Source organism: Rhodococcus sp. NPDC059968 (assembly GCF_042738615.1).
Classification (GTDB): Bacteria; Actinomycetota; Actinomycetes; order Mycobacteriales; family Mycobacteriaceae; genus Rhodococcus_F.
The window spans coordinates 1-55381 of sequence record NZ_JBHWUE010000047.1; the positions used below are offsets into that span (position 1 = coordinate 1).

Genomic DNA, 55381 nt, shown 5'->3' on the forward strand with positions numbered 1-55381 from the left:
CATCCTCGCCCGCGCCTGGCTGTTCGTCATCTGGCACTGCTGGCAGGACAACCTCGCCTACGACCCGGACAAACACGGCGCCCTCCAACGACTGATCGCCCACCAACAACCGGCGGCTTGACACAGGGCAACTCATGCGCGCACTCCCCCGGCCCTGCGCAGCTTCCACAATCCGCGTCCGCGACGCGGGGAGAATTCGCTGGGGCCGTGTCCGTAGTTGTAGTTGACGGTCGCCATCCGATAACTCTCGAGGAGGCCGTCGGCGGTGTGTTCCCAGGAGAAATTCTCCGCGTGACGCGGAGCCTCGGCGGCCAGCGCGGCGAGCCTGCCGGGCTCGGAGACCAGCGACTGCAACGCCGTCGCCCAGTCCTCGGTGCGGTGCCCGTCCACCAGTAGCCCGGTCTCGCCGTTCCGGACGGCGACGCCGAGACCGCCCACGTTCGCGGCTATCACCGGCGTGCCGCAGGCTTGCGCCTCGATGGCGACCAGGCCGAACGACTCCGAATAGCTAGGCACCGCAACGAGATCCGAGGCCCGGTACACGTCGGCGAGCCGCTCGGGCGCCTGCGGCGGAAGGAACGTCACCCGCGCGGCGATGCCGAGGGAGGACGCCAGTTCGATCAGTGCGTCCGGCCGGGCCAGCCCGGAACCGGACGGGCCGCCGACCACGAGCACCCGCAGTGTCGACTCCGGGTCTCGGGCGATCAGTTCCGCGGCGGCGCGCAGCAGGACATCGGGCGCCTTGAGCGGCTGGATGCGTCCGACGAACGTCACGACGGTCTCGCGGGGGTCGACTCCGAGCTTCGCCCGGGCGGCGGCCCGGTCACCCGGGCGGTACCGCGTCAGGTCTGCGCCGGGCGCCACCACGTCGATGCGGTTCGGGTCGGCGCCGTAGTGCCGGACCAGCTGATCGGATTCCTCGGTGGTGTTGGCCACGAGCCGGTCGGACTCGGCCACCACCTGCTGCTCGCCGATCTGGCGGGCGGCCGGTTCGGGAGTGTCACCTTCGGCGAGCGACAGATTCTTGACCGCGGCGAGCGTGTGCGCGGTGTGCACGAGCGGCACACCCCACCGGTCGCGGGCGAGCCAGCCGACCTGCCCGGACAACCAGTAGTGCGAGTGCACCAGGTTGTAGTAGCCCGGTTCGTGGCGGGCCTCCTCGCGGAGCACCCCGGCGACGAACGCGCAGAGCTGCGTCGGCAGATCCTGCTTGTCCAGCCCCTCGAACGGGCCGGCCACCACGTTGCGGACGAGGACCCCGGGCGCCGCTTCCTGGACCGGTGCGTCGGCGGACGACGTGGCCCGGGTGAAGATCTCCACCTCGACGCCACGACGCGCCATCTGGATGGCGGACTGCAGCACGTAGACGTTCATGCCGCCCGCATCGCCGGTACCGGGCTGCGCCAGTGGTGAGGTGTGGACCGAGAGGACGGCCACCCTGCGGGGGCGCGAATTGTGCATGGGCGTCACCACTCCATAGTGCTCCCTCACCGATCGGCCCCTTTAACCGAGGTTGTCGACGAACTCGCCGACCTCCGTCACGAACCTGTCGGGATCCTCCACGAACAGTCCGTGGTCGCAGCCCTCCCAGAACGACGCCCGCGCCTGCGGGATCAGTTCTGCAGCGTGCCTACCAGCCGAGACATCGACGACGGAGTCCTCGGTGCCGTGCAGGACGAGCACCGGCACATCGAGCGACCGGAGCAGGTCGTCGTGGCTCGCGGACCGGTTGAACAGGGCGGCCCGCACCCGGGGCGGGGTGGCGAGACTGGCCCCGAACAGCGCCTGCGACTGCGCGCCCTTGCCTTCCGGCGGTCCGGTGAGTGCGTTGCCGAACGCGCCCAGCGCGCGGATCGCGTCGCGCGACTCCTCGGACATCGCGTCGGGAATCGCCGCGCGCATCGCCGCACCGACCTTGCCGCCGGCCTCCCCGCGACCGATGCTGGTGATGGCTCCGACGAGGACCACGCCGTCGACGGCGGACGTTCCGTGGGACGCCAGGTAGTCGCAGATCACGAGGCCGCCGTAGGACCAGCCGAGGAGCACGGCGCCGGAGGTGACGCCTTCGGCGGTGAGCACCGCGTCGACGTCGCCGGCCCAGATCGCGGAGTCGTCGTAGCCGGTGTCGGGCGCACCCGAGTAGCCGTGTCCGCGCAGGTCGACGGCGATGACGCGGTAGCGGGCCGCGAGTTCGTCGAGTACCCCGGGGCCCCAGCACTTCGAGGACTGCGCCCAACCGTGCAGGAGTACCAGGGCCCGAGCGTCGGGCGCACCGGTCACCGAGTAGACGAGGGGCGTTCCGTCGACGCCGGCTGTTTCACGAATAGCCATGGGGTCACCATAGAGGCCAGCAGCGCGGCGACCGCCGCCACCGCGTAACCCGCCGTCGTGCCGAATTCGTCGATCATCCGGCCCGCGAGCGCCGATCCCACTGCGACGCCGACACCCAGTCCGGTGACGATCCAGGTGATGCCCTCGGTCAGCGCGGCCGCGGGCACGATCTGCTCGACGAGACCGGTCGTGACGATCATGATCGGCGCCACCGTCATCCCCGCCACCGCGTAGGCGACGGCGAGCGCCGGGATGCTGTCGGCGAGAAGCAGCGGAACCGTCAGGACCGCCACCGCGAGGACCGCGACCATCAACTGTTTCCGGAGCGACGCCGACACCCGGATCGCGCCGAACACGATGCCCGCCACAGCGGAACCCGCCGCGAACATGGCCAGCACCACGGTGGCGGAGGCGGGTGCGTCGTGGCTTCGGGTGAAGGCGATGGCACCGACGTCGATGACGCCGAAGATCGTGCCCATCGACACCATGACCGCCACGAGGATCCACACGGCGGGCGTCCGGACGACGGACGGGCGGCCGTCGTGCGATGCCGGATGCACGGGTGGTTCGGTGCCGCGCTGAGCGACGAGCGCGAGGGTGCCGACCACCAGCAGGACGAGGCCCGCGAGCGGTCCCGCCTCGGGGAACACCGTGACGGACAACCCGACGGAGACCACCGGTCCCGCGATGAAGCACAGTTCGTCGACCACCGCCTCGAACGCGAACGCCGTCCGCAGCAGTGGCGTGCCGCGGTACAGCTCGGTCCAGCGGGCGCGCACCATCGCACCGATCGTGGGCATGCAGCCGGCGGGGACGGCCCACACGAACAGCACCCAGTCGGGCGTCCCGAACCTGACGCACAGCAGCATCGCGGCGATGGACGTCGCGCTGATCCCCGACGCGACGGGAAGGACGCGGGACTGCCCGTACCGGTCCACCGCCCGGGACACGACCGGGGTGATGAACGCGTAGGTCAGCGCGAACACCGCGGCGAGGGCACCGGCGAGTGCGTAGTCGCCGCGCAGTTCGGACAACATCGTGACGATGCCGATGCCGACCATGGCGATCGGTACGCGCGCAACGAATCCTGCGGCGGAGAACGCTGCGGAGCCGGGGGCGGCGAAGATCTGACGATAGGTACCGAGCACGCGTCGAGCCTCACAGATCGTGGCCGCGACTTCCAGCACGTGCAAGTATTGCGCCCATGAGTGTCCTGGTGTGTTTCCACGCCCATCCCGACGACGAAGTGTTCACCACGGGTGGCGTGATGCGTCAGGCCGCCGACGCCGGTCATCGCGTCGTCGTGGTCACCGCGACGGACGGGGCGCTCGGCGAGGCCCCCGAAGGGATCCTGACAGAGGGTGAATCACTCGCCGAGCGTCGGCGCCGCGAGCTGGAGGAGTCGACGTCGCTGCTGGGCGCCCAGCGTGTGGTGTTGCTGCACTACGCGGATTCCGGGATGGCGGGAACGCCGGAGAACGAGAATCCCGCCGCGTTCTGCAACGTCGACGTCGAGGAGGCCGCCGCCCGGCTGGCCGCGATCCTCGTCGAGGAATCCGCCGACGTGGTCACCATCTACGACCCCAACGGTGGCTACGGCCATCCCGATCACGTCCAGGTCCATCACGTGGGCATCCGGGCCGCCGAACTGGCCGGTGTGCCACACGTCTACGAGGCCGCCGTCAGTCGCGACCACATCCGGCGACTCATGGCCGCGAATCCGGAGTGGTCCGAGAACTCCCAGCCACCGGACCTCGACACGTTCGGCCTGCCGGACTCCGAGATCACCACGGTCGTGGACGTCACCTCGGCCATGGACGCCAAGCGCGCCGCGATGCACGCGCACGCCACCCAGATCGGGGATTTCGGCCCGTTCCTGCAGATGCCCGAGGAGCAGCTGCGGGCGGCGTTCGGTCAGGAATGGTTCCGCCGTCGCGGGGCACCGGCCGGGCTCGCGGAGTCTTCGCTGCCCCTCTGATCGACCGGCCCGGCGAGACCGGAGTCTGGGACCCAGCCCCGCGAACCGCCTGCGCGGGTTCGGTTCCGCGCCTAGCATCCACGGGTATGGATCCCGCTGATCTCGTCGCGACCATGCCGTTCGCCGTGCACACCGGGGTTCGCCTCACCAAGGCCGCACCCGAGGAGGTCGTCGGGCACCTCGAGTGGGAACAGCACCGCACCACCGCGGGAAGCGGCATGCACGGCGGGGCGTTGATGACGCTGGCCGACAGTGTCGGAGCCGTCTGCGCGTTTCTCAATCTCCCGGCGGGAGCGTCCACGTCGACCACGAGTTCGAGCACGGTGTTCACCCGCGGCGTCCGCAAGGGCACCGTCACCGCGACCGCGCGTCCGCTGCACGCCGGACGAACCACGGTCGCCGTCGTCACCGAACTGCGGGACGACGAGGACCGACTTGTTGCGCAGGTGACGCAGTCGCAGGCGGTGCTGCACCCCCAGCCGGGAAGCTGACCGATGTCGCGATTGCTGCGGGCGTACCGCTCCACGGGAGCGGATCTGCCGTTCGGCAACGTCCTCGCCGCGCACGACGTCGCGATGGAAGGCTACTTCTGGCGGTTCACGCAGCCCGCGACGGGACAGGTCGTCATCGCGCTGGCGGGAATCAACCGGGCCGCGGACGGGCACTGGGCGACGCTCGGGCTCGCCGGTCACCCCACCCGGTTTCTGCGGACCGCCGCGCACCCGGAGGGCTACGCCAACCCGGCCGGACTGGGCGCCTTCGCCGGCGATGCGTTCCGCGGGTCCGTCGACCGCGTGCAAGTGGATCTCGGGCCGGACGCCCGCCTCGACGTCCGGATCGGCGCGCAGGTCCCGTGGCCGCGGCGCAGGCTCGGCGGGTCGAGTGTGTTCCAGACCGTGCCCGCGCTGAACCAGTACTGGCACCCGTGGCTACTCGGCGGACGGGCCGAGGGAACGGCCGTGCTGGGCGGCACCGAGATCGACCTCGACGGCGCCCAGGTCTACGGCGAAAAGAATTGGGGAAAGGGCGGATTCCCCGACTCCTGGTGGTGGGGCCAGGCTCAGGGTTTCGCCGATCGGCAGGCGTGTGTCGCGTTCGCGGGCGGCGAGATCACCGCGGGCGGGCTGCGCACCGAGGTCACGGCCGTCGTCGTCGCGCTGCCCGACGGCACGGTGGTTCGCCTCGGCAACCCGGTCACCTCCCCCGTCCGGGCACATGTCACGGACGAGCGGTGGTCGCTGCGGGGCCGCGGTCGCACGTGGAGCGTCGAGATCGAGGGCGGTTCCCCGCTGGGCTCGGCGCACGTGCTGCCGGTTCCGCTCCCCGCCGAGCGTCGCAACATCCCCGGCGCCCTCGAGCACCTCGCGGGCTCGATGAGTGTGACGGTCCGACGTCGCGGTGAGCTCGTCTGGGCCGACGAATCACCACTCGCGGCGTTGGAACACGGCGGAATCGAGCGGGCGCGCGCGGAGTTGCGCAGGAGGGGTGCGCCGCCGGACGCGACATCGGCGCCGCCGCTCAGCTGATCACCTCGATCTCGGGTGGCTGCAATGCCTCGACGATCTCGTCGGTCTCCGCGTGGAGAACCCCTATCCGCCCCGCCTCCTCCAGGTGGCGGGCGTCGACGCCCGAGATCGCATCGGCGGCGACGAGCACCTTGTAGTCGCGTTCGCTGGCGTCGAAGATCGTGGCGCGCGGGCAGTTGGGATAGTTGCATCCCGCGATCACCACGGTGTCGACCCGCCACTGTCGCAGGCGGTCGTCGAGTTCGGTGCGGTAGAACGAACTCCACCGGGGTTTGAACAGGACGTGCTCGGTGGGCGAGACGACCTGGAGGCCGCCGCCGAGGAGCGACTCGGGGTCGAGCGGTGGCACCCCCAACTCCGGCGCCACCTGGGAGCCGGCGGTGCCCGGTCTGGCGATGCCGAGTCCGGCCGCGATCACGCGGCGCCGGCACAGGTCCACGTCGTCGCCCTCGTACAACCGGACGACGTGCACGATCGGGGCCGAGGCCTCCCGGTAGGCGTCCACGAGACGCGCGATCGCCGGCAGCACCGCCGAGGTGCCGGGAATTGGTGCCGTCCCGCCGTCCACGAAGTCCACCTGTGTGTCGACGACGAGCAGCGCGGACCGGCCGAGATCGGGAGCGAGGAACGGATCCGAGTTCTGCCGCCAGTGCGTCACGCAGCAAATCTAACGCTCGCGCGCACCCTGTAGCCGGAATCACAGGGACCGGTGCATTCGCACGAAGCGCGGGTTTGGGACGATGGAGTGGGTGGGGTACTGCGAGAAGGGTCCCAACCGATGACTGTGAGCGATGAGAACTGGCCGTCGATCGGCGCGACAGGGGCGCGCTTCGGATCAGCCGGCCGACGCCGCAGCGCCAGGAAAGAGCAGGACCCGAGCCCGCCGCAGTCCGCCGAGTGGGTGGAGCCCGGCCCGGCCGAAGCCGCTCCCGAGCAGGTGAAACCCGTTTCCGGACCCGCCGATCAGGCTCCGGACGCCGTCGACAGTGCTGCTGCCGAGTCGACCGAGTGGCTGGCGACGGAGGATACCGTTTCCATCGTCCGGCCGTTCATTCTGACGGGCGGGAGGACCGAGTCCGGGGTCGATCTGCCACTGGAGGCGGTCATCGTCGCCTGTGCGGACGGGGACACCGTGGTGGACGGGATGCGGGCGCCGGACGAACTGCGTCGCGTCTTCGCGCTGTGCTCCGAACCGCGGTCGGTGGCCGAGATCGCGTCGCTCGCGTCGATCCCGCTCGGCGTCGCGCGCGTACTCGTCGGCGACCTCGCGGCGGCCGGGGCGGTCACCGTGAACGAGACGGCCGGGTCCAGCGGCCCGGACCGGAAACTGATGGAGCGCGTCCTCGACGGGCTGCGCAAACTCTGAGATCCACCGGGGTGCCGGCGCCCGGACGGACGCACACGAATTCGGCAGCCGCACAGACTAGTAGCGTGTCGCTGCTTAGTTCTGGCCTGTTTCGGTGCGAGGGTGGGGCGGCAGACTTCCCCTTCCCCTCTGCCGGTCAGGACTGTTGCCATGCCTTCGCAGAAGAAGCGTCCGGTGACGTTGAGCACGGCTGATCGTGAGTTCTTGGAACGGTTGACCACGACCGGGGTGCATCCGGCCTCGATGATCCGGCGGGCCCGGGTGTTGCTGGCGCTGGACACCTCGGTCGGGGTGGTGGATGAGAAGAAGGTGATCGCGGCACGGTTGGGAGTCTCGGGTGAGACGGTGCGGCTGGTGGCCAAGCGGTTCGCCGAAACCGGTCAGGACGTGGAGGCCACGATCGGTCGTAAGCAGCGTGACCTGCCACCGGTGCCGTCGCAGATCACCGGCGAGGTCGAGGCCAGGTTGATTGCGTTGGCGTGCACACAGCCCCCGGCGGGACATGCCCGGTGGTCGCTGCGACTGCTGGAGAAGCACGTCGCCCTGGTCGACGACATCCCCGACCTGGACCACTCGACCATCGGCCGTATTTTAAAAAAACGAAACTTCGTCCTCACCTGAAGAAGTGCTGGACCATCCCGCCAAAAGCGAACGCGGAGTTCGCTGCTCGGATGGAGGATGTTCTGTCGGTCTACGCCCGCCCCCACGATCCCTCACGCCCGGTGGTGTGTATGGACGAGAAGCCCTACCAGTTGCTGGCCCATGCTCGCGACCCGATCTCTGCAGCCCCGGGCCGCGACCGGCGAGAGGATTCGGAGTACGTGCGGCACGGGACCTGCTCGATCTTCTGCTGGGTCGAGCCCCTGGCCGGCTGGCGGCGTGTCGATGCCCAGCCCCGGCGCACCAAGATCGACTGGGCCCGGCAGGTCAAAGACTTACTGTGCGTGGACTACCCCGACGCAGAGACGGTGGTGCTGGTGATGGACAACCTCGGGCACCCACGGCACCGGATCGCTCTACGAGGCCTTCGAGCCGGCCGAGGCGTTCGCGCTCGCGCAGAGGCTCGAGATCCACCACACCCCCAAACACGGCTCGTGGCTCAACATCGCCGAGATCGAACTCTCGGTGCTGACCCGCCAGTGCCTGGACCGGCGCATCGAGGACCTCGAGACACTGGGCGCCGAACTCGCCGCCTGGCAACGACAGACCAACGCCGATCAACGCCAGGTCCAGTGGCATTTCACCACCGACGACGCCCGCATCAAACTCCGCCACCTATATCCCAACACTTAGCCGCGACGGTCTACTAGTGCCTGTGCGGCTGCCGAATTGCTGTGACGCTAGACCGACGTCCGGCGCATCGCTCCCACCGGGTCGGAGTAGATGGTGCTCAGCGACACCACCGTCGAGGCGTACTCCTGCACCCGGTTGCCGAATCCGGAGATGCGAATGTCCCTGCGCTCCAGCGACGATGCCTGCGCGAAGGCCTCCGCGACGTGCGGGATGCCGGCCGGGTACTCGGTGAACGCCTGGCCTCCGAGGATCACCCGGTCCGGGTTGAACAGGTCACGCAGCATGGCGACCGTCTTCCCGAGCACCTGAGCGCGTTCCACCAGAAGTTCGTGTGCGGGAATGGAACCCGAGGACGCCGCCTTGTAGAGCGCACTCATCGTCGGCCGCTGGTTCGACTCCGCGAGGATGCCCGCATCGAGGGCGGCGGAGATGACCGCGCGATCGCTGATCGTCGCCTCGAGGCACCCGCGTGAACCGCACGAGCACTGCGCCGACGAGCCGGTCGGCAAGTGGGCGATGGAACCGGGACCGCTCGACGGCGTGTGGACGCGCCCGTCGATCGTGATGGCGATGCCGGCCGTCTCGCGGGCGTAGAAGTACAGGCCCGTTTCGCCTTGCGCGACACCGTCTTCGCTGTCGGGGCTCAACAGTAGTTCGGACGCGGCCATCGCCTCGACGTGCGCCGCAACGGAGACGGGCAACCCGAGTCCGGTCGCGATGATGGCGCCGACCTGAGCGGACTTCCATCCCAGCCGGGGATGGTCGACGACACCGGTCTGCGCATCGACCCGACCGCCGAGCGCGACACCCGCCCACAGCGGGCGACGCCGGTGCCAGCGGGAGGCGAAGGCCCGCGCGCTGCGTGCGATGCCGGCGAGTGCGTCGGCGGACGCTCCCTGCGGGGTGGGCACCTCGACCGCGCCGAGAACCTTCCCGCGCAGGTCACTGGCGATGATGCTGGTCACGACCGCGCCGATGTGGATGCCCACCGTCAGGTAGGGCTCGTGGTTGACCTCGAACGGAACCCGCGGACGACCGATGGCGCCGGACGGCGTGAGGTCGCCGCGTTCGCGCAACAGCCCGAGGTCGAGGAGCGCCGACACCTGTCGGTTGACGGTGGCGATGCTCAGGCCGGTCGCTTTCGCGGCGACGTCCCTGGACAGCGGCCCGCGAGACCGGGCGACCCGCAGAACACCGGCGGCCGGGCCGTCGCTGATCCGCAGCTCGGGGGGAACGATATGGAGACGGGGACGGGACACGGGCCGCTGGAATCGAGATACGGAACCGGTCCGGGTGGGGCTGGAAAGAGTGGGGGTAGACACGTGGCAGTCCTTGCAAGCGGAGGCGGTGCGCACCTTCGTCCGAACGTTGCATCCGTCCCAGACCGAGAGTGGGACGACCGAGGACGATCGATCAGGAGAAGGCTGCGCGAATTAGCTGCAGATGCTGAGACAGCGACAACACAGTTCCCGCGCCAAGGGCAGCCGCGAGCCCAGCGCGGAAGTCACATAGGTGACCCGCGGAGCGGTCGACTGGCCTGAAGACATGACACGAAACTAGCAGCTTCGGTCGGTTTCACCAATCGGAGGGCGCGTCGGCGTGTACCTCCACCCCGCGCCGGTTCCGCAGTTCCCGCCCCTGCGAGGCACCGCCGGCGGCGTCTCCTCGTCATGGACTCGGTGGGGCTGACCGTCTGGGCGGCCGCACTGTTCCCGCTGATCGACATCGGCAGTTCTCGGCGGCGGGCTCGCCCCGACAGCGGCCGCCGCGCTGTACGCGAACTGGGTTCGTCGGGCCACGCCCGCCCCTTGCGATCAGGGTGACGCAAATCCTTCCGGCGACACACCGCCCGATGGTTCGGTTACGGGACTCCACACCGTCTCCGGTATCCGAAAGGCTCACCATGTCCATCGATTTCGCGCCCGAGCACGTGACAGACGCCGAGGGTTCCCAGAACGCCCCGAGCGTAGTCAAGCTCGGTGCCCACATCGGCGCCCGGATCGACGGCGTCCGGCTCGGCGGCAACCTCGACCCCGCCACCGTGTCGCTCATCCGCCAGGCCCTGCTCGAGCACAAGGTGATCTTCTTCCGTGGCCAGGAACATCTGACCGACGACTCGCAGTACGAGTTCGCGGAACTTCTCGGCTCCCCCACCACGGCGCATCCGACCGTCACGTCGCGCGGCACCAAGGTGCTGCCCATCGACTCCGACTACGGCAAGGCCAACAGCTGGCACACCGATGTCACGTTCGTCGATCGCATCCCGAAGGCGTCGATCCTGCGCGCCGTGCAACTCCCGACTTATGGCGGATCCACCACCTGGGCATCGGGTGTCGCCGCCTACAACGCGCTGCCCGAGCCGCTGAAGGTCCTCGCCGACAACCTGTGGGCGACGCACACCAACGTCTACGACTACGCGGCGACCAGCGCGGAACGCGCGCAGGACGAGAAGGCGACGGAGTACCGCGCCGAGTTCCAGTCCACCTACTTCGAGACGGAGCACCCGGTGGTGCGGGTGCACCCCGAGACCGGCGAGCGCACACTGCTGCTCGGTCACTTCATCAAGAGCCTGGTCGGTCTGAGCAGCACCCAGTCGCAGGCACTCTTCCGGGTCCTGCAGGATCACGCGATCTCGCTCGAGTTCACGACCCGGTGGAACTGGCAGTCGGGCGACGTCGCGATCTGGGACAACCGTGCCACTCAGCACTACGCCGTCGCCGACTACGACGATCATTACCGGCGCCTCAACCGCATCACCCTGGCCGGCGACGTCCCCGTCAACATCCGGGGCGAGCGCAGCCGCAGCGTCGCCGGCGACGCGAGTGGCTACTCCGTCATCGACGAGACCTAACATGTCGGCATGACCTTTTCACCTGACACCCGCATCGCCGTCGTCACCGGGGCAAGCTCCGGAATCGGAGAAGCCACCGCCCGCACCCTGGCCGAGCAGGGATTTCATGTGGTCATCGGGGCCCGGCGACTGGATCGTCTGGAGAAGATCGCCGAAGACATCGGCGGTACCGCGCTCGAACTCGACGTTACGGACCAGGATTCCGTGGACGCGTTCAGCGCGGTACTGCCGAGGGTCGACGTGCTCGTGAACAATGCGGGCGGCGCCAAGGGACTGGCCACCGTCGCCGAGGCCGATCTCGACGACTGGCGGTGGATGTGGGAGACCAATGTCCTGGGCACCCTTCGGATCACCAAGGCGTTGCTGCCGAAGTTGATCGAGTCGGGTGACGGTCTGGTCGTCACCATCACGTCCGTGGCCGCCCTCGAGGCGTACGACAACGGTGCCGGATACACGACCGCCAAGCACGCGCAGGCCGTCCTGCACCGCACGCTGCGCGGAGAACTGCTCGGAAAGCCGGTCCGTCTCACCGAGATCGCCCCGGGCGCAGTGGAAACCGAGTTCTCGCTGGTGCGATTCGAAGGCGACCAGCAGCGCGCCGACAAGGTCTACGAGGGCATCACCCCGCTCGTCGCCGCGGATGTCGCGGACGTCATCGGGTTCGTCGCCTCGAGGCCCTCCCACGTGAACATCGACCAGATCGTCGTCAAGCCACGAGATCAGGCTTCGTCCGGGCGTTTTCACCGCACGACGTAAGCGACCTCGCGGCGGTCCGCCTGTCCTGGTGTTCGAGCACCAGGACCACGGTCCACAGTCCCGCCACGATCGTCACGACCCCCAGCAACATCCATCCCATCCCACAGCCCCCTGCCGATCAACGACTTTCGACCGAAACGGACTGTCGGGGTCGTCCGTCGACCCCTCGACAGCGGACGACTCCCCACAGTTGTGTTACCCGAGAACACGGCGCCGTTGACGCGTCCTCATTCAGGTAGACGCAGGCGGCCCCGGTTCGGTTCCACTGGGTGTGGAGAAAGTTCGCTCGCCTATGCGAGTGCCGACATGGACTGCCATTCGGGCCAGCCGACGGCCCAGTCGTAGATGTCGCCGTCGGCGGCCGAGAGGTCGATGGACGTTCCGGTCACCTCGACTGGATCGCCGTACATCGCGGTGCCGAAGTACTGCTGGGCGTCCGCGAGGGACAGGTTGATACAGCCGTTGGTGACGTTCGACGAACCCTGGACACCGATGGTCTCGGGGTTCGCGTGGATGAACTCGCCGTTGTTGGAGATGCGGACCGCCCAGCGCTCGCGCACGTTCTCGTAGAACGGCGGGTTGGACATGAGAAAGTCCTCGTGCTTCTCGGTCACCATGTGGATTCCGCTGCGGGTGACGTTGCGGGCCTCGTTGCCTTCGCCGTAGCTGACGGGGATGTCCAGGATGGTCTCGCCGCCGCGCACCACCTGCATGCGGTGGCTCGGCGCGTTCGCGATCACGATCTGGCTGCGCCCGACGGTGAAGTCCAGCGACAGATCCTCAGCGCCGTACGCTCCGACGCCGAAGTCCAGTCCGTACAGCCGGGCGTCCAGGCTGACGGCGGTGCCGGGCGCCCAGTAGTTCTGCGGCCGCCAGTGCGCACGCGACCCGTTGTCGTCGGGCAGCCACGCCCACGCGCCGGGGGTGGGCGGGTTGGTCGTGACGGTCATCGCCTTCTCGACCGCCGCCTTGTCCTCGACGGATTCGTGGAACTGGACGATGATCGGGGCGGCGATCCCGACTTCCTGACCGTCGGCGATGTTGAGAGTGGCGCCGATCGTCTCTTCGGGCTCGACCGTGGTGAAACTGCCGTCGACGGCGACGGACTTGCCGTCCGTGCCGAGCGCCGTGCCCTTCCACGTGTACGTGTCGCCGTAGCCCAGCGCCTCCCCGACGGTGAACGTGGTCCGGTCGGGTGACAGCACACCCTGCACGGCGCGGCCGTCGGCGTTGACGAGCGAGACGTCGGTGAATGTGCCCTGGGTCGCGGTCGCGGAGATCGGCGCCACCGGATTGACGTCCTCGGTGCCCGACGCCGGATTCTGGGTCACCTCGACCGCCGGTTCGGACGGCGCAGTGGCGGTTCCCGACTCGGAGCCGACCGTGCATCCGGTCAGCAAAACGAGAAACGCGATCAGCGCCGTCGCGATCAACGCGACGCGCGACCGACTTGTCCGAGAACCCAGTTCATGCACAGCTAACAGGTTACCTGCGCTACGGACCCGTCTCAGATCGCGCAGCCCACCGTCACGGGTTCGGGTTCGAGCCGGACACCGAACGCCGACTGGACGCCGTCTCGGACGTCACGGGCCAATGCCAGCAGGTCCTCGCTCTTCGCGGCACCTCGATTGGTCAACGCGAGGGTGTGCTTGGTCGACAGCCGCGCGAGAGCGTTCTCGCCGGGATACCCCTTCGAGAAGCCGGCCCGCTCGATCAGCCACCCCGCAGACAACTTGGTTCCACCGTCGGCCGGGTACTGGGGAACGGCGACGTCGCCGAGGCGCGTCTCGATCGCGGCGAGGACACCTGCCAACTCCCCGTCGGGTACGACGGGGTTGGTGAAGAAGGAGCCCGCGCTCCAGGTGTCGTGATCTTCGAAATCGAGCACCATGCCCTTGCCCCGCCGCAGGTCCAGCACGGCGTCGCGGACCTGTGCCGAGGGCAACCGGTCGTCCTCGGCACCGTTCAGCGCCGAGACCAGTTCGCGGTAGCGCAGCGGCTCGCCGAGCCCGTCGGGATGCACGGTCAGTTCCACGGCCAGCACCAGGGCGGCATCGGAGTGCTTGAGGACGCTCGTGCGATAGCCGAGACCGAGGGCTTCGGGTTCGACCCAGCGCGCCTCACCCGTGCGGCGATCGAGGAGGTGGACCCGCCTCAGCATCGACCCCACCTCGACGCCGTACGCGCCCACGTTCTGCACCGGGGTTGCCCCGGTCGACCCGGGAATCCCCGACAGGCATTCGAGCCCGCCCAGCTCGGCGGCGACGGTCTGCGCGACCACCTGATCCCACTCGGCCCCCGCCTCGGCAGTGACGAATCCCTCCTCCAGACCGACAGTGGTGTTGCACACACGCACCACCACACCGTCGAATCCGTCGTCCCCGACCACCAGATTCGAGCCGCCGGCGAGGATCAGCGTCGGGATGTGCGCGGCGTCGAGGAGGCGCACCACGTCGACGAGGACCTGCGTCGTCGGACACTCCGCCACGATCCGCGCCGGCCCGCCCACCCGCAGCGTCGTCATCCCCGACAGTTCGAGGTTCTCGGATACGAAGGCACCCGAATCGACGAGTTGACTGACAATGCTCACATCCCACACAACCGCAAACGGTAGCCTGCGGATCGTGAGCCGCCGCATCGAGCATTCGTCGTCCTATGCGTTTCCCGTCGCCCAGGTCCATGCGGGCCTGATCACCGAGCAGTACTGGCGCGACCGTCTCGACCGGGTCGGAGGACCGGGGGCAACCCTGGACGAGATCACCACCGGCCCGGGCACCATCTCGGTGGCCATGTCGCAGTCGATTCCCGCCGAGCACCTGCCCAGCATCGTCTCGAAGGTCCGTTCCGGCGATCTCGTGATCAAGCGCACGGAGACATGGGGCACCCTCGACGGCGACCGCGCCGAGGGCACGTTCACGGCCGACGTCGTGGGTGCGCCCGCGACGATCTCCGGAACCCAGACGCTGACGGGGAACGGTTCCCTGTCGAACGTGCAGGTCGAAGGCAAGGCCGACGTCAGGATCCCGCTGATCGGCGGCAAGATCGAGAGCGCGATCGCGGACGAGGTCCTCCGCCTGATCGAGAAGGAGCAGGCGTTCACGCAGCAGTGGCTCGGGGCCTGACCTGGGGCGGGTGTCCCTTGTGTTCCGTCGCAGCCGGTAACCTTGGCGATCATGGCTCGCCGCATCGACTACTCAGCCCGTTACAAGCACACCCCCAAAGAGGTGTACAACGCGTTCACCAACCGTGACTACTGGGATGCGCGCATCGAGGAGATGCGGAAGTACTCCGAGAACCACATCGAGCATTTCGAGGTGACCGACGACGGGATCGACCTCGTCCTGCACCACATCCTGCCGCGGTCGGAACTTCCCGAGATCGCGCAGACCGTGATGAAGAAGGACATGGTCATCACGCGCAAGGAGTCGTACACGCCCTTCGGTGAGCCGACCACGGGCACGTACGAGGCGTCGATCCCCGCGGGCCCGGGCAGCCTCACGGGCACCATGAAGCTGTTCGCCACCGAGACGGGCTGCACGTTCCGCACCTCCTCCGAGGCCAAGGTGTATCTGCCGTTCATCGGCGGAAAGCTCGAGCAGCTGATGCTCGTCAACCTGATCGATCTCTTCCGCGCCGAGGCCGAGATCACCGAAACGTGGTTGTCGCAGCACTAGCAACCACCGCACGGATTTCCCATGACTTCAGCGACGCTGAAGCGGCCTCACGGTGTCATCACCCGGGGCACGACAGGCATCAATCGGCTGCGACGCAGCGACCGCTGGCTCGTCCACGACGCGCTGGTGCGCCGGACGCTGCACGCTTCCGCCGACCCGCTCGTCGTCGACCTCGGGTACGGCGCCCGGCCGCACACCACATTCGAGCTCGCCGACCGGTTGACCGCCGTGCGCGGCGACCGCCGGGTGGTCGGGCTCGAGATCGACCCCGAACGGGTGGTCGAGAGCCGGAACGGAGTGAGTTTCGCCCGCGGCGGGTTCGAACTCTCCGGACTGCGCCCCACCCTGGTCCGCGCGTTCAACGTGCTGCGGCAGTACCCCGAGGACGCGGTCGGGCCGGCCTGGACGCGGATGCAGTCCGGGCTCGCACCGGGCGGGCTGATCATCGACGGCACGTGTGACGAACTGGGTCGCCGCTGCGCGTGGGTGCTGCTCGACGCCACCCGCCCGCTGTCGCTGACGCTGGCATGGGACCCGTTCGCCGTGGAGAAGCCGTCGGACATCGCCGAACGGCTGCCCAAGGCGCTGATCCATCGCAACGTCCCGGGCGAGCCGGTCCACGCCCTCCTCACGGCAGCGGATCGCGCGTGGGCCACTGCGGCGCCGCACGGCTCGTTCGGACCGCGGGTGCGGTGGCGGGCCGCGCTCGAACTGCTGCGCGCGCAGGGCCTGCCGGTGCAGTCTCAACGCCGCCCACTGCGGGACAACATCCTCACCGTTCCGTGGGACCTGGTTGCACCCGGTTCCGGCAGGAATTAATTCACGCGACATCCCCCGAAGCGCCCCGTAGAGTCACTTCACGAAACATGTTGTGCCGGTGCGCAGGCGAGGGCTACTTCGACTGTGGATCGCGTGGTCGCCGGTTCGAATCCGGTCAGGGACGCAGGTCCCTGTAGCTCAGCGGTAGAGCGCGTCCGTGCCTCCGCCGACTCCGAACTCGGCACGACATGCGTGCGCGCCACCCGGTGCGCAGACGACGGATACTTCTCTGGCGAAGTGCGCAAGCACGCGGTTCGACTCCGCACCCCGTCGTCGCCTCGACCTCGGGTGGCGCGCACCCTGAGCACCGACACCTCCCGAAAGGAGGAACAACCCATGAGCAAGTTCAACCTGAAGACGCTGCGCCGCACCAAGATACAGAGCCCCATCACGTCGGAAACGCCGGCCGGCCACACCTTCGAGGGCGGAATCGGCTACGCCCGCGACGCGAAGAGCGAGTTGTTCCTCCTCGCGGTCACCAACATGGTGGGTGAGCACACGTTCTACGAGTCGGCTCCGGACCGCGACAACCGGTTCGTCGGGCTCATCCACGAGGTCACCCTGTCGGACCCGGAGTGGACCGCCCGCCTGATCGGGTGGCTGCGCCGCGATGCGCATCTGCGTTCGGCGTCGGTGGTGGCCGCCGCCGAGTTCGTCCGTGCCCGGCTGGGCGCCGGTCTGCACGGCGGCAACCGCGCCGTCATCTCCTCGGCGCTGGAGCGGGCCGACGAGCCGGGTGAGATCCTCGCCTACTGGATTGCGCGCCACGGTCGTTCGATCCCGAAGCCGGTCAAGCGCGGTGTCGCCGACGCCGCCGTCCGCCTGTACTCGGAACGCTCACTGCTGAAGTGGGATTCCGATGCCAGGGACGTCCGCTTCGGCGACGTCCTCGAGCTCACCCATGCGTCGCCGTCGGCGACGTGGCAGGGCGAGCTGTTCCGGCACGCGATCGATCGGCGGCAGGGACGCGAGAACGCCGTCCCCACCGGCCTGCGGATGCTCACGGAACGGGCGGCGCTGGCGGCACTCCCACCGGAGGATCGGCGTGCTGTCCTCCGGAACCCGGAGCGGCTGTCGGCGGCCGGGATGACGTGGGAGTCGCTCGCCGGCTGGCTGCAGGGACCGATGGATGCGGCAGCGTGGCAGGCGGTGATCCCGTCCATGGGATACATGGGGCTTCTTCGCAACCTGAGGAACTTCGACGAGGCCGGGATCCCCGACCACGTCGCGGAGCAGGTGGCGGCCCGGATCGCCGATCCGGGGGAGGTCGCGAAGTCGCGGCAGCTGCCGATGCGGTTCCTCGCGGCGTACCGGCACGCGCCGAGTCTGCGGTGGGGACATGCGCTCGAGCGTGCGCTCGGGGCGTCGCTGTCCGCGGTCCCGTCGCTTCCCGGCCGCACCCTGGTACTCGTCGACCGGTCCGGATCGATGTTCTACAGCCGCGTCTCGGCGCGGTCGGAACTGACGAGGGCGGACGCGGCCGCGGTGTTCGGTACCGTACTGGCGGCGCGCGCCGAACGGGCCAACCTGGTCGAGTTCGGCACTGACAGCCGGTACGTGCCGTTCAAGCACCAGCCGGTGCTGCGGGCGGTAGACAGCTTCGGCGACCTGGGCGGCACGGACACGGCGTCCGCGGTGCGGAAGCATTACCGCGACCACGATCGCGTCGTCATCGTCACCGACGAGCAGGCGGCGTGGGGCGATCCGACCCGGCACGTCCCGGCCGACGTCCCCGTCTACACGTGGAACGTGGCGGGCTACCGACACGGACACGGACCGACGGGGTCCGCGAACCGCCACACGTTCGGCGGACTGTCGGACGCGGGATTCTCGATGATCCCGCTCCTGGAGGGCACCCGGAACGGCGAGTGGCCGTTCTGATCCCGGAGCGGTGATCCGTCAGGTGCAGGTGGCCAGTGCGTGTTCGACGCGCTGCGCCACCTGCGCCGGCAGGGATCCGCACTCGCCGTGCAGTGTGCGCGCATTCAGTCGCCCGATCGCGACGCCGTCGGCGACCACCTCGTCGAGCAGTTCCTGCGAGATACCGCTCGCGGCGAGGTCGAGTGCCGTGCACAGCGGCGTAGTGATGCGCAGGGGGCCGACCTGCTCGCAGTCCTCCGGGCGGAGCGAACGCCGGTGCAACGCCAACTGCTGCGTCGGCGACGGCGGCGACAACACCGTCGAGAGGTGAATGAACCGCGGGTACAGGTGCCCGAGGCCGTGAAGTTCGGCGGCACTCTGGTGCGAGACCGCGGCGGCGGCACCGAACCAGGTGCACCACTTCGCGAATTCCTCGAGATCGGAGTGCGGACAATCCTTCAAGCGGAACAGATCTCGCTCGATCTTGACCCACGAGCCGTCGGCGACGCGCTCACCGATCTCGTCGGCGGCGAAACCGAGGCGCAGCACCTGCGCAGTGGTGAAAAAACCCGCCTGAGCCGTCGCGACGCGTGTCAGTTCTTCACCGACACCCTCGCGCTCCGGGTCACCGGGACGTGGAGCCAACCATCCGGACATTCCCCTAGATTACTGGGCGATTGTGGCACGTATCACAATTTCTGCGGATCTCGACGACCCGCCGCCGACGCATTCACAGAATTTGTTCAGAGTTGTCGGGAAGAATCCATGCAATGGCAGCCCGAACGAACTCCGCACCCCGAAGTAACCGTGTGCTCGTCATCTCTCTTGTCGTCATCGCCGCGCTCGTGGCGGTCCTCGTCGGCGGCGAACTCTTCGTGCGCAACAGAGTGAAGACCTGCATGGCAGACCAGTTCGAGAGCCAACTCGGCTCGCAGGTGGACGTGGGACTGAGCTGGAAGCCGGTCCTGCTCCAGTCGGTCGACAAGAACGTCCCGTACATCACCATCGACAGCGACGACACCAAGTTCGGCCCCGCTCAGGGCATGCAGGTGCACGCCCAGGTCAACGACATCCGGATCGAGAACACCGCTGACAGCAGTGGCACCATCGGCAGTTCCGACGCGGACATCACCTGGTCCACCGCGGGAATCCTCGCGACGCTGCAGCAGCAGGCGTTCGGTTCGCTCATCAGCGGTGTCACCGCCGATTCGAACGCGGGAACCCTGAGGTTCTCCGTCGGCCCGGCCGGGCTGGCGGATCTGACCGTCAAACCGGAGGTCGTGAACGGGACCGTCAAGGTGGAGACGGTGGGTGCAGAGATCCTCGGTTTCGGTCTTCCCACAGATCTCGTCGACGGGGTCGTCCAGACCCTGACCTCGAGTCTGCAGACCTACCCACTGGGCATGCAGCCGACGTCACTGAAGGTCACCGACGACGCCATCGAGATCACCCTCGAAGGTGGCGCCTACACGATGCCTGCCGCCGGCACCCAGCAACAACAGCAGGAACAGCAGAGCAGCTGCGGCCTGCTGGTCTGATCGACCGCAGGGTCAGTCGGGCAGCCCGTCCAGGACGGCACGGGTTCCCGACAGTCCCAGCCGCGTCGCACCGGCCGCGATCATGTCGAGCGCGGCCTGTGCGGTGCGGATCCCGCCGCTCGCCTTCACGCCGATCCGCCCGCCGACGGTCCGCGCCATCAGTCGCACCGCCTCCACGGTCGCTCCCCCGGCCGGATGGAATCCGGTGGACGTCTTCACGAAGTTCGCGCCGGCCCGCTCGGCGGCCCGGCATGCTTCCACGATCGCCTCGTCGCTGAGCGCGGCGGTCTCGAGGATCACCTTGAGGACCGTGCGGTCGCCGACTGCTTCGCGGACGGTGAGGACGTCGGCCAGCACCGCGTTGAAGTCGCCGGCCACGGCGGCACCGATGTCGATCACCATGTCGATCTCCTGCGCGCCCTGGTCCACGGCGAGCCGGGCCTCGGCGCCCTTGACCAGCGAGTGGTGCTTACCCGAGGGGAACCCGACCACCGCGGCGGTCACCAGACCCGGCGCCTTGACCGGCAGCATCGACGGCGACACGCAGACAGCGAGCACACCGAGCGAGCGCGCCTCGTCGATCAGCGCCTTCACGTCGTCGGTGGTGGCCTCGGGCTTGAGGAGCGTGTGGTCGACGAGGTCGGCCACCTGGGATCGGGTCAGTGCAACGTCGGACATACCTGTGAGCTTCGCACAATGCCTTCCGGGGCTCGCGGCACGGCCTAGCATCGCCGTATGAGTGATCCGGGATCGATCTTCGACGAGGCACGGCTGGAGTTCGACCGGCTGACGACGGCCATATGGACGCCGGCCGGGCAGTCGCTCGTCTTCCAGCTCGGACTGCGTCCCGGCGACGCCGTCCTCGACGTATGCTGCGGCGCAGGGTCTTCGGCGCTCCCCGCGGCCACCGCCGTGGGTCCGTCGGGGCTGGTCCACGGCGTCGATCTGGCCGACGAACTCCTCGAGCAGGGGCGGCTGAAGGCGTCGGAGCGCGGACTGCAGAACATCGAGTTCGTCTGCGCGGACGCCACCACGTGGGAGCCGCCGAGCACCGTCCCGGACGCGGGCTACGACGCGCTCGCCTGCTCGTACGGCGTGTTCTTCCTGCCCCACATGGATGCCGCGTTCACCCGGCTCGCGGGCCTCGTCCGGCAGGGCGGCAAGGTCGGGATCACGGTGTGGCGGCGGGGCGCGTTGCGCGACTTCGCGGGCGCGTTCCAGGACGCCGTCGCCCGGCACCGGGAACCCGAGCCCGAACCGGCCGGGTCGCCGTTCGATCCTCTCGCGCGCATCGACACCCCGGATGGGCTCCACCAGTGGCTCGGCGAGCTCGGAGCGCACTCGACCGAGGTCCGGGATCTGTCCAACATCATTCCCGCGACCCCCGAGTTCTCCTGGGACCTCGTTCTGGGTGGGGCCTTCCGCCGCGCGCTCGCCCCGTTCGACGCCGGGACCGTCGAGGAGATTCGTCTCGATCTCCTGCAGCTGCTCACCGAACGCGCGATTCACGACATCGACGCCGGGACTCTCGTCGGCACCGCCGTGGTGAACGGCCGGAGCGCGACCTGAAAGACTGTTGCCCATGAGCGCTGCTTCGACCGAGGACCATCGGTACGTTCTTTCTCTCGGCTGCCCCGACCGCACCGGCATCGTCGCCCGGATCTCGACGTTCCTCGCCGAGGTCGGCGGCTGGATCGTCGAGGCGGCGTACCACGCCGACGCCGACACCGGCTGGTTCTTCACCCGTCAGGCAGTGCGTGCCTCCTCGGTCGACATGTCGATCGAGGAACTCCGGGAGCGCTTCGCGGCCGTCGCCGCCGAACTCGGCCCCGAGACCGAGTGGACGGTGTCCGACACGGGTGAGCGCAAGCGGGTGGTGCTGCTGGTGAGCAAGGAGGCGCACTGCCTCCACGACCTGCTCGGCCGTGCGGCCGGAGGCGAGTTGCCCGCCGACATCTGCGCGGTGATCGGCAACCACCGCGATCTCGAGACCGTCACGCGGCAGCACGGCATCGACTTCCATCACGTACCGTTCGCGAAGGATCCCGCCGAACGCGGGCCCGCGTTCGAGCAGGTGCGTGCACTGGTCGACGCCCACGACCCCGATGCCGTGGTGCTGGCGCGTTTCATGCAGGTGCTGCCCTCGGAACTGTGCGAGCACTGGGCCGGCCGGGCGATCAACATCCACCACAGCTTCCTGCCGTCGTTCGTCGGTGCCCGCCCCTACCACCAGGCTTTCGCCCGCGGTGTGAAGCTGATCGGCGCCACCTGCCACTACGTGACGGCCGAGCTCGACGCGGGCCCCATCATCGAGCAGGACGTGATCCGCGTCGACCACGCCGACGAGGTCGCGGACATGGTCCGGCAGGGCCGCGACATCGAGAAGCTCGTACTGTCCCGCGGCCTGCGCTGGCATCTCGAGGATCGCGTCCTCGTCCACGGCCGTAAGACGGTGGTGTTCAGCTAGTTTCGTCGTCCCGCTACTGGGACGGTAGCAACGCCAGCACTTCCGGGACGGGCCGCAGGTGGGCGGTGAGGATCTCCAGCGCCTTGTCGGCGTCGACCGCCTCGAGTGCGGCGACGAGCGCCCGGTGCTGCGCGTTGATGGTGTCGAGCCGCTGGGGTCCGACGTTCAGCGCGCGGACGGCGACGCGTTGCTGCCGCGACCGCAGCGAATCGTAGAGTTCGGTCAGCACCGAGTTCTGCGCGGCGCTGACCATGGTCAGGTGGAATTCGCGGTCGAGGCCGGACACCGCGAACCAGTCGTGCTCGCGCCCCGCGGCCTCCATGGGCTCGATCAGATCGACCATGTGCGCGGGTGCGCCGACTCCCCGCGCGCACAGGGTGGACACCGCGTGACCCTCGATCAGCAGCCGGGTCTGGTAAACCTCCTCGAGTTCGCGCGCGGTGACCGTGCGCACCTGCGCACCCTTGCGCGGAAGCAGCGTGATGAACCGTTCGGCGGCGAGGCGGTGAAACGCTTCTCGCACCGGAGTGCGTGACACTCCCATCGTCCCTGACACCCAGAGTTCGTCGAGGAATCGGCCGCCTTCGATGGACCCGCGGATGATCTCGTCCCGCAGCCAGACGTAGACCCGATCTCGTGCCGGTCCGGATTCACCGGTGGGCCCGGCGAGCGTCGATGCCGACATCTCGATCCCTTCGTCAGACGGCCCATCGGATTGACGGACTCGTAACAAATTGATCATACAAGCTATGGACACACCAAGTATTCTCTGTGTATACATGACGTATACGGAGTGGATGTGTGAGCGGTCACAGCGCAGTGATTGCCGAGAGCCACCCGTTTCCGGCAAGGGACCCCACGAAAAAGGAGACCACCAGCATGTACAGCACCCCCGCCGATCGGCGTTACGCGATCTGGCTGTCCGACCCGAGCTTCGCCGCAGCGGAGATCGCGCGCGGCATCGGCTACGGCGCCGTGGTCCTCGACATCGAGCACGGATCCTTCGACCTCGCGGACCTCGAACGGTTCATCCCGTTCCTGCGCAGCCTCGGCATGGAGGTCCTGGCGAAGGTGCTCGGACCCGAACGCGGCCCAATCCAGCAGGCCTTGGACTTCGGCGCGACGGCTGTCGTCATCCCCCACATCGAAAATGCGGCTCACGCAAAGGAAATCACGGCGTTCGCGAAGTTCCCGCCACTCGGCGACCGGAGTTTCGCGGGCGGTCGCACCACCAACTACGGCGGTTTCACCGACGAGTGGGTCACGGAGCAGGACACGTTCACCCGCTGCTACCCGATGATCGAGGACGCCGGAGCGATCGAGAACATCGCCGAGATCCTCGCACTCGACACCGTCGACGGCGTGTTCGTCGGACCGTCCGACCTCTCCCTCCGCCGCGAACGCGGGGCATACTCACGCGAAGAGGGTGACTTCACCGACCTCGCCGCGGTGGCCTCGGCGGCCGCCGAGGCGGGCAAGCCCTGGGTGCTCCCCGCGTGGAGCGTGGAAGAGAAGGAGTTCGCGGTGCAGCACGGGGCCGACCAGATGGCGCTCATCATGCAGCACGGCGCACTCGCCGCAGGATTCGCCGGACCGTTCGAGCAGATCAAGCAGATCAAGCAGATCAGGGAGTCACGATGACGACCCAGACGTCGGGACCGGTATCCCCCGACAGCGCGGAAGCGGAGGCCCACCCCAAGGTGGGCCGTGCCCGGTGGACCATCGCCGGCGTTCTCGGCGTCGGAATGTTCGTCAACTACATCGACCGAGTCAACCTCTCGATCGCCGCCCCGGAGATCATGCGCGACTTCGAGATCAGTGCGTCGCAGATGGGCATGGTGTCCTCGGCGTTCCTCTGGACATACGCCATGCTTCAGATGCCGATCGGATCGTTCATCGACAAGATCGGCGTCCGGTGGGTCAACCGGGCGGCGGCGTTCATGTGGGCGGTCGCCTCGTTCGCGTCCGCCGCCGCGGGTGGTCTCGGCATGCTTCTCGTCGCCCGTCTGGTCCTCGGCGTCGGCGAGGCGCCGACGGTGCCCGCGGGCTGGAAGGCGATCGGTCAGTGGTTCCCTCGGCAGGAGCGTGGAACCGCCACGGCCGTCTTCGACGGGTGCGCGAAGATCTCCAACGTGATCGGCATCCCGATCATGGCCTTCCTCGTCACCACGTTCAGCTGGCACGCGGCGTTCATCTTCACCGGCATCCTGTCCGTCGGCTACCTGGCCGTGTGGTGGCTGCTCTACCTCACCCCGAAACAGGCTCTCGCCAAGGGACGCCTCAGCCAGGCGGAATTCGACTTCATCCGAGCCGGCGGCGCGGAGGACGAAGACGCCGAGACGGCCGGGTCACTCAACGGACTGGGTTACCTCCTGCGCCGACGCAAGACGTGGGGCCTGGCGCTCGGGTACGCGTCGTACACCTACGCCTACTACGTCCTGCTCACCTGGCTGCCGGCCTATCTGGAGAAGCAGTTCGGGGTGAACCTGCTCAAGGGCGGCATCTATACGATGATTCCGTGGCTGGTCGCCGTCATCGCGCAGTTCCTCATCGCGGGCATCCTGATGGACCGATGGCTGGCTCGGACCGGCGACGTCACCAAGGTGCGCCGAACCGTGCTGGTGGTCAGCCTGCTCGCGTCCCTCGCGGTGACGGGCGCAGCGTATGCGGGATCGATCGCCGTCGCGCTGATCTTCCTGTCGGTCGGCGCAGCCGGACTGGCCGTCTCGGTTCCCGCTGGTTCCAGCATCGTCGCTCTGATCGCCCCGCAGGGGTACACCGGATCGCTCGGCGGGATCGTCAACTTCGTCGCCAACCTCCTTGGGATCGCGGCGCCCATCGTGACCGGCATGGTGGTCGACTCCACGGGCTCGTTCGCGGGGGCCTTCCTCGCGACCGGAGCGGTCCTGATCGGCGGAATCTTCTGTTACACCGTGGTGCTCGGCAAGATCGAACGGATGCCCGCACCCGTCACTTCGGAAAGGCACTGACATGGTCGACATCGCAATCGCACAGTTCGCACCGGGTTCGGACAAGCAGGACAACCTCGGCCGGATCGCGAAGTTCGCCGAGGAGGCGGCGGCGGGCGGCGCCCGGGTACTGGCAGCACCCGAATACGCGATGTTCACGGTCCCGACGATGGACGAGCGGTTCGTGGACTCTGCGGAATCCCTCGAGGGCGAGTTCGTCACCGGACTGCGCGAGATCGCCGCCCGGCACGGGTTGACCCTCGTCGCCGGGATCAACGAAGCGATCCCGGGCGAGCGCCGCATCTTCAACACCCTCGTCGCGGTCGCCCCCGACGGCAGCATCGCCGCCGCGTATCGGAAGCTGCACCTGTACGACGCATTCGGTTACCAGGAGTCGGACTTCGTGCAGGCCGGCTCGATCGGCGAACCCGAGACGTTCACCGTCGACGGCGTCACCTTCGGCATGCAGACGTGTTACGACCTGCGGTTCCCGGAGGTGACCCGGCGCATCGTCGACTCGGGCGCGGATGTCCTCGTTCTGCCCGCCGAGTGGGTGCCCGGCCCGCTCAAGGAAGACCACTGGACCACGCTCGTCCGCGCCCGGGCCATCGAGAACACCATCTACGTCGCCGCGGCCGATCAGAGCGCCCCGGCCGGTTCGGGTGCGTCGATGATCGTGGATCCGATGGGGGTGGTGATCGCGTCCCTCGGCGAACGGGTCGGGACCGCGATCGGCACCGTCTCCGCCGAGCGGATCGCAGAGGTCCGTGCCAAGAACCCGGCACTGTCGCTGCGCCGCTTCGGTGTGGTCGCCAACCAGTAGATTCCGGCGAATTAGTCAGGCTCACACACTATTGCGTGTGAGCCTGACAAACTCGCGTGCAACTGTCGGATCAGAGATTGCGGAGACGCACGATCTCCTTGTCGAACTCGTCGATGTTCTCGACGGAGCTCATGTGGCCGACGCCGGGTAGGACGATCAGCCGCTCGAGGTGACCGGCCTCGTCCAGGACGCGAGCGAGCTTGCGGGCGTGGACAGGTGGGGTCAGCCGGTCCATGGAGCCGACGAGCACCGTGGTCGGGACGTCGAGGTTGTCGAGTGCCTCGTGGATGTCGAGGCCGCTGAGCGCAGCACCCCAGCCGCCGCGGATGCGCGGCTTGCAGTCCCGGACGATGTTCTCGCAGAACTGGACTTCGGCGCGGGAGGCGTTCGGCGACATCGACACGTACTGGAGCGCGCGGGTCATCACCGGCGACGACACCAATGGGACCGGTGTGCTCAGGACGGCGCGGCCGACCGGAACCGGGACTCGCGGAAAACGATTCGGTAGCGGGATGACGGTGGTCTCGGCGATGAGCCGGTCGCAGGCGGTGCTGGCGAGCAGAACTGCCGACGCGTACTTCTTCACCTCGTCGGGGTGCCTGCCTGCCCACGCCATGATGCTCATGCCACCCATGCTGTGACCCACGAGCACGGCCTTCTTGTCGTCACGCACCGTCGCCTTCAGCACCTCCGACAGGTCGTCGGCGAGGACGTCGGGGCCGAGCGCCAGCGAGCCGACCGTGCTGCGGCCGTGCCCACGCTGGTCGTAGGTAATGACCCGGTACTCGTCCGCGAGCGCGTTCACCTGCGGGTACCAGTATTCGGTGGAACAGGTCCAACCATGGCTCAGCACAATGGGATCGCCGTCCACCGGACCGTAGGCGCGGACGTACAGCGTCGCCCCGTCGTCGGTGAGGATCTCCGTCACGTCCGGGCGCAGATTCGGGGTGCGCAGCAGCTCGTTCGGCGCCACTTCGGTCGACAACGTCAACCCGCGAGTGGCGCGCTTGTGGCGGATCGCCGCTGCCGCGGCGACGACGGCACCCACTCCGGCTGCGCCGGCGAGTGCCCGGAAGGCGATGGTGCGCGAACTGCTGGTCATTCCTACCCCTGTCCTGTCTAACTTGCTCTGCTGGTGTCCGTGCTCGTCGCCGGACCCGGTGTCTCGCCGAGCTGGCGGGCCGCCCGCTCGAGTGCCTTGGAGATCTGCTCCTCCATCGCCTCTTCGAACAGCGACTGGACGGCGTCGTGCGCGAGGGGACGCATCTGGTCGACGAGCCGCGCGATGTCCGAGACCTTCGCCTCGTCGAGTTCGAGCGGCTCACCCTCGGCGGCGAGATAGCGGTCCGCGACGACGGCGACGAACCGCGCGGCGACGTCCGAGAGGTCTTGTCGCACCGCCGCGGTCTGTTCGAGGACGTCCTCGAGCGGGATGCCGGCGTCGACGAGGACCTGCGCCGCCTCGACCAGTCGCGGATTGTTCACCGAGTAGTCGTCCCCGGCGGGAACGAGCACTCCGAGTTCGGTGCCCCGGGCGATGTTGGCCTCGGTGGTCTGCGCACCGAACATGCGCTTCAGCTCGGCGATCGTGAGACGGGCCGCTCGCCTGCGCTTCTTCCACCGGCTGCCCGGGTCGTCGGTCTCCAGAACGTCCTTGACCTGGAGCCCGTAGTGCGCGGCTGTGAGGAGTTCACTGATGGTGGCGAACGTGTAGCCGCGATCGAGCATGCGCCCGATCAGGTGGAGCCGGGCGAGGTGCGATTCGTTGTACCACCCGGTGCGCCCCTGCTTCCGTGGCGGCGGGAGCAGTCCGCGGTCCTGGTAGACGCGCACGTTGCGCACGCTCACCCGCGCCTCGCGTGCGAGGTCGTCGATCCGGTATTCCTTCATCAGACGATGTGCGCCCGTCGGAGCAGCAGCCGGGACGGTCCGCCGACGAGTCCCACCTCGTCGAGTAATTCGATGGTCTTCGAGCAGCCCTCGCGCAGCATGTCGTGATAGTGCCGGTTCGACTTCGCGGCCCTCTTCGCCTGGTCCACGTCGAGACCCGCGGCCGCGTAGACCTGCGGATTCACCAGGCTGGTGACGACGAAGTAGGCGGTGGTCCCGAGTACGAGTCGCACGCGCGCCCTGGTGAACCACGACGCATTCCGCACGCGGCGGACCGTCTCCTCGCGCGCGAACTTGATGTGCCGGGCTTCCTCGAGCACGTGAATCTTGCTGACGGTGCGGGTTATCGGCTGCACCCGTTCGTCCTTCATGAAATCGCGCTGCATCATGTCGAGGATCTCCTCGGCGAACAGCATGCCGCCGTACGCCAGCGAACCCGTGGCCGTGGCCTTGAACGCCCGCGCGCTCTGCCGGATCCACCACTTGGGCCGGTACGACGGGATCCCGAACCGCTGTGCGGATCTGGCGAACATCGTGGAGTGCCGGCATTCGTCCGCGATCTCGGTGAGCGCGAATTGCACGTGCGGGGTGGCCGGGTCGTGCGAGTAGATGTCGCGGACCAGCATCTGCATCAGAATCAGTTCGAACCAGATCCCGGTGCCGGCGATGCTGGCCGCCTCGTGCTTGGTGAGGGTGACGCGCCGCTCCTCGGTCATGGTGTCCCACAGCTCGGTGCCGTACAGGCTGCACCACTCCGGGGTCATGCCGTACCGGTCTTCCGGGATCGGCGCCTCCCAGTCGACCTCGATCAGCGGGTCGTACGACTTGCGCGCGGCGGAGGCGAGCAGTCGGGCCGCGGTGTCCTGGCGATCGCCGGTTCGCGTCAGACGGGACGTCGGGTGGGCATCGCTCGCTGAGTCACGCAGGTGGACGACGGACATGTCAGCTCCTCGGTAGCCGTGTCACCACAATAGCATTGTCACAATGTACATTGTCATCGTTTGGGCGCAAGAGGTCCAAGACTTTGCGTGCGCATGGGTGTGGTGCGGCTACCAGCGAGGCCCGCGCTGCACGTCGTCGACGCGCGGGCGCACGTCCACGAGATAGACGCACACCGCGACGACCGCGACGATGCCGAACAACTGCACGGCGGGGAACAGCAGGAGGACGAGGAACGCGACCGCGAGAATGCTCAGCCAGATCGGCTTGCTCAACTTGTCCACGGCGGTGAACGCGTCTTTGCGCTGGCGAGCCGCGTGGAACAGCGCGTATGCAGCACCGCCCAGGGCGACGATGCGAATCACCAACAAGATCACCGAGACGACGCCGTCAACTTGAATCACAGCCCCATCCTACGAGGTCGACACGCAAACGGCCCCCGCACCGAATGTGCGGGGGCCGAAAAGCGTGAAGGATCAAGCCTTCTTGGCCGGAGGAGCCTTCTTGGCCGGAACAGCCTTCTTGGCCGGGGCCGGGGCCGGGGCCGGAGTTGCCGCAGCCTTGGCCGGAGCAGCCTTCTTCGCCGGAGCGGCGTGCTTGGCCGGGACGGCGTTGTCGGCGCGAGCCTGGACGTCGGCCGCGGTGGCGGTGACGCGATCAGCAGCGCCCTTCGACGCTTCCTCGGCCTGGTCGCCCAGGTCGAGAACCTTCAGGGCAGCCTCGTCGCCGGCGTCGGCGATGGCCTCGCCGAGCCCCTCGGCGGTGTCGGAGATGCGACCCGACGCGCGGCCCGCGAGCTTCGCGGCCTGCTCGCCCACGGCGCGCGTCTGGCGGGCCACGGTGCCGAGAGCTTCCTCGGTCAGCTCGACGGCGTCACCGAAGGCGGTCTCGGCGCGGCCGATCCCCTCCTCGACGACCGGCTGCTTACGGATGCGCTCGACGGTGTCCTCGCCACGCTCGGCGAGCGACGTGTACAGGTCGGATGCGACCTTCAGGTAGGCCTCGGCGACCTTGCGCAGCTCGTCGGCGGTGAACTTCTCACGCAGCTCGGCAAGCTCCTCGGGCAGCTCGGACGGCAGTCCGGCGAGGCGGTCGCGAAGGTTCTCGACGCCCTCGGTGACCTCTTCCTGGAGCCCGGCGATGCGCTCCTTGGCGCCGCCGACACGCTCCTCGACGTCACCCTGGGTGGACTCGGCGCGCGAGCGGACCTGGGCGACGACGTCGGCCACGGCCTGCACGACTACGTCTCCGGCGCCTACGGCCGCATACAGCGAGGTCTTGACGCTGTCGATGGTCTTCTGGTCAGTCATCGGCTTTCTCCTGTTCAACGGTGGGGGGTTCTGGTTCAGGCGTCTGGGAATCAGAACGCTGATGTTCTTCTGTCCGAAGCTCGGACGTCCGGGATTCGGCCGCTTCCGCCGATTCGTTCTCACGACAGAACGACTCGTAGATCTCGAGCAGCACTTGCTTCTGCCGCTCGGTGATGGCCGTATCCGCGAGCAGAGCGTCACGGAGGGGACCGTGTGGCCGCTGCTCGAGGTAACCCGCCTGGACGTACAGGACCTCCGAAGACACCCGGAGACCCTTGGCTATCTGCCCAAGCACCTCGGCCGAGGGCTTGCGCAACCCACGCTCGATCTGACTCAGATACGGATTACTGACACCGGCCAGCTGCGCCAGCTGCCGCATCGACACCTGGGCTGCTTCGCGCTGGGCACGAATGAAACCTCCGATGTCGTGAGCGGCGTTGCTGACTACGCGAGCTGCCAGATCTCCTGCACCGGCTGCGTCGCGATCATCGCTTGCCATCAGTCCTCCGTGTTGCTGGGCAGAACCAAGCCTAAAGCAGGGTGCTAGCAATTGCAAGCACTCTGTTAGCACCCAGCTAGCGGACCCTCCGCCGAGGCGGTTGTCAGCCGAACAGCAACGTCGAGAAGGTGTAGATCAGCAGGCCCGCGATCGAACCGACCACGGTGCCGTTGATGCGGATGAACTGGAGATCCCGTCCCACCTGCAGCTCGATCTTCTTGGACGCCTCCTCGGCGTCCCAGCGCTCGACGGTGTCGGAGATGATCGCGGTGACCTCGTCGGTGTAGTGGACGACGACGTAGCGCGTGCCGGCAAGCACCCACCCGTCGACCTTGGCCCTCAGCTCGTGGTCGTCGCGCAGCCGCTCGCCGAATCGCACGACGTTCTCCGCGACCTTCGTGCGCAGCGTGCTGTTCGGGTCGTCGACGGATTCCATGATCAGGCGCTTGGCGACCGTCCACGTCGCCGCGGCGAGGCCGGTCACCTCCTCGCGTCCCATGATCTCGGCCTTGATCTTCTCGGCCTTCTGCATGGTCGCGGGGTCGTTCTGCAGGTCGTCGGCGAAGTCGACGAGGAAGCGGTTGGCCGCCTGCCGCACCTCGTGCTCCGGATTGGAACGCACCTTCCACGTGAATTCGACGAGTTCCCGGTGGATCTTCTCGCCGAGCATGGCGTCGACGAACTTGGGCGACCAGGCGGGCGAATCGCGGCTGACGATCCGGTCGATGGTCTCCTGGCTCCCGAGCGCCCACTGGTGCGCCCGCTCGGCGAGCAGATCCAGGATCGGCAGCTGCCGGTTCTCGCGCAGGAGTTCGCCGAGCACGCGCCCGATCGGCGGCCCCCACTGTGGCTCGGCCAGCCTGCGCACCAGTGTGCTGTCGATGATCTGCTGCACGTCCTCGTCGCGCAGGATCTCGACGAACCCGCGCAGGATGGTGGCCGTCTCGGCAGCGACGCGCGCGGCATGCTTGGGCTGCGCCATCCACGTGCCCAGCCGCAGCGGGATCTCCGCGGCCTCGACCTTGGCGGACACCACTTCGGGGGCGAGGAAGTTCTGGCCGACAAAGTTGCTGAGGCTCGCCCCCAGCTGGTCCTTCTTGCGCTTGATGATCGCGGTGTGCGGGATCGGCAACCCGAGCGGATGCCGGAACAGGGCCGTCACCGCGAACCAGTCGGCCAGCGCACCGACCATGCCTGCCTCCGACGCGGCCCGCACGTAGCCGACCCACGCCCCCGCGCCCCGGGATTCCTGCCACCTGCACACGAGGTAGACCACCGTGGCGAACACGAGGAAGCCCGTCGCGACAGCCTTCATCTTGCGGAGATCGCGGCGCTTCGCGTCGTCGTCGAAGGCGGAAAGGCTCAATTGGTCCACAGACGCCATTGTGCCCAAGGTCGGCGCGGAGGCGGCCGCCCAGCCGTCGGACGCGCGCCCGCACAGACGGCGTTGTGCCGGGCGACAAGACCCGAGCACTAAGCTGACAGAAGATCGCGACACGAAACGGATGTGAAGAGAGTCAGTGGCGAACGACGGCGTGAAGGATCCCGAGCAGGTGACCGAGTCGATGACGAAGCTGGACAAGGCAGCAAAGCCCGATGGGCGCAAGCGCCGCTGGCGTGAGCACAAAATCGCACGCCGAGAAGAACTCGTCGACGGCACGATCGCCGCCATCCGCCTGCGCGGACGGGACATCGGCATGGACGAGATCGCATCCGAGATCGGTGTCTCCAAGACCGTGCTGTACCGCTATTTCGCGGACAAGAGCGATCTGACGAACGCGACCATGGCGCGTTACGTGGAAACCACGCTCGCCCCGCGGATCTACGAGGCCATCGGCGGAGACCTCGACGACTTCGAGCTGACCCGCGCCACCATCACGGCGTACGTCGAGACGGTGGCGTCGGATCCCGACGTCTACCTGTACATCATGGCCAACGGCTCCGGCCCCGGCCGCGAGACGGTCGCCGATTCGGAACGGATGATCGCGGAGGTGCTCTCCACCGTTCTCGGCGAGCGGCTGCGGCAGATGGAGATGGACTCCGGCGGAGCCGTCCCCTGGGCGTACGGAATCGTCGGCGGTGTGCAGTTGGCAACGCACTGGTGGATCTCCAACCGGTCCATGTCGGTCGAGGATCTGATCAACTACCTCACGATGATGACCTGGGGCGGCGTCACCGGCATCGCTGCCGTCAACGGCTCGCCCGCGCGATTCAATGCGATCCCGCACCCGCTGCTGCCGCCTGCGGCCGAGACCGACTAAGGCCGATCCATTCTTGTGTAACTAGCAGTTACAGGTAAACTTGCCCGTGTGAACGAACACGAGGAAGAAGAGGGCTACCGCGGCCCCGCCGACATCGTCGTCGGCGACCGTCCCGCCGTGACCGTGCAGGTCCAGCTGGCGGGAAACTTCGAACCCATCAGCGGTCGGTACGTCTGGCACGGCCGCGTCCGCACCCTGACGGACGCCCTCGGTGCAGATGCAGACCTGTCCGCCGGCACCGAACTACAGATCACCAGCCCGGAAGGCACGGCCACCGCGCGGATCACCGGAGTGGACCTCTGGGGAAGCCATCTCGTCGACGGAGTGACGCCCCCGCCGTTCAGCCGGGCGTGAACTCGAAGTCCGCGGGATCGACCGACCGCGTCTGCCGCCAGTAGCGCACGGTCGAACCCGGCCAGATCGTGCGATTGACGCCATGCGAGTCCAGGTACCAGCTCACGCACCCGCCGCTGGACCACACCCCTTTCGCCAATTTCTGTTGGATATCGGTGTTGAAGCTGCTTTGCACCGTCGGCCGGACCACCGCGGAATCGGCGCCGCGCCGGTCGACGAGATCCATCAGCCGCAGGACGTAACGAATCTGCGACTCGATCATGAACACCACCGAATTGTGACCGAGGCCGGTGTTGGGGCCGAGGAGGAAGAACGCGTTGGGGTAACCCGCGACGGTGATACCGAGGTGGGTACGAATTCCGTGCTCCTTCCATTCCTCGGCGAGGTGCCTCCCGTCGACTCCCGTCAGGTCGACACTCTCGAAACCGTCGGTGACGTGGAATCCGGTGCCGTAGATGATCGCGTCGACCTCCCGTTCCGTCCCGTCTCCCGCGACGATGCTGTGCGGACGGACCTCCGCGATACCCTCCGTGATCACTTCCGACTTCCGTGAGATCAGCGCCGGGTAATAGTCGCCCGACCCGAGGATTCTCTTGCAGCCGATGCTGTAGGACGGGGTCAGCTTGCGGCGGAGTACCGGATCGGTGACGGTCTTGTTCAGGTTCTTCCGCGCCAGCTTCTCGATCGGCCGCATCAGGCGGGGATGCCCGTTGAACCCGAGCGCCAACGACTCGTGCAACCAGTAGACGACGGCACGCAACATCCGGCGCGTGAGCGGAACCCGGCCGAACAGTCGCCGCGCCTTCGGCGGAATACCGACGTTCAGACGGGGTATCACCCACGGCGGCGTCCGCTGATACAACTGCAACTCCGCGACGTCGCCCACGATTTCGGGAATGAACTGGACGGCACTGGCCCCCGTGCCGATCACCGCGACCTTCTTGCCCCGCAAGTCGTAGTCGTGGTTCCACTGCGCCGAGTGGAACGCCGTGCCCGCGAACGTGTCGGCGCCGGGCAGATCGGGGACATTCGGGATATGGAGGGCGCCGATCCCGGAGACGACGAACTGGGCGACGTACTCGTCTCCCGACTCGGTGTCGATGTGCCACCGTTGACGTTCGGCGTCCCAGTACCCACCCGTCATCGTGCGGCCGAAATGGATGTTGCGCCGCAGGTCGTACTTGTCGGCCAGGCCGTGCAGATAGTCGAAGATCTCCTCCTGCCCCGACCACATCTGCGTCCAGTCCGAGTTCGGCTCGAACGAGAACGAATACAGATGCGAGGGCACGTCGCACGCGCAGCCCGGGTACGTGTTCTCCCGCCAGGTGCCGCCGACCTCCCGCGCCTTCTCCAGCAGGATGAAGTCGTCGCGGCCTCGCTTGCGGAGTTGGATGGCCGTGCCCAGACCGGAAAAGCCCGTCCCGATCACCAGGACACGGCAACGATGCACCTCGCCGCCCATTCCTCCATATAACGCCCCTGTGGCACTGTTTGCACATGGCAGACAACGCACGCGGATTCTGGACGACGCCGGCAATCGAGGCCCTGCGGTTTCGTCCGGGTCAGCGCATCGCCGAACTCGATTGCGGAGGCACACCCGGATTCGCCGGTGACAAGGCGGACGGGCAGCGGCTGTTCGAGGAACGCGGGACGGTGCTGTCCGCCCTCCAGGAGAAGCTCTACGCCAACGGTCGATCCGGGGATCGCCGGTCGGTGCTCCTCGTGCTCCAGGGCATGGACACCGCGGGTAAAGGTGGGATGGTCCGCCACGTCATCGGGCACGTGGATCCGCAGGGCGTGGATCACGCGTCGTTCGGCGTGCCCACTCCCGAGGAGAAGCGCCACCACTTCCTGTGGCGGATCAACAAGGCCCTGCCCCGCGGCGGGCAACTCGGTGTGTTCGACCGGTCGCACTACGAGGACGTACTGGTGGTCCGGGTTCACGATCTCGTGCCCCAGGAAATCTGGAGCGGCCGCTACGACGAGGTCAACCAATTCGAGAAGGAGCTCGTCGCCGGCGGCACGACGCTGGTGAAGGTCGCGATGTTCGTATCCCTCGACGAACAGAAGTCGCGGCTGCTCGAACGGCTGGAACGCCGGGACAAGTACTGGAAGTACAACCCCTCGGACGTCGACGAGCGCACGCTGTGGCCCGCGTACCAGGACGCGTATCAGGCGATGCTCGACGAGACGTCGACCGATTACGCGCCGTGGTATGTGGTTCCGTGCGACCGCAAGTGGTACAGCCGGATCGCGGTCACCGAGCTGCTGATCGACGCCCTGGAGAAGCTCGACCTCGACTGGCCGCCCGCCACTTTCGACATCGAAGCGGAGAAGCGGAGACTCGCGGAATCCTGAGGCCGCCCGGAAATGCCGCCGTCAGAAGAGGTGCGGCGATTCGTGGTGCAACCTGTGATCGTGACGCACGGTTCCGCCGTACAGCGCCATCGCTCCGGCCAGCGCGACGACGCACAGAGATCCGGAGATCACCGCCCAGCCGCCCTGCCCCGAGCCTGCGGCGACGAGGAACCCGCCGAGACAGACCACCGACAACAGCACGAGAGCGAAGCTGACCCAAGCAGCGAAGAGATTGAGTTTCACGGCACTCACCTCACCTTCGAGAACGTGGTCCCGACGCTACGCCCGACCTGCATCGACGACAAGGTAGGCCGGTTTTCTTCGCGCCGCCCTGGGTAATCGGACATCATGAACCTCGAGAGCCTGTTCCGGAAGGCGGAGTCCGCCGGGTTCCTCGACGGCGGCAGCCGGTTCCTGCAACAGAGGATCCAGGGGGCGCTCGGTTCGTCCGACGCGGGCGCGGTGTTACGCGGATCCTGGCTCGGGCACCCCGTGCATCCCGTTCTCGTCAGCCTCCCCATCGGGGCGTGGGTCGGCGCGACCGTCTTCGATCTGGCATTCCGCGATCACGTCGGCGCACGCAGGCTGATCGGCCTGGGACTGCTCGCCACTCCCCCGACGTTGGTGACCGGCTGGGCGGACTGGGCCGAACGCGATACGCGTCAGCGCCGCGTCGGCCTGATCCACGCCGAGGCCAACGCCATCGGCATCACGGCCATGCTCGCGTCCTACCTTCGCCGCAGACACGGAACGGACGCACGCGCAGTCGCCACGAGCACCGCGGGACTACTCGCGATCGGCATCGGCGGCGCGCTCGGCGGGCATCTGACCTACGCAATGGGCGCAGGAGTCGACGGGGTGCGGGAGGGTCCGGGATCGGACTCTCTCGTCACCCCGGTGGGATGAAGAATCGAGGAACGTCATGATCGTGCTCGGACTGATCTTGCTCCTGATCGGATGGCTCACCGGCCTCACCTGGCTGTGGACCATCGGCATCATCCTCCTGGTGATCGGCGCGATCCTGTGGATTCTCGGCGCCACCGGGCGTGCGGTCGGCGGCAGGCGGCGCTGGTACTAGATCGCAACACCGGCCGGCCCATGCGACCTGTCCTGTGACAGAGTGCTAGCCGGTCGGTTTACAAACCCGAAGTTCGGGAATCCCCGTGGCATGACGGCCATTCATCGCGAACCGAGATCTCCCGTGTGCGGCGGGCAGCCGATGAGAACTGCAGCCGTCGGCACCTCGAGACGATTGAGGATTTCGATGGTCTCGGCCAACGCCAGCCCTCTCGACGTCTCGGACGGCGCCGACGTCGGGGGGCAGAGTATTCACCTCGCCGAACTGTCGGCCGCCCTCACGCGAGAGGGGCACGACGTCACCGTCTACACCCGGGCGGACAGCGAGGGCGCCCCGGAACGGGTCACGACCCCCGGCGGGTACACCGTGGTGCACGTCCCGGTCGGGCCCGCGCGGCGGATGTCCGAGGCCGAGATCCTGCCGCTGATGGGGGCATTCGGCAGCTTCCTGAAGACCGAATGGGAAGCCGAGCGGCCCGACATCGTCCATGCCCACTACTGGATGTCCGGGATCGCGACGCAACTCGCCGCCCGCACGCTCGGCATTCCGGTGGTCCAGACATTCCATGCGCTCGGGGTGGTCGAGCAGCGTTTCGAGCGCGCGGATTCGTCGAGCACCCACAACCGAATTCACTTGGAACAGTTGATCGCCCGCGGAGCCACCCGGGTCGTGGCGACGTGCACCGACGAGGTGTTCGAACTCTCCCACCTCGGCCTGCCGCGCTCGCGAACGTCCGTGGTTCCGTCCGGCGTCGACGTCGCCGAGTTCACGCCCGACGGCCGCGCCGACGAGAAGGGCAAACGCCATCGCCTCGTCATGGTCGGCCGGCTGGCGCCGAGCAAGGGCTTCGACACCGCCATCGAGGCGCTCACCCACTTTCCCGACACCGAACTCGTCATCGCGGGCGGGCCGGCCGCCGACGACGTCGCCGACGACCCCGAAGCGTCGCGACTGCTGACACTGGCCCGTCAGGCGAAGGTGCGCAACCGGGTACGGATCGTCGGGCGCGTGCCGAGAAACGCCATGCCCTCGCTGCTGCGCTCGGCGGATGCCGTCGTGTGCACCCCGTGGTACGAGCCGTTCGGCATGGTTCCGCTCGAGGCGATGGCCTGCGGTACCCCGGTGGTGGCGTCCGCCGTCGGCGGTATGCGGGACACGGTGGTCGACGGCATCACCGGACGCCTCATCTCACCGCGCAACCCGGTCCGCCTGGCCGAGGCCCTGCGACAGATCTTCGACGACGACGCCCTGCGCACGGGATACGGCATGGCGGGCTGCGATCGCGCCCGCGCCCGCTACTCGTGGGACCGTGTCGCCACCGACACCCTCCGCGCCTACGGCCGCTGCGTGTCGGCTCCTCCGCGCACGAATCGAACCGGCGCCCACTGACTTCGGGCGCCGGTTCGGACGGTCAGGCCGTTCGGCCGTGCCAGGCCCCGAGGGCACTGTCCACGGAAGCGAAGCACGGGTAGCTCGACTCCTGGCCCGCGGCCCTGAGCAGCCGATATACCGGCCGGCCGCAGATCATCGCCCACGTCCGCCCGTCCCGGACGTTCGTCGCGTGGACGGTGTCGAGCACCGACAAACCCGCTGTTCCGATGAAATCCACCTTCGACATGTCGAGGATGAACTGCCCCTCGGGCGAGATCCGTGTGCACACGTAGTCGCGGAACCCCGGTGCACTGAACAGGTCGATCTCGCCTCGCACCCCTACCAACATCACCCCGGAACCTAGACGCTCGGAAGTGAATTCCGCGCTTGCACAGCGTGTCGGAGCGGAACCGACTGCCGAGAGCGTTACCCTCGGCTTGTACGTGGTACCGAACTCCGTGCCCGAACACGCCATTTCAGGTTCTGGGACCCCTGGACCAACAGACATGGCTCACCCCATCTCGAACATTGAGTGGGGAAGCGGAGCACCTGCAGACAGACCCGACCTCGGACACATGACACTGTCTGCTACGGCAGCGCTTCCCGACATCGGCTGTGTGTTCAACCTCGGTTCGAGACTACTCCCGCCTGTGATGTGTCACAAGGAAATAACAGATACTCGGGCTCTCATTTGCCCTGGTCGGCGATTACAAACCGTTATGCACGGTTGTACGCGCCGAAACAGCCGCGACGACACGTTCTGCGACCACACGCAGTTTGACGTTTTCCCGCTGCGAACGCGTGACGAGGACGTCGAACGCGGTCTCGGCGTCGAGACCCCGCAACGCCATCACGATTCCCTTCGCCTGGTCGATGACGGAGCGGGACCGGAGGGCGATACGAAGCTGCTCGATCAGATTTCTCGCCTCGCTGTACCGCCGCGCATTGCGAACCGCGACCGCTGCCGCCTCGACGTACAACTCGAGCACCGACGCGTCCATCTGGTGGAAGGCGTGCGGCAACAGTCCGTACAGATTCAGCGCGGCTGACTGCTCGGCGACGGGCAGGGGTACGGACAGGTAGCTGTGGACGCCGGCCGGTTCGGAACTCGCGGCGTACGCCGGCCACCTCTCGTGCGCGGCGACGCGGTCGGCCCGCACGGTCTCGCGGGAGCGCACGGCGTCGAGCGCAGGGCCCTCGCCGAAGCGGTACTGCAACTCCTCGAGTGCTTCGAGCTCGTCCGACGTCGCGGCCACCGTGACGGGACCCGTCGCCCGGAGAACAGTGATCCCGGCCATCGCCGCACCGGGGAACGCCTGGACTACCCGCCGGCACAGCGTGTGCAGCACGGCGTCGGTCTCGCCCTCGGGCTCGAGCAACCCGAGCACGGAGTCGAGCGACGCGGTGACCGCGTCGGCCTGCACAGTCTCGACGTCACTCGTCAACGTGTGCAGGTGAATCTCGTCAGGCATCCCACTCGTCTCCCGTGACCACCATGACCCTGCCGAGGGCCTCAGGAACGCTGATCGTGCCGCCCACATTACTCGGGCAAACGTACTGATCGGACTGGTTTGATCGGTCCTGTTCTGCGGTATTCCACCTGCGGTGTCGCCGGATCGCTACCCTGACTTCTCAGCAGCGCGAGCCGACCCACCGCCCGCCGACAGCACGGTACGCCCGACCCGGAGGTCTCATGGCCATCGCCAAGACAATCGAACCCGACCAGGATCACACACATCCCGTCGTCGAACTGCGCGTGCGAGCAACGCCCGATCAGCTCTCCGTACTGCGCGCCCTGGCAGCAACCGTTGCCATCCACGAAGATTTCGACCTCGACTCCATCGCCGACATCAAACTGGCCATGGACGAGATCTGTACCCAGCTGATCGTCCGCGCGACACCGGACGCGGTCCTGGTGTGCCGGCTGCAATATCTCGACAACACCCTGCGAGTCGACGTATCGAGCACTACCACCTCGGTCGACTCCCTCGGCGAGCGTTCGTTCGCCTGGCACGTACTCAACGCTCTCACCGATTCGGTCGATCTGAAACAGGAGCCCGACCCCGCCACCGCGGGATTCGTGACCACCATGGAATTCACCAAGGTGAAGAACGGCCTGAGTCTGTGACGTCCCATACTCACAGTGGGGGGCACACGGCCCGTTGGCCGGACGAGTATCAGGACGTCACAGCACTGTTCGAACAGATGGCAGCCCTCGACGAGGACGATCCCCGGCGCAGCAGAGTGCGCGACGCCGTCGTGACGCGCTGTCTTCCACTCGCCGAGCACATCGCACGCCGTTTCGACGGCCGTGGCGAGGCGCACGACGATCTGGTTCAAGTCGCGCGCCTCGGGCTGGTCAACTCGGTCGACCGGTTCGACGTCGAGCGGGGATCCGACTTCGTGTCGTTCGCCGTCCCCACCATCATGGGCGAGGTACGCCGGCACTTCCGCGACACCGGGTGGGCCGTGCGGGTACCCCGCCGGATGAAGGAACTGCACCTTGCGCTCAGCCAGGCCGTCGCCGAACTGTCCCAGAGCCTCGGCCACGCCCCCACCGTCAGCGAACTCGCCGAACACCTGGACCTCGAACAGGAGGAGGTGGCGCAGGGGCTCCTCGCCGGCAACGCGTACCAGACCGTTTCCGTCGACAACACGTCGTCGGACCGGACCGGCGAGCTGTCCATGGTGGAGACACTCGGCGACTACGACGCCGCGATGGACGACGTCGAGAACCACGAAACCCTGCGCCCCCTGCTCCAATCGCTCCCTGAACGCGAGCGGACCGTCCTCATGCTGCGGTTCTTCGGCAACATGACACAGACCCAGATCGCCGACCGAGTCGGTATCTCGCAGATGCACGTGTCCCGGCTGCTGGCGAAGACACTGGCGTCACTGCGAGATCAACTCGGTGACGCGTAGGGGTCAGATCGTTGCCGTGTCGATCACGAATCGGTACCGCACGTCGCTCCCGACCACGCGGTCGTACGCGCCGTCGATCTCGTCCGCGGAAATCACCTCGATCTCGGCACCGATACCGTGCTCGGCGCAGAAATGCAGCATCTCCTGCGTCTGAGCGATGCCACCTACCATCGAACCGGCCAGGCTGCGACGGTTGGCTGCGAGACTGAACGCGCGCACCTCGATCGGCTTCTCCGGCAACCCCAGTTCGACCAAGGTTCCGTTGATCGCGAGCATCGACATGTACGCGTCGATGTCGAGATTCACCGAGACAGTGTTGACGATGAGGTCGAATTCTCTGCGCAACTGCGTGAACGTGGTCGGATCCGAGGTGGCGTAGTAGTGGTCGGCACCGAATTTCAGGCCGTCGTCCTTCTTGCCGAGGGACTGGCTGAGCACGGTGACCTCGGCTCCCATCGCATGCGCGATCTTCACGCCGACGTGTCCGAGGCCGCCCATCCCGATGACGGCGACCTTCTTGCCCGGTCCGGCTCCCCAGTGTGCGAGAGGTGAGTACAGCGTGATCCCTGCGCAGAGCAGCGGCGCCGCGACGTCCAGTTCCAGGCCGTCGGGGATGGACAGGACGAATCGTTCCGTCACGACGATGTGCGTCGAGTAGCCGCCCTGCGTCCACTCGCCGTCGCGCCCCTGGGCGTTGTACGTGCCGGTCACACGGTTGACGCAGTACTGCTCCTCGTCGGCCCGGCAGGCGTCGCATTCGCCGCAGGAGTCGACGAAGCAGCCGACACCCACCCGGTCGCCGACCTGGTGATTCGTGACGCCGGAGCCGACCGCGCTCACCACGCCCGCGATCTCGTGGCCGGGCACGACCGGATAGTGCGTGCTGCCCCACTCGTTGCGGGCGGTATGAATGTCGGAGTGGCAGATGCCGGCGAACTTGATCTCGATGAGCACGTCGAGCGGTCCGAGCTCGCGGCGTTCGATAGTGGTCTTCTCGAAGGAGCCTTCGCTGGACGTGACTGCGTATGCGGCTGCGGTAACCATGCTTACATGCCTACATGTTTGCACGACCGAACGCACGTTCGGGGCCGCCGCTGACGCGGTGACCCCGAACACGCCCGAGGATTCAGTCCTCGAATTCTTCCTTCTCGGCCCGTCGGCGCAGACGCTTCGCGGCCGCCACCATGTTGCGCAGCGAAGGCTCGAGCTGCCAGTAGTGCCGTGTCTTCAGGCCACCGTCCGGGTTGGCCCACAACCGTTCGAGGGAGACCGACTCGCTCGCCTCCGTGAGCAGTTCGTCCAACTCGTCGATGTCCGGAATCCGGGCCGACCGGCTCTCGTACACACCCGGACCGACACCGTGGGTGAGCGCGCGCTCCTTGATGGCATCGAGCACCCACGTGATGGAGCGCGTCGCCACGATCGCCGTCACGTCCGCATCGAGCCGTTCGATGGCGTCGACCACCGACGCCCGGCTCGTGTACGTGAGATGCGTGTGGATCTGCGTCTCCGGCTTCGCCCCGCCCGTCGCGAGACGGAAGGTGTCGACCGCCCACTCCAGATACGCCTCGCGGCCGTTCTCGCGCAACGGCAGCAGTTCCCGGATCGCCGGTTCGTCGACCTGGATGATCGCGATACCCGCCGCCTCGAGGTCGGCGATCTCGTCACGGATCACCAGCGCCAACTGGTCGGCCGTCTCGTACAGCGGCTGATCCTGGCGGACGAACGACCGCGCGATCATTGTCACCGGACCCGTGAGCATTCCCTTGACCGGCTTGTCCGTCAGCGACTGCGCGTACGCGATCCACTCGACGGTCATCGGCTTCGGCCGCGACACGTCCCCGTAGAGGATCGGCGGACGTGTACACCGCGAGCCGTAAGCCTGCACCCAGCCGTTGTGGGTGAAGGCATACCCCTCGAGAAGCTCCGCGAAGTACTGCACCATGTCGTTGCGCTCGTGCTCACCGTGCACGAAGACGTCGAGACCGATGTCTTCCTGCAACCGGATCGTGCTTTCGATCTCGGCCTGGATCCGCTTGTAATACTCCTTCCACTCGAGGCGTCCCTCACCCAGCTCGTACCGGGCCTGCCGGATCGCGCCCGTCTGCGGGAACGAGCCCAGCGTCGTCGCCGGAACCAGCGGCAGGTTCAGTCGCTCCTGCTGGGCGACCCGCCGCTCCTCGTACGGAACCCGGATACGGTCGCCCGGCTTGATCGCGTTGACCCGTGCGCGCACCGCATGCTTGAGCTTGAAGTGCACCGACGTGGGACGCTTGCGCCACTTGTCGGACGGACCCTCGGTGAGCGCCTTGGCCAGCGAGACCACCTCGCCGACCTTCTGCTTCGCGAACGCGAGCCGGTCCGCCACATCACCCGGGATGTCGTACTCGGACAGCACGTCGTACGGCACGTGCAGCAACGACGTCGACGTCGACACCACGAGATCCGGCACGACGTCCTTCAGCGTGTTCAGATACGTCAGCGTGTTGTACCGGTCGACGCGCCACACGTTGCGGCCGTCGACGACACCGGCGTAGATGCGCTTGCGCTTGATGCCCGGGATCTTCATCAGCTCGTCGGCGCTCAGCCGGTGACTGACGAGGTCGAGCCCGAGGGCCTCCACCTTGGTGGAGGCGAGGACGGCGAGAGCCTCCCCGAGATGCCCGTACGGACCGGTGACGAGGATGCGGGGACGCAGCGGTGCGTGCGACAGCTTCTCGTACGCCCGAGCCAACGCGGCCAGTTCTTCCGGTGTGCGGTCCTCGGTGAACGACGGCTCGTCCAGCTGGACGCACGTGGCGCCGGCCTTCGCGAGCTGCTCGAACAGCCGCTCGTACTCCGGCAGCACCTTGTCCAGCAGGTCGAGGGTCGAGAAACCGTACCGCTTCGACGTCGGACCGACCTTCGACAGCAGGAGCAGTGACACCGGGCCGAGGACCACGGGACGCAGTTCGATCCCGCGCGCCTTCGCCCGCTCGAACTCATCCATCACGGTCTCGGACCGCAGGGAGAACTCGGAATTTTCGTCCAGTTCGGGCTGACGGTAGTGGTAGTTGGTGCCGAAGAACCGCACCAGCTCGAGCGGCGGGAAGTCCGGCCGGCCACGCGCCAGGGTGAAATAGAAGTCCAGCGGATCGAGCTCGTTCTCGAGTGGCTTGAACCGCTCCGGCACGGCACCGAACAGCAGCGCGTTGTCGAGTACGTGGTCGTAGTAGGAGAACGTGTTGCCCGGGACCTGGGTCAGACCGGTCGCGGCGAGCTCACTCCACGTCTCCTCCTGGAGGTCCCGGGCGACGGCGACGAGTTCTTCCTTCGTGCTCGTGCCGTGCCAGTAGGACTCGAGGGCACGCTTGAGTTCGCGGCGAGGTCCGATGCGGGGATACCCCAGGATGCTGGATCCGTATGCTGCGGTGCTGGACATGCGGTCGACCTTTCTGGGCTCAGTCCAGTGGCTGAGAATGCCTCTGGGCTCGATGCACCTGTGCGCCTCTCACAACCGCCAGTGGTCGTGAAAGGCGCACAGGTGTAGTCGCCTACCTACCTACTAGCTGGCCTTCTTGCTGGCACGGCCGTTGTCGCCGTACTCGTAGAAGCCCGCGCCGGACTTCTTGCCGACCAACCCGGCCTCGACCATGCGAAGCAGCAGTGGCGGCGCCGAGTACAGGGGCTCCTTGAACTCCTCGTACATGGAGTCGGCGATGGACTTGACCGTGTCCAGGCCCACCAGGTCGGTCAGCGCGAGCGGACCCATCGGGTGTGCGAGACCGAGAACCGTTGCCTTGTCGATGTCTTCCTTCGTCGCGAACCCGGACTCCACCATGCGGATCGCGGAGAGCAGGTACGGCACCAGGAGGGCGTTGACGACGAACCCGGAACGGTCCGCGGAACGGACGACCTGCTTGCCCAGCACGTCGCTCGCGAAGGCCTCGGCCCGCTCGGACACCGACTTGCTCGTCTTGAGCGTGGTCACCAGCTCGACGAGGGGAAGCACCGGAACGGGGTTGAAGAAGTGCATCCCGATGACCCGGTCCGGGGACTTCGTGGCGATGCCCAGCTTCATGATCGGGATCGACGACGTGTTGGACGCCAGCACCGCGTTCGGATCCGTCACGACCTCGTCGAGCTCGGTGAAGATTTCGCTTTTCACCTTCTCGTCCTCGACGACGGCCTCCACGACGAGCTGCCGGTCCGCGAAATCACCGAGATCGGAGGTGAACCGCAGCCGCCAGGCAGCCTGCTCACGTTCACGCTCGGTGATCTTGCCGCTGCTCACTCCGCGGTCGAGCGAACGCAGGATGCGCGAACGCCCCGCCGCCGCAAGCTCGCGGGTCTGCTCGAACACCAGAACGTCGACGTGCGCGCGAGCACACACCTCAGCGATTCCGGCACCCATGATCCCGGCGCCGATCACGCCGACGCGCTGAATCTTTTCGCTGGTCACGTCAGCTCCTTTCGTCTAGTGGAGTCGTCGCCCGAGGAGGGGCCCTCTTACAGGCCCCTCCCCGGGGTCGGGTTGATCAGGTGAAACCTTGATCGGTCGAAGCCTTGGAGGACAAGGCTCAGTGGAACTGACCCTCTTCGGTGGAGCCCTTCAGAGCAGCCGTCGAGGTGTTGGGGTCGACCGTGGTGGCGATGCGGTCGAAGTAGCCGGCACCGACCTCACGCTGGTGCTTGATGGCGGTGAAGCCACGCTCCTCGGCAGCCTTGAACTCGCGCTCCTGCAGGTCGACGAAGGCGGTCATGCCCTCGCGGGCGTAGCCGTGGGCCAGGTCGAACATGCCGTAGTTGAGCGAGTGGAAGCCGGCGAGGGTGATGAACTGGAACTTGAAGCCCATCGCGCCGAGCTCCTTCTGGAACTTCGCGATGGTCGAGTCGTCCAGGTGCGCCTTCCAGTTGAAGGACGGCGAGCAGTTGTAGGCGAGCAGCTGGTCCGGGAACTCGCTGCGAACGGACTCGGCGAACTTCTTGGCGACCTCGAGGTCCGGCACGCCGGTCTCCATCCAGATGAGGTCGGCGTACGGCGCGTACGCCTTGGCGCGAGCGATGCAGGGCTCGATGCCGTTCTTGACACCGAAGAAGCCCTCGGCGGTACGGGTTCCGTCCAGGAACTGCTGGTCGCGCTCGTCGACGTCGGACGTGATGAGGGTCGCGGCCTCGGCATCGGTGCGGGCGATGACCACGGTGGGAACGTCCGCGACGTCGGCCGCGAGGCGAGCCGAGGTCAGGGTGCGGATGTGCTGCTGCGTGGGGATGAGGACCTTGCCACCGAGGTGGCCGCACTTCTTCTCCGAAGCGAGCTGGTCTTCCCAGTGCGAACCGGCGACGCCGGCCGCGATCATGGCCTTCTGCAGCTCGTAGACGTTGAGCGCGCCACCGAAGCCTGCTTCGCCGTCGGCGACGATCGGGGCGAGCCAGTTGTCGACGGAGGTGTCGCCCTCGACCTTGGCGATCTCGTCGGCGCGCAGCAGCGCATTGTTGATGCGGCGCACGACCTGCGGGACCGAGTTGGCCGGGTAGAGGCTCTGGTCGGGGTAGGTGTGTCCGGACAGGTTCGCGTCACCGGCGACCTGCCAGCCGGACAGGTAGATGGCCTTGAGGCCTGCACGGACCTGCTGAACGGCCTGGTTGCCGGTCAGCGCGCCCAGCGAGTTGATGTAGTCCTCGTTGTTCACGAGGTCCCAGAGGATCTCGGAACCACGGCGTGCGAGGGTCTGCTCTTCGACAACGGTGCCCTGGAGCTTGGTGACCTGCTCCGCCGTGTAGTTGCGGGTTACTCCCTTCCAGCGCGGGTTGGTGTCCCAATCCTGCTGGATTTCAGCTGCGGTCTTCGGGGTGCCGGTGGTCGACATCAAGACTCCACTCTCTTCGATCTCTGGTCCGGTACGGATGTACTGCTTCACATCCTTGCCAGGCCCTTCGTATGTACTTACCGAGAATGACACAAGCAAAAAGTGCCGTCTACCTGTTGCTACTGCCAATCTTGGCTAGCTTTTCACAGCGCCTTGCAAAGACTGTTAAGAAAGGTCGGCGCCACACCTGCCCGATCGGAGGGGAAAAATACTCGCCAGTAGCAAAAAGTCGCAGGTGGTGAACCAAATGCACGCAACTCGCCGTACACAGATATTTCCGCCCCTGCGACTCTCGCCTTCCCGGTGCAGCACACCCCTCGACGCGCCCGTTGTGACTGCAATCACCAATCTGGTCGGTTACCGTGACCTCGAATGGCTCCTCCGGCGAAGGGCACCACGATGCCGCTGTACGAATTCCGATGCGCCGCCGACTGCGGCCCGTTCGAGCGGTCGTTCCCCATGGCCTACGTACCCGGCACCACCCGCTGCCCCCGGTGCGACCGCGACGCCGCCCGGCTCGTGTCCTCCCCGCGCCTCGGCCACGGGTCGTCGTCCGCGATGAACCTCCTCGACAGCACCGAGAGGTCGGCTCACGAACCGGACGTCGTGACCGGTCCGCCACCCCGGACCACGGCCGGGCGTTCACCCTTCACGAGCAATCCCCTGCACCGCCGACTTCCTCGTCCCTGACCGGCCACCGAAGGAGCGCACATGCCCGAACTGCTGTTTCCGCTCGATTCCTCGAAGAAGTTCACCGATCAGGCGATCGTCGGCCACAACCGCTGGCACCCCGACATCCCGGCCGCGGTGACGGTGAAACCGGGCGACTCCTTCCGCGTGCACTGCCGCGAATGGTTCGACGGCGCCATCCACGACGACGACTCCGCCGACGACATCCTGAACGCACCCCTCACCACGGTCCACACACTCTCCGGACCGTTCGCCGTGGACGGCGCAAAGCCCGGCGACCTGCTGATCGTCGACATCCTGGACGTCGGACCCATCCCCCAGGAGGATTCCGGCCGCCTGGCCGGCCAGGGATGGGGGTACACGGGGATCTTCTCCCGCCACAACGGCGGCGGATTCCTCACCGAGCAGTTCCCCGACGCCTACAAGGCCGTCTGGGACTTCTCCGGGCAGACCGCCACGTCGCGGCACGTCCCGCACGTCTCGTTCACCGGCATCGTCCACCCCGGGCTGATGGGCACCGCGCCGTCGGCGGCTCTCCTGTCGACGTGGAACTCGAGGGAGGGCGCGCTCATCGCCACCGACCCCGGCCGGGTTCCCCCACTCGCCCTGCCACCCGAACCGCAGGACGCCGTCCTCGGGTCTCTGTCGGGCGCCGACTTCGACCGCGTCGCCGGCGAGGCCGCCCGCACCGCGCCCCCACGCGAGAACGGCGGCAACCAGGACATCAAGAACCTCACCAAGGGCAGCCGCATCTTCTACCCCGTGTTCGTCGACGGCGCGAACCTGTCCGTCGGCGATCTGCACTTCTCCCAGGGCGACGGAGAGATCACGTTCTGCGGGGCCATCGAGATGGGCGGCTTCATCGACCTGCGCGTCGACATCATCAAGGGCGGCATGGATACGTACGGCGTGTCCGAGAACGCGATCTTCATGCCCGGCAACACGGACCCGCAGTACTCGGAGTGGCTCGCGTTCTCCGGAACGTCCGTCACCCTCGATGGGGAACAGAAGTATCTCGACTCGCACCTGTCGTATCAGCGGGCGTGTCTCCACGCGATCGACTACCTCACCAAGTTCGGGTACAGCCCCGAGCAGGCCTACCTCCTCCTCGGCGCCGCACCGATCGAGGGCAGGCTGTCGGGGGTGGTGGACATCCCGAACTCCTGCTCGACGGTGTACCTGCCGACGGCGATGTTCGACTTCCCCGTCGCACCGTCCGCGTCGGGTCCGTTCCAGATCGACCCGGGCATCGGCGCGCCGCGCTCGGAGAACAAGGCCTGAGCGCGGGGCGAATGTACCTTTCAGCGCCTCCACTGCGCCGAGAGGTACATTCGCCCCGCGGCACCGCATCCCGACCCGCGCCAGTAAATCTTGCGAAGGTTCCGTTCGCACATCTGACCTGCACCGGTACCATTGCCGTATGTCCAAGACCTTCGTCGGCACCCGGTTGCGTCAGCTCCGAACCGAGCGTGGACTGAGCCAGGCGGCGCTGGCGAAGACGCTGGAGATCTCCGCCAGCTACCTCAATCAGATCGAGCACGACGTCCGGCCGCTGACGGTGCCGGTGCTGCTGCGGATCAGCGAGGTGTTCGGCGTCGACACCACGTTCTTCTCGTCCCAGGACGACACCCGCCTGATCGCGGAGATGCGCGAGGTGGCTTTGGACCAGGAGATGGGCATCGACGCTGACGCCCAGGAGATCGCCGAGATGGTGGCGTCGCATCCGGGTCTGGCGAAGGCGATGGTCAACATGCACCGCCGCTTCCGCAACACCACCGCGCAGCTGGCTCTCGCCACGGAGGACCGCTACAGCGACGGCAGCGGCAGCGGCTCGATCACGATGCCGCACGAGGAGGTCCGCGACTACTTCTATCAGCGGCAAAACTATCTGCACGAACTCGACACGGCGGCGGAGGAACTGACCGCGCGCATGCGGTTCCACCGCGGCGACGTCGGCGGTGAGATCGCCCGCAGGTTGCAGACCGTGCACGACGTGCAGATCGTCAAGCGCATCGACCTCGGCGAGAACGTCCTGCACCGGTACGACCCCGAGTCCCGGCTGCTGGAGATCTCGCCGCACCTGTCGGGCGGCCAGCAGGTGTTCAAGTTCGCGACCGAACTGGCGTACCTCGAATACGGCGACCTGCTCGACAAGCTGGTGGCGGAGGGCGGCTTCACCAGCGACGAGTCCGTTGCGCTCGCCCGGCTCGGGCTGGCCAACTACTTCGCCGCGGCCACGGTCCTCCCCTACGGCCAGTTCCACGACGTGGCCGAGGACTTCCGATACGACATCGAGCGGCTGTCCGCGTTCTACTCGGTGAGCTACGAGACGATCTGCCACCGCCTCTCGACGCTGCAGCGTCCGAAGCTGCGCGGTGTCCCGTTCATGTTCGTCCGCGTCGATCGGGCCGGGAACATGTCGAAGCGGCAGTCCGCGACCGGGTTCCACTTCTCCACCAGCGGCGGCACGTGCCCGCTGTGGAACGTGTACGAGACGTTCGCGTACCCCGGCAAGATCATGAACCAGATCGCGCAGATGCCGGACGGCCGCCGGTACCTGTGGATCGCCCGGACCGTCGAACGTCGCGCCCAGCGCTACGGTCAGCCGGCCAAGATCTTCGCGATCGGGCTCGGCTGCGAGATCCGGCACGCCCACCGCCTCGTCTACGGCGACGGTCTCGACCTCGACGATTCCAACCCGGGCACCCCCATCGGCGCCGGTTGCCGGGTGTGCGAGCGCGTCAACTGCCCTCAGCGCGCCTTCCCGCCGCTCGGCAAGCAACTCGACATCAGCGAGCACCAGAGTTCGGTCTCCCCGTACCTGATCCGCTGACGCGCCCGATGCCGCATCGGTTCAATCCGACTGAACCGGTGTGACATTGGCCGCAAAGGCACCGGCATCCCGCCAGCCCGTCAGCACTGTGAGCGCTTGTTCACGCAACCGTAATTCGCGTCACGAACACGTCACCGACAGACATTCAGACGCAACAACCGCCACTTAATGTTCGCCCCACGAATACACCTCTGTATACGTGGGGCGGATACATGTCCCGGGTTGCGGAGGTCCCCAAGTCCTCCGACGGAAAGGCCCGTACATGCGCACCTTCTCCAAGCGCGCCCTCGCTGCACCGACCGCGCTCGCCGCCATCGGGCTCGTGCTGACCGGTTGTGGCAGCAAGGCGTCCGACACTGCCGGCGAGTCCACCGCGGCGTCCTGTGTGGACACCTCCGGGGACACGATCAAGGTCGGGTCGCTGAACTCGCTGTCCGGCACGATGGCCATCAGCGAGGTGACCGTCCGGGATTCGATCGCACTCGCGGTCGACGAGATCAACAACTCGGGCGGCGTGCTCGGCAAGAAGATCCAGATCGTCGCGGAGGACGGCGCCTCGGAGCCCACCGTGTTCGCCGAGAAGGCGGAGAAGCTGATCAGCAGTGACTGCGTCGCAGCGGTGTTCGGCGGATGGACGTCGTCGAGCCGCAAGGCGATGCTGCCGGTGTTCGAGGACAACAACTCGCTGCTCTACTACCCCGTGCAGTACGAAGGGCTCGAGGATTCGAAGAACATCTTCTACACCGGCGCTACCACCAACCAGCAGATCGTGCCCGCCCTCGACTACCTGAAGGAAAAGGGCGTCAAGTCGCTGTACCTGGTGGGCAGCGACTACGTGTTCCCGCAGACCGCCAACCGCATCATCAAGGCGTACGCGGAGGCCAACGGCATCGAGATCAAGGGTGAGGACTACACCCCGCTCGGTTCCACCGACTTCTCGACCATCGTCAACAAGGTCCGCTCCGCCGACGCGGACGCCGTCTTCAACACGCTCAACGGCGACTCCAACGTCGCGTTCTTCCGCGAGTACGCGAACGTCGGGCTGAAGCCCGCCGACATGCCCGTCGTGTCGGTGTCGATCGCCGAGGAGGAGGTCGGCGGTATCGGCGTCCAGAACATCGAGGGCCAGCTCACCGCCTGGAACTACTACCAGACCATCGACACGCCGGAGAACAAGACGTTCGTCGACGCGTACAAGGCCCGGTACGGCGCGAACAAGCCGACGTCCGACCCGATGGAGGCCGCCTACACGTCCGTGTACCTGTGGAAGAACACCGTCGAGAAGGCTGACTCCTTCGCCACCAAAGACATCCAGGACAACGCGGACGGTGTCACGTTCGCCGCGCCGGAAGGACTGGTCACCATCGACGGGTCCAACCACCACATCACCAAGACCGCGCGCATCGGTGAGATCCGGAACGACGGTCTGATCTACACGGTCTGGGATTCGGGCACCCCGATTCAGCCGGACCCGTACCTGAAGTCCTACCCGTGGGCCGAGTCGCTGGGTAGCTAGAGCACGGTCCGACGAGCACGAGGGAAGAGAGAGGACATACATCGATGGATGTAGTGATCGGACAGCTGTTCACCGGGTTGAGTATCGGATCGATCCTGTTGCTCGCGGCGCTGGGGCTGTCGTTGACGTTCGGCCAGATGGGCGTCATCAACATGGCCCACGGCGAGTTCATCATGGCCGGCTCGTACACGGCATTTGTGGTGCAGCAGGTGGTGTCGAGCGCCACCGGTTCTCTGTTCATCTCTCTGCTCGTCGGCTTCGTGGTCGGTGGCGCGATGGGCGTCCTCCTCGAGGTCACCCTCGTGAAGCGGATGTATCACCGGCCGCTGGACACGCTGCTGGTGACGTTCGGGGTGGGACTGATCCTGCAGCAGCTGGCGCGGGACGTCTTCGGTGCGCCCGCCGTCAACGTCGCCGCACCGGAGTGGCTCTCCGGTGGTGTGGAGATTCTGGGCGCGGTGGTGCCGAAGACGCGCCTGTTCATCCTGGTGCTGGCCGTCGTGGCCGTCGTCGCGCTGTCGCTGGCGATGCAGAAGTCCCCGATGGGACGCCGCATCCGCGCCGTCGTGCAGAACCGCGACCTCGCGGAGACGAGCGGGATCTCCAGTCGCCGAACCGATGTGACGACGTTCTTTATCGGTTCCGGTCTGGCGGGTGTCGCGGGTGTGGCGCTCACCCTGATCGGGTCGACGAGCCCGACCATCGGGCAGAGCTACCTCATCGACGCGTTCCTGGTGGTCGTGGTCGGCGGCCTGGGTCAGATGAAGGGCGCGGTGATCGCCGCGTTCGCGCTCGGCATCCTCAATTCGTTCGTGGAGTACTCGACCACGGCGTCGATCGCCAAGGTCATCGTTTTCGTGGTCATCGTGGTGTTCCTCCAGGTTCGGCCGCAGGGCCTGTTCGCCGTCAAGACGAGGAGTCTCGTATGAGCATCCTGACGAGTGGCCGCTACCGCGCGTGGGCGGGATTCGCACTGGCCGCACTGCTTCTGTTCGTCGCCGCCCCCGCGGTTCTCAGCGATTTCCGGCTGAGTCTGCTCGGCAAGTTCCTGTGCTTCGCGATCGTCGCGGTCGGTATCGGCCTGGCTTGGGGCCGCGGCGGCATGCTCACTCTCGGCCAGGGTGTCTTCTTCGGGCTGGGCGCCTACATGATGGCGATGCACCTGAAGATCGCCGACGCCGAACTCCGCGGCGACACCGTGCCCGACTTCATGCAGATCGCGGGCATCCGCGAACTGCCGGGCTACTGGGTGCCGTTCACCTCGCCGATCGTGACGATCCTGGGAATCCTGCTGATCCCGGCGCTGGTGGCGTTCGTCCTCGGGCTCGGCGTGTTCAAGCGCCGCGTCAAGGGCGCCTACTTCGCGATCCTCAGCCAGGCGCTCGCCGCCGCGTTCGCCATCCTGCTGGTGGGTCAGCAGAGCACCGGAGGAAGCAACGGCCTCAACCGGTTCCGCACGTTCTTCGGGTTCAACCTGAACGATCCGGCCAACAAGCAGATGCTGTTCTTCATCGCCGCGGGTGTGCTGCTGGCCGTCGTCGCCATCACCCGGCAGCTGAGGAACAGCCGGTACGGCGAACTGCTCGTCGCCGTCCGGGACCAGGAGGAGCGCGTGCGCTTCCTCGGGTACGACCCGGCGAACATCAAACTCGTCGCCTACGTGACGGCCGCGTTCTTCGCGGGCCTCGCGGGCGCCCTGTTCGTGCCGATCGTCGGCATCATCTCCCCCGCCGACGTCGGGATCGTCCCGTCGATCGCGTTCCTGATCGGGGTGGCCATCGGCGGACGCTCCACACTCCTCGGTCCCGTCCTCGGCGCGATCGGGGTGGCGTGGGCGCAGAGCGCGTTCTCGGAGTCGTTTCCGTCCGGCTGGACGTACGCGCAGGGCCTGTTGTTCATCGTGGTCGTCGGCTTCTTCCCGGCCGGTGTCGCGGGGCTGTTCGCGCTGCTGAAGCGGAAGAAGAAGGCCTCCTCCGACGAACCTGCCCCGCCGGGACCGGAAGACGAAACCGAGCCGACGGAACGAATGGAGATGGCCCGATGACGATTCCCGCCACGGCCAAGGAACCCGTGCTCGGCGGCAACGCCGGCATGTCCAGCGAGTACCTCGAGGTCCGGGACCTTCGGGTCAGCTTCGACGGCTTCAAGGCGGTCGACGGCGTCGACCTCACCCTGATGCAGGGCGACCTGCGGTTCCTCATCGGCCCCAACGGCGCCGGCAAGACCACACTCGTCGATGCCATCACCGGGCTCGTCCCCGCGACGGGATCGGTCACGAAATCCGGTGTCGAGTTGATCGGCAAGAAGGTGCACCGCATCGCCCGGCTCGGCGTGGGCCGCACGTTCCAGACCGCGAGCGTGTTCGAGGAGTTGACGGTGCTCCAGAACCTCGACATCGCGGCGGGCGCGGGCCGCTCTGCAGTCACCCTGCTGCGCCGACGCAAGACGGTGCTCCCGGCCATCGAGGAGGCACTCGACGTCACCGGTCTCGGCAAGCTCCGCGACACCCCCGCGGGAATCCTCGCGCACGGGCAGAAGCAGTGGCTGGAGATCGGGATGCTGCTGGTGCAGAACTGCTCCGTCCTGCTGCTCGACGAACCGGTGGCCGGCATGAGCCACGAGGAACGCGACGAGACGGGAAACCTGTTGCGCCGCATCGGCGGTGAGCGGACCGTCGTGGTGGTCGAGCACGACATGGATTTCATGCGCGCGTTCGCGACGTCGGTGACCGTGCTGCACGCGGGGAAGGTGCTGAGCGAGGGAACCGTGGAGCAGGTGCAGGCCGATCCACGTGTGCAGGAGGTGTACCTCGGGACCGCAGCGGCCGGTGCCGCCCCCGAGTTGCAGCCCGAGGTTTCGAAGGAGGACAGCGATGCTCGAGCTTGACGACATCCGGGCCGGATACGGCCGAACCGAAGTGATCCACGGAGTCTCGCTGACGGTCCCGTCGGACGGTGTGGCCGCGGTGATGGGACACAACGGCGCGGGCAAGACCACACTTCTCCGGGCCGCGGTCGGACTGATCAAGGCCGGCTCGGGCCGGGTGCTGTTCGACGGCGAGGACGTCACGGCGCTGCGGCCCAGCGCCCGGGTGGCGCGCGGCCTCGCCTACGTGCCGCAGGGCCAGCAGTCGTTCGGTCAGTTGACCACCGCGGAGAATCTTCAGGTGGTGGCCGACGGCCGCAAGCGCGGAAAGGAACTCGTCGGCGAGGTGCTGGATCTGTTTCCGGCGCTGCGCGACCTGCTCGACCGGCGTGCCG

General features: G+C 67.2%; 58 protein-coding genes and 2 pseudogenes (1 of these 60 cut by a window edge). 35 read left to right on the top strand and 25 right to left on the bottom strand.

The annotated features are described in order from the left end of the window. Window positions 1-132 precede the first annotated feature (132 nt). Genes mshA through ACFWAY_RS30820 form a run of 3 tightly spaced genes read right to left on the bottom strand, consistent with a single transcriptional unit; the run spans window position 133 to window position 3479 of the window. The gene (mshA, locus tag ACFWAY_RS30810) at window positions 133-1491 is read right to left on the bottom strand and encodes a D-inositol-3-phosphate glycosyltransferase (RefSeq protein WP_378451919.1); all 1359 of its coding nucleotides are present in this window, start codon (window positions 1489-1491) and stop codon (window positions 133-135) included. Window positions 1492-1503: 12 nt separating this feature from the next. Continuing rightward, window positions 1504-2331: an alpha/beta fold hydrolase gene (locus tag ACFWAY_RS30815; RefSeq protein ID WP_378513220.1), complete on the bottom strand. Its 828-nt coding sequence runs from the start codon at window positions 2329-2331 to the stop codon at window positions 1504-1506. Further along, window positions 2277-3479, bottom strand: a complete 1203-nt coding sequence (locus tag ACFWAY_RS30820) for an MFS transporter (RefSeq protein ID WP_378513221.1) — start codon at window positions 3477-3479, stop codon at window positions 2277-2279. The genes ACFWAY_RS30815 and ACFWAY_RS30820 overlap by 55 nt, the downstream gene beginning before the upstream one ends. Before the next feature lie 56 nt (window positions 3480-3535). Here ACFWAY_RS30820 and ACFWAY_RS30825 point away from each other — a divergent pair, with 56 nt between their 5' ends. From ACFWAY_RS30825 to ACFWAY_RS30835, 3 genes are all read left to right on the top strand, one after another. Next, window positions 3536-4309, top strand: a complete 774-nt coding sequence (locus ACFWAY_RS30825; protein ID WP_378451916.1) for a PIG-L family deacetylase — start codon at window positions 3536-3538, stop codon at window positions 4307-4309. 86 nt (window positions 4310-4395) lie between these two features. Next, the gene (locus ACFWAY_RS30830) at window positions 4396-4800 is read left to right on the top strand and encodes a PaaI family thioesterase (RefSeq protein WP_378451915.1); all 405 of its coding nucleotides are present in this window, start codon (window positions 4396-4398) and stop codon (window positions 4798-4800) included. 3 nt (window positions 4801-4803) lie between these two features. Beyond that, window positions 4804-5835, top strand: coding sequence for a tocopherol cyclase family protein (locus ACFWAY_RS30835; RefSeq protein WP_378451914.1), 1032 nt, complete (start codon window positions 4804-4806; stop codon window positions 5833-5835). On the opposite strand, the gene ACFWAY_RS30840 is transcribed toward ACFWAY_RS30835, so the two are convergent. After that, window positions 5828-6493: a cysteine hydrolase family protein gene (locus ACFWAY_RS30840; protein ID WP_378451913.1), complete on the bottom strand. Its 666-nt coding sequence runs from the start codon at window positions 6491-6493 to the stop codon at window positions 5828-5830. The two genes, ACFWAY_RS30835 and ACFWAY_RS30840, sit on opposite strands and share 8 nt — an antisense overlap. A gap of 120 nt (window positions 6494-6613) precedes the next feature. On the opposite strand from ACFWAY_RS30840, the gene ACFWAY_RS30845 reads away from it, so the two are divergent. The 4 genes and pseudogenes from ACFWAY_RS30845 to ACFWAY_RS30860 form a co-directional block, all read left to right on the top strand. Further along, window positions 6614-7201: a DUF742 domain-containing protein gene (locus ACFWAY_RS30845; protein WP_378513222.1), complete on the top strand. Its 588-nt coding sequence runs from the start codon at window positions 6614-6616 to the stop codon at window positions 7199-7201. A gap of 150 nt (window positions 7202-7351) precedes the next feature. Continuing rightward, complete coding sequence (locus tag ACFWAY_RS30850) at window positions 7352-7822, top strand: helix-turn-helix domain-containing protein (protein ID WP_378513223.1); 471 nt, start codon at window positions 7352-7354, stop codon at window positions 7820-7822. Window positions 7823-7932: 110 nt separating this feature from the next. Then, a pseudogene (locus ACFWAY_RS30855) lies at window positions 7933-8184 on the top strand (IS630 family transposase); the annotation flags it as partial. Between the two features lie 25 nt (window positions 8185-8209). Further along, window positions 8210-8494, top strand: a pseudogene (locus ACFWAY_RS30860) (transposase); the annotation flags it as partial. Window positions 8495-8541: 47 nt separating this feature from the next. Here the strand turns inward: ACFWAY_RS30860 and ACFWAY_RS30865 are convergent. Beyond that, on the bottom strand, window positions 8542-9816 hold the full coding sequence (locus tag ACFWAY_RS30865; protein ID WP_378451911.1) for an ROK family protein: 1275 nt from the start codon (window positions 9814-9816) through the stop codon (window positions 8542-8544). A 581-nt stretch (window positions 9817-10397) separates the two neighbouring features. Between ACFWAY_RS30865 and ACFWAY_RS30870 the strand changes: the two genes are divergently transcribed. Both ACFWAY_RS30870 and ACFWAY_RS30875 read left to right on the top strand, forming a co-directional pair. Beyond that, window positions 10398-11345: a TauD/TfdA dioxygenase family protein gene (locus tag ACFWAY_RS30870; protein ID WP_378513224.1), complete on the top strand. Its 948-nt coding sequence runs from the start codon at window positions 10398-10400 to the stop codon at window positions 11343-11345. 9 nt (window positions 11346-11354) lie between these two features. Next, window positions 11355-12101 carry an SDR family NAD(P)-dependent oxidoreductase gene (locus ACFWAY_RS30875; RefSeq protein WP_378451909.1) on the top strand — a complete coding sequence of 249 codons (747 nt, stop codon included), beginning with the start codon at window positions 11355-11357 and terminating at the stop codon, window positions 12099-12101. 290 nt (window positions 12102-12391) lie between these two features. On the opposite strand, the gene ACFWAY_RS30880 is transcribed toward ACFWAY_RS30875, so the two are convergent. Both ACFWAY_RS30880 and ACFWAY_RS30885 read right to left on the bottom strand, forming a co-directional pair. Next, the gene (locus tag ACFWAY_RS30880) at window positions 12392-13576 is read right to left on the bottom strand and encodes an Ig-like domain-containing protein (RefSeq protein WP_378451908.1); all 1185 of its coding nucleotides are present in this window, start codon (window positions 13574-13576) and stop codon (window positions 12392-12394) included. A 32-nt stretch (window positions 13577-13608) separates the two neighbouring features. Continuing rightward, window positions 13609-14700, bottom strand: coding sequence for a UDP-N-acetylmuramate dehydrogenase (locus ACFWAY_RS30885; protein ID WP_378513225.1), 1092 nt, complete (start codon window positions 14698-14700; stop codon window positions 13609-13611). Between the two features lie 25 nt (window positions 14701-14725). Here ACFWAY_RS30885 and ACFWAY_RS30890 point away from each other — a divergent pair, with 25 nt between their 5' ends. The 4 genes from ACFWAY_RS30890 (at window position 14726) to ACFWAY_RS30905 (ending at window position 18475) form a co-directional block, all read left to right on the top strand. Beyond that, window positions 14726-15223, top strand: a complete 498-nt coding sequence (locus ACFWAY_RS30890) for a DUF2505 domain-containing protein (protein ID WP_378451906.1) — start codon at window positions 14726-14728, stop codon at window positions 15221-15223. Window positions 15224-15274: 51 nt separating this feature from the next. Further along, the gene (locus ACFWAY_RS30895) at window positions 15275-15775 is read left to right on the top strand and encodes a DUF2505 domain-containing protein (protein ID WP_378451905.1); all 501 of its coding nucleotides are present in this window, start codon (window positions 15275-15277) and stop codon (window positions 15773-15775) included. A gap of 21 nt (window positions 15776-15796) precedes the next feature. Then, window positions 15797-16594 carry a class I SAM-dependent methyltransferase gene (locus ACFWAY_RS30900; protein ID WP_378513226.1) on the top strand — a complete coding sequence of 266 codons (798 nt, stop codon included), beginning with the start codon at window positions 15797-15799 and terminating at the stop codon, window positions 16592-16594. 336 nt (window positions 16595-16930) lie between these two features. Further along, entirely contained in the window at window positions 16931-18475 is a 1545-nt protein-coding gene (locus tag ACFWAY_RS30905) for a TROVE domain-containing protein (protein WP_378513227.1), read from the top strand. 18 nt (window positions 18476-18493) lie between these two features. On the opposite strand, the gene ACFWAY_RS30910 is transcribed toward ACFWAY_RS30905, so the two are convergent. Next, complete coding sequence (locus ACFWAY_RS30910; RefSeq protein ID WP_378451902.1) at window positions 18494-19111, bottom strand: hypothetical protein; 618 nt, start codon at window positions 19109-19111, stop codon at window positions 18494-18496. Between the two features lie 113 nt (window positions 19112-19224). Here ACFWAY_RS30910 and ACFWAY_RS30915 point away from each other — a divergent pair, with 113 nt between their 5' ends. Continuing rightward, entirely contained in the window at window positions 19225-19992 is a 768-nt protein-coding gene (locus ACFWAY_RS30915) for a DUF2993 domain-containing protein (RefSeq protein WP_164060717.1), read from the top strand. A 12-nt stretch (window positions 19993-20004) separates the two neighbouring features. On the opposite strand, the gene deoC is transcribed toward ACFWAY_RS30915, so the two are convergent. Then, a complete protein-coding gene (deoC, locus tag ACFWAY_RS30920) occupies window positions 20005-20670 on the bottom strand; it encodes a deoxyribose-phosphate aldolase (RefSeq protein WP_378451901.1) in 666 nt (221 codons plus the stop codon). 57 nt (window positions 20671-20727) lie between these two features. Here deoC and ACFWAY_RS30925 point away from each other — a divergent pair, with 57 nt between their 5' ends. Together ACFWAY_RS30925 and purU are read left to right on the top strand one after the other, a co-directional pair. Beyond that, complete coding sequence (locus ACFWAY_RS30925) at window positions 20728-21561, top strand: class I SAM-dependent methyltransferase (protein WP_378451900.1); 834 nt, start codon at window positions 20728-20730, stop codon at window positions 21559-21561. Between the two features lie 13 nt (window positions 21562-21574). Then, the gene (purU, locus tag ACFWAY_RS30930) at window positions 21575-22459 is read left to right on the top strand and encodes a formyltetrahydrofolate deformylase (protein ID WP_378513228.1); all 885 of its coding nucleotides are present in this window, start codon (window positions 21575-21577) and stop codon (window positions 22457-22459) included. A gap of 13 nt (window positions 22460-22472) precedes the next feature. Here the strand turns inward: purU and ACFWAY_RS30935 are convergent, their stop codons facing one another. Then, window positions 22473-23144 carry a GntR family transcriptional regulator gene (locus ACFWAY_RS30935; RefSeq protein WP_378451898.1) on the bottom strand — a complete coding sequence of 224 codons (672 nt, stop codon included), beginning with the start codon at window positions 23142-23144 and terminating at the stop codon, window positions 22473-22475. A 194-nt stretch (window positions 23145-23338) separates the two neighbouring features. Here ACFWAY_RS30935 and ACFWAY_RS30940 point away from each other — a divergent pair, with 194 nt between their 5' ends. From ACFWAY_RS30940 to ACFWAY_RS30950, 3 genes are read left to right on the top strand one after another with little or no spacing between them, the layout of a single operon-like run. Next, on the top strand, window positions 23339-24100 hold the full coding sequence (locus tag ACFWAY_RS30940; RefSeq protein ID WP_378513229.1) for an HpcH/HpaI aldolase/citrate lyase family protein: 762 nt from the start codon (window positions 23339-23341) through the stop codon (window positions 24098-24100). Continuing rightward, window positions 24097-25449: an MFS transporter gene (locus ACFWAY_RS30945; protein WP_378451896.1), complete on the top strand. Its 1353-nt coding sequence runs from the start codon at window positions 24097-24099 to the stop codon at window positions 25447-25449. Before ACFWAY_RS30940 ends, ACFWAY_RS30945 begins: the two co-directional genes overlap by 4 nt. A gap of 1 nt (window position 25450) precedes the next feature. Continuing rightward, entirely contained in the window at window positions 25451-26251 is an 801-nt protein-coding gene (locus ACFWAY_RS30950) for a carbon-nitrogen hydrolase family protein (RefSeq protein ID WP_378513230.1), read from the top strand. A gap of 70 nt (window positions 26252-26321) precedes the next feature. Here the strand turns inward: ACFWAY_RS30950 and ACFWAY_RS30955 are convergent, their stop codons facing one another. The 7 genes from ACFWAY_RS30955 to ACFWAY_RS30985 form a co-directional block, all read right to left on the bottom strand. After that, window positions 26322-27353, bottom strand: coding sequence for an alpha/beta fold hydrolase (locus ACFWAY_RS30955; protein ID WP_378451894.1), 1032 nt, complete (start codon window positions 27351-27353; stop codon window positions 26322-26324). Between the two features lie 17 nt (window positions 27354-27370). Then, window positions 27371-28141, bottom strand: coding sequence for a MerR family transcriptional regulator (locus ACFWAY_RS30960; RefSeq protein ID WP_378513231.1), 771 nt, complete (start codon window positions 28139-28141; stop codon window positions 27371-27373). Then, entirely contained in the window at window positions 28141-29082 is a 942-nt protein-coding gene (locus ACFWAY_RS30965; protein WP_378513232.1) for a diiron oxygenase, read from the bottom strand. The genes ACFWAY_RS30960 and ACFWAY_RS30965 overlap by 1 nt, the downstream gene beginning before the upstream one ends. 108 nt (window positions 29083-29190) lie before the next feature. Then, window positions 29191-29484, bottom strand: a complete 294-nt coding sequence (locus tag ACFWAY_RS30970) for a DUF2516 family protein (RefSeq protein WP_005251878.1) — start codon at window positions 29482-29484, stop codon at window positions 29191-29193. A 72-nt stretch (window positions 29485-29556) separates the two neighbouring features. Beyond that, complete coding sequence (tadA, locus tag ACFWAY_RS30975) at window positions 29557-30390, bottom strand: major lipid droplet protein TadA (RefSeq protein WP_378451891.1); 834 nt, start codon at window positions 30388-30390, stop codon at window positions 29557-29559. Next, the gene (locus ACFWAY_RS30980) at window positions 30383-30889 is read right to left on the bottom strand and encodes a helix-turn-helix domain-containing protein (RefSeq protein ID WP_005261063.1); all 507 of its coding nucleotides are present in this window, start codon (window positions 30887-30889) and stop codon (window positions 30383-30385) included. Before ACFWAY_RS30980 ends, tadA begins: the two co-directional genes overlap by 8 nt. Before the next feature lie 103 nt (window positions 30890-30992). Continuing rightward, window positions 30993-32264, bottom strand: a complete 1272-nt coding sequence (locus ACFWAY_RS30985) for a DUF445 domain-containing protein (RefSeq protein ID WP_378513254.1) — start codon at window positions 32262-32264, stop codon at window positions 30993-30995. Between the two features lie 145 nt (window positions 32265-32409). On the opposite strand from ACFWAY_RS30985, the gene ACFWAY_RS30990 reads away from it, so the two are divergent. Together ACFWAY_RS30990 and ACFWAY_RS30995 are read left to right on the top strand one after the other, a co-directional pair. Continuing rightward, complete coding sequence (locus ACFWAY_RS30990) at window positions 32410-33150, top strand: TetR/AcrR family transcriptional regulator (protein ID WP_378513233.1); 741 nt, start codon at window positions 32410-32412, stop codon at window positions 33148-33150. 48 nt (window positions 33151-33198) lie between these two features. Beyond that, a complete protein-coding gene (locus ACFWAY_RS30995; RefSeq protein WP_378451890.1) occupies window positions 33199-33504 on the top strand; it encodes a DUF4873 domain-containing protein in 306 nt (101 codons plus the stop codon). Here the strand turns inward: ACFWAY_RS30995 and ACFWAY_RS31000 are convergent. Further along, a complete protein-coding gene (locus ACFWAY_RS31000; protein ID WP_378513234.1) occupies window positions 33491-34966 on the bottom strand; it encodes a flavin-containing monooxygenase in 1476 nt (491 codons plus the stop codon). The two genes, ACFWAY_RS30995 and ACFWAY_RS31000, sit on opposite strands and share 14 nt — an antisense overlap. A gap of 35 nt (window positions 34967-35001) precedes the next feature. Between ACFWAY_RS31000 and ACFWAY_RS31005 the strand changes: the two genes are divergently transcribed. After that, window positions 35002-35862, top strand: coding sequence for a polyphosphate kinase 2 family protein (locus ACFWAY_RS31005; protein WP_378513235.1), 861 nt, complete (start codon window positions 35002-35004; stop codon window positions 35860-35862). 21 nt (window positions 35863-35883) lie between these two features. On the opposite strand, the gene ACFWAY_RS31010 is transcribed toward ACFWAY_RS31005, so the two are convergent. After that, window positions 35884-36114 carry a hypothetical protein gene (locus ACFWAY_RS31010; RefSeq protein WP_378451887.1) on the bottom strand — a complete coding sequence of 77 codons (231 nt, stop codon included), beginning with the start codon at window positions 36112-36114 and terminating at the stop codon, window positions 35884-35886. A gap of 96 nt (window positions 36115-36210) precedes the next feature. Here ACFWAY_RS31010 and ACFWAY_RS31015 point away from each other — a divergent pair, with 96 nt between their 5' ends. The 3 genes from ACFWAY_RS31015 to ACFWAY_RS31025 all read left to right on the top strand — a co-directional run bounded on the left by ACFWAY_RS31015 (window position 36211) and on the right by ACFWAY_RS31025 (window position 38329). Then, the gene (locus ACFWAY_RS31015) at window positions 36211-36768 is read left to right on the top strand and encodes a DUF2231 domain-containing protein (RefSeq protein ID WP_378513236.1); all 558 of its coding nucleotides are present in this window, start codon (window positions 36211-36213) and stop codon (window positions 36766-36768) included. Window positions 36769-36784: 16 nt separating this feature from the next. Beyond that, window positions 36785-36940: a DUF6131 family protein gene (locus tag ACFWAY_RS31020; protein ID WP_005251863.1), complete on the top strand. Its 156-nt coding sequence runs from the start codon at window positions 36785-36787 to the stop codon at window positions 36938-36940. A 186-nt stretch (window positions 36941-37126) separates the two neighbouring features. Next, window positions 37127-38329, top strand: coding sequence for a glycosyltransferase (locus tag ACFWAY_RS31025; protein ID WP_378513237.1), 1203 nt, complete (start codon window positions 37127-37129; stop codon window positions 38327-38329). Between the two features lie 22 nt (window positions 38330-38351). Here ACFWAY_RS31025 and ACFWAY_RS31030 read toward each other — a convergent pair whose 3' ends face one another. Next, window positions 38352-38660 carry an STAS domain-containing protein gene (locus ACFWAY_RS31030; RefSeq protein ID WP_005251861.1) on the bottom strand — a complete coding sequence of 103 codons (309 nt, stop codon included), beginning with the start codon at window positions 38658-38660 and terminating at the stop codon, window positions 38352-38354. A 358-nt stretch (window positions 38661-39018) separates the two neighbouring features. Further along, the gene (locus ACFWAY_RS31035) at window positions 39019-39783 is read right to left on the bottom strand and encodes a GAF and ANTAR domain-containing protein (protein ID WP_378513238.1); all 765 of its coding nucleotides are present in this window, start codon (window positions 39781-39783) and stop codon (window positions 39019-39021) included. Between the two features lie 221 nt (window positions 39784-40004). Between ACFWAY_RS31035 and ACFWAY_RS31040 the strand changes: the two genes are divergently transcribed. Further along, window positions 40005-40439 carry an ATP-binding protein gene (locus ACFWAY_RS31040; RefSeq protein ID WP_378451883.1) on the top strand — a complete coding sequence of 145 codons (435 nt, stop codon included), beginning with the start codon at window positions 40005-40007 and terminating at the stop codon, window positions 40437-40439. Next, window positions 40436-41233 (top strand): RNA polymerase sigma factor SigF, encoded by a 798-nt coding sequence (locus tag ACFWAY_RS31045; RefSeq protein ID WP_378451882.1) that lies wholly within the window; start codon window positions 40436-40438, stop codon window positions 41231-41233. Before ACFWAY_RS31040 ends, ACFWAY_RS31045 begins: the two co-directional genes overlap by 4 nt. Window positions 41234-41236: 3 nt before the next feature. On the opposite strand, the gene ACFWAY_RS31050 is transcribed toward ACFWAY_RS31045, so the two are convergent. The 4 genes from ACFWAY_RS31050 to aceA all read right to left on the bottom strand — a co-directional run bounded on the left by ACFWAY_RS31050 (window position 41237) and on the right by aceA (window position 47082). Beyond that, window positions 41237-42277, bottom strand: coding sequence for an NAD(P)-dependent alcohol dehydrogenase (locus ACFWAY_RS31050; protein WP_378451881.1), 1041 nt, complete (start codon window positions 42275-42277; stop codon window positions 41237-41239). A gap of 82 nt (window positions 42278-42359) precedes the next feature. Further along, on the bottom strand, window positions 42360-44654 hold the full coding sequence (gene metE, locus ACFWAY_RS31055) for a 5-methyltetrahydropteroyltriglutamate--homocysteine S-methyltransferase (protein ID WP_378513239.1): 2295 nt from the start codon (window positions 44652-44654) through the stop codon (window positions 42360-42362). A 123-nt stretch (window positions 44655-44777) separates the two neighbouring features. Continuing rightward, window positions 44778-45674 (bottom strand): 3-hydroxybutyryl-CoA dehydrogenase, encoded by an 897-nt coding sequence (locus tag ACFWAY_RS31060; protein WP_378451879.1) that lies wholly within the window; start codon window positions 45672-45674, stop codon window positions 44778-44780. 118 nt (window positions 45675-45792) lie between these two features. Beyond that, window positions 45793-47082 carry an isocitrate lyase gene (gene aceA, locus ACFWAY_RS31065; RefSeq protein ID WP_378451878.1) on the bottom strand — a complete coding sequence of 430 codons (1290 nt, stop codon included), beginning with the start codon at window positions 47080-47082 and terminating at the stop codon, window positions 45793-45795. A gap of 372 nt (window positions 47083-47454) precedes the next feature. Here aceA and ACFWAY_RS31070 point away from each other — a divergent pair, with 372 nt between their 5' ends. The 8 genes from ACFWAY_RS31070 to urtE all read left to right on the top strand — a co-directional run. Then, window positions 47455-47772, top strand: coding sequence for a zinc ribbon domain-containing protein (locus ACFWAY_RS31070; RefSeq protein WP_378513240.1), 318 nt, complete (start codon window positions 47455-47457; stop codon window positions 47770-47772). Between the two features lie 21 nt (window positions 47773-47793). Beyond that, window positions 47794-49053 (top strand): formamidase, encoded by a 1260-nt coding sequence (fmdA, locus tag ACFWAY_RS31075; protein WP_378513241.1) that lies wholly within the window; start codon window positions 47794-47796, stop codon window positions 49051-49053. A gap of 139 nt (window positions 49054-49192) precedes the next feature. Continuing rightward, entirely contained in the window at window positions 49193-50605 is a 1413-nt protein-coding gene (ramB, locus tag ACFWAY_RS31080) for an acetate metabolism transcriptional regulator RamB (RefSeq protein WP_378451875.1), read from the top strand. A 262-nt stretch (window positions 50606-50867) separates the two neighbouring features. Then, a complete protein-coding gene (gene urtA / locus ACFWAY_RS31085; protein ID WP_378451874.1) occupies window positions 50868-52121 on the top strand; it encodes an urea ABC transporter substrate-binding protein in 1254 nt (417 codons plus the stop codon). A gap of 44 nt (window positions 52122-52165) precedes the next feature. Beyond that, window positions 52166-53050 (top strand): urea ABC transporter permease subunit UrtB, encoded by an 885-nt coding sequence (gene urtB, locus ACFWAY_RS31090; protein WP_378513242.1) that lies wholly within the window; start codon window positions 52166-52168, stop codon window positions 53048-53050. Beyond that, window positions 53047-54165: an urea ABC transporter permease subunit UrtC gene (gene urtC / locus ACFWAY_RS31095; protein WP_378513243.1), complete on the top strand. Its 1119-nt coding sequence runs from the start codon at window positions 53047-53049 to the stop codon at window positions 54163-54165. The genes urtB and urtC overlap by 4 nt, the downstream gene beginning before the upstream one ends. Beyond that, entirely contained in the window at window positions 54162-55007 is an 846-nt protein-coding gene (gene urtD, locus ACFWAY_RS31100; protein WP_378451872.1) for an urea ABC transporter ATP-binding protein UrtD, read from the top strand. The genes urtC and urtD overlap by 4 nt, the downstream gene beginning before the upstream one ends. Beyond that, window positions 54994-55381 carry the 5' portion of an urea ABC transporter ATP-binding subunit UrtE gene (urtE, locus tag ACFWAY_RS31105; protein ID WP_378451871.1) on the top strand. The gene runs 326 nt beyond the window's last position, so only the first 388 of its 714 coding nucleotides appear in the window; the start codon lies at window positions 54994-54996; its stop codon lies off the right edge, out of view. Before urtD ends, urtE begins: the two co-directional genes overlap by 14 nt.

Bases quoted from the DNA above. Each gene is read 5' to 3' on its own strand.
- urtC (WP_378513243.1), top strand. From the start codon at position 53,047: ATGAGCATCCTGACGAGTGGCCGCTACCGCGCGTGGGCGGGATTCGCA.
- metE (WP_378513239.1), bottom strand. From the start codon at position 44,654: ATGTCCAGCACCGCAGCATACGGATCCAGCATCCTGGGGTATCCCCGC.
- ACFWAY_RS30965 (WP_378513232.1), bottom strand. From the start codon at position 29,082: ATGTCCGTCGTCCACCTGCGTGACTCAGCGAGCGATGCCCACCCGACG.
- ACFWAY_RS30825 (WP_378451916.1), top strand. From the start codon at position 3,536: ATGAGTGTCCTGGTGTGTTTCCACGCCCATCCCGACGACGAAGTGTTC.
- ACFWAY_RS31000 (WP_378513234.1), bottom strand. From the start codon at position 34,966: ATGGGCGGCGAGGTGCATCGTTGCCGTGTCCTGGTGATCGGGACGGGC.
- ACFWAY_RS30815 (WP_378513220.1), bottom strand. From the start codon at position 2,331: ATGGCTATTCGTGAAACAGCCGGCGTCGACGGAACGCCCCTCGTCTAC.
- ACFWAY_RS30980 (WP_005261063.1), bottom strand. From the start codon at position 30,889: ATGGCAAGCGATGATCGCGACGCAGCCGGTGCAGGAGATCTGGCAGCT.
- ACFWAY_RS31040 (WP_378451883.1), top strand. From the start codon at position 40,005: ATGGCCATCGCCAAGACAATCGAACCCGACCAGGATCACACACATCCC.
- ACFWAY_RS31050 (WP_378451881.1), bottom strand. From the start codon at position 42,277: ATGGTTACCGCAGCCGCATACGCAGTCACGTCCAGCGAAGGCTCCTTC.
- purU (WP_378513228.1), top strand. From the start codon at position 21,575: ATGAGCGCTGCTTCGACCGAGGACCATCGGTACGTTCTTTCTCTCGGC.
- urtD (WP_378451872.1), top strand. From the start codon at position 54,162: ATGACGATTCCCGCCACGGCCAAGGAACCCGTGCTCGGCGGCAACGCC.
- ACFWAY_RS31015 (WP_378513236.1), top strand. From the start codon at position 36,211: ATGAACCTCGAGAGCCTGTTCCGGAAGGCGGAGTCCGCCGGGTTCCTC.
- aceA (WP_378451878.1), bottom strand. From the start codon at position 47,082: ATGTCGACCACCGGCACCCCGAAGACCGCAGCTGAAATCCAGCAGGAT.
- ACFWAY_RS31030 (WP_005251861.1), bottom strand. From the start codon at position 38,660: ATGTTGGTAGGGGTGCGAGGCGAGATCGACCTGTTCAGTGCACCGGGG.
- ACFWAY_RS30830 (WP_378451915.1), top strand. From the start codon at position 4,396: ATGGATCCCGCTGATCTCGTCGCGACCATGCCGTTCGCCGTGCACACC.
- ACFWAY_RS31020 (WP_005251863.1), top strand. From the start codon at position 36,785: ATGATCGTGCTCGGACTGATCTTGCTCCTGATCGGATGGCTCACCGGC.
- ACFWAY_RS30960 (WP_378513231.1), bottom strand. From the start codon at position 28,141: ATGAAGGAATACCGGATCGACGACCTCGCACGCGAGGCGCGGGTGAGC.
- urtA (WP_378451874.1), top strand. From the start codon at position 50,868: ATGCGCACCTTCTCCAAGCGCGCCCTCGCTGCACCGACCGCGCTCGCC.
- ACFWAY_RS30915 (WP_164060717.1), top strand. From the start codon at position 19,225: ATGGCAGCCCGAACGAACTCCGCACCCCGAAGTAACCGTGTGCTCGTC.
- ACFWAY_RS30845 (WP_378513222.1), top strand. From the start codon at position 6,614: ATGACTGTGAGCGATGAGAACTGGCCGTCGATCGGCGCGACAGGGGCG.
- ACFWAY_RS30835 (WP_378451914.1), top strand. From the start codon at position 4,804: ATGTCGCGATTGCTGCGGGCGTACCGCTCCACGGGAGCGGATCTGCCG.
- ACFWAY_RS30905 (WP_378513227.1), top strand. From the start codon at position 16,931: ATGAGCAAGTTCAACCTGAAGACGCTGCGCCGCACCAAGATACAGAGC.
- ACFWAY_RS30925 (WP_378451900.1), top strand. From the start codon at position 20,728: ATGAGTGATCCGGGATCGATCTTCGACGAGGCACGGCTGGAGTTCGAC.
- deoC (WP_378451901.1), bottom strand. From the start codon at position 20,670: ATGTCCGACGTTGCACTGACCCGATCCCAGGTGGCCGACCTCGTCGAC.
- ACFWAY_RS30935 (WP_378451898.1), bottom strand. From the start codon at position 23,144: ATGTCGGCATCGACGCTCGCCGGGCCCACCGGTGAATCCGGACCGGCA.
- ACFWAY_RS30870 (WP_378513224.1), top strand. From the start codon at position 10,398: ATGTCCATCGATTTCGCGCCCGAGCACGTGACAGACGCCGAGGGTTCC.
- ACFWAY_RS31070 (WP_378513240.1), top strand. From the start codon at position 47,455: ATGGCTCCTCCGGCGAAGGGCACCACGATGCCGCTGTACGAATTCCGA.
- ACFWAY_RS30945 (WP_378451896.1), top strand. From the start codon at position 24,097: ATGACGACCCAGACGTCGGGACCGGTATCCCCCGACAGCGCGGAAGCG.
- urtB (WP_378513242.1), top strand. From the start codon at position 52,166: ATGGATGTAGTGATCGGACAGCTGTTCACCGGGTTGAGTATCGGATCG.
- ACFWAY_RS30895 (WP_378451905.1), top strand. From the start codon at position 15,275: ATGGCTCGCCGCATCGACTACTCAGCCCGTTACAAGCACACCCCCAAA.
- ACFWAY_RS30910 (WP_378451902.1), bottom strand. From the start codon at position 19,111: ATGTCCGGATGGTTGGCTCCACGTCCCGGTGACCCGGAGCGCGAGGGT.
- ACFWAY_RS30940 (WP_378513229.1), top strand. From the start codon at position 23,339: ATGTACAGCACCCCCGCCGATCGGCGTTACGCGATCTGGCTGTCCGAC.
- fmdA (WP_378513241.1), top strand. From the start codon at position 47,794: ATGCCCGAACTGCTGTTTCCGCTCGATTCCTCGAAGAAGTTCACCGAT.
- ACFWAY_RS30900 (WP_378513226.1), top strand. From the start codon at position 15,797: ATGACTTCAGCGACGCTGAAGCGGCCTCACGGTGTCATCACCCGGGGC.
- ACFWAY_RS30955 (WP_378451894.1), bottom strand. From the start codon at position 27,353: ATGACCAGCAGTTCGCGCACCATCGCCTTCCGGGCACTCGCCGGCGCA.
- ACFWAY_RS31035 (WP_378513238.1), bottom strand. From the start codon at position 39,783: ATGCCTGACGAGATTCACCTGCACACGTTGACGAGTGACGTCGAGACT.
- ACFWAY_RS30875 (WP_378451909.1), top strand. From the start codon at position 11,355: ATGACCTTTTCACCTGACACCCGCATCGCCGTCGTCACCGGGGCAAGC.
- ACFWAY_RS31005 (WP_378513235.1), top strand. From the start codon at position 35,002: ATGGCAGACAACGCACGCGGATTCTGGACGACGCCGGCAATCGAGGCC.
- ACFWAY_RS30950 (WP_378513230.1), top strand. From the start codon at position 25,451: ATGGTCGACATCGCAATCGCACAGTTCGCACCGGGTTCGGACAAGCAG.
- ACFWAY_RS30850 (WP_378513223.1), top strand. From the start codon at position 7,352: ATGCCTTCGCAGAAGAAGCGTCCGGTGACGTTGAGCACGGCTGATCGT.
- tadA (WP_378451891.1), bottom strand. From the start codon at position 30,390: ATGACTGACCAGAAGACCATCGACAGCGTCAAGACCTCGCTGTATGCG.
- ACFWAY_RS31025 (WP_378513237.1), top strand. From the start codon at position 37,127: ATGGTCTCGGCCAACGCCAGCCCTCTCGACGTCTCGGACGGCGCCGAC.
- ramB (WP_378451875.1), top strand. From the start codon at position 49,193: ATGTCCAAGACCTTCGTCGGCACCCGGTTGCGTCAGCTCCGAACCGAG.